Annotated in this window: 53 protein-coding genes and 1 pseudogene (2 of these 54 running past the window's edge); 19 read left to right on the top strand and 35 right to left on the bottom strand. The window is 71.4% G+C overall.

The genetic code is table 11. From position 1 onward, the window contains the following. Together EDD27_RS22870 and EDD27_RS22865 are read left to right on the top strand one after the other, a co-directional pair. Window positions 1-712, top strand: the 3' end of a protein-coding gene (locus EDD27_RS22870; RefSeq protein ID WP_241564200.1) for an ABC transporter ATP-binding protein. 1,313 nt of this gene lie to the left of the window's left edge; the window shows 712 of its 2,025 coding nt (coding positions 1,314-2,025); its start codon lies beyond the left edge, outside the window; its stop codon occupies window positions 710-712. 299 nt (window positions 713-1,011) lie between these two features. Then, window positions 1,012-1,593, top strand: a complete 582-nt coding sequence (locus tag EDD27_RS22865; RefSeq protein WP_127934180.1) for a TetR/AcrR family transcriptional regulator — start codon at window positions 1,012-1,014, stop codon at window positions 1,591-1,593. Window positions 1,594-1,596: 3 nt separating this feature from the next. On the opposite strand, the gene EDD27_RS22860 is transcribed toward EDD27_RS22865, so the two are convergent. Continuing rightward, window positions 1,597-3,009: an RNB domain-containing ribonuclease gene (locus EDD27_RS22860; protein ID WP_127940886.1), complete on the bottom strand. Its 1,413-nt coding sequence runs from the start codon at window positions 3,007-3,009 to the stop codon at window positions 1,597-1,599. Window positions 3,010-3,050: 41 nt separating this feature from the next. Next, on the bottom strand, window positions 3,051-3,368 hold the full coding sequence (locus EDD27_RS22855) for an STAS domain-containing protein (protein ID WP_127934179.1): 318 nt from the start codon (window positions 3,366-3,368) through the stop codon (window positions 3,051-3,053). Window positions 3,369-3,919: 551 nt separating this feature from the next. Between EDD27_RS22855 and EDD27_RS22850 the strand changes: the two genes are divergently transcribed. Next, window positions 3,920-4,687, top strand: a complete 768-nt coding sequence (locus tag EDD27_RS22850) for a hypothetical protein (protein ID WP_127934178.1) — start codon at window positions 3,920-3,922, stop codon at window positions 4,685-4,687. Here the strand turns inward: EDD27_RS22850 and EDD27_RS22845 are convergent. Together EDD27_RS22845 and EDD27_RS57885 are read right to left on the bottom strand one after the other, a co-directional pair. Further along, window positions 4,677-5,573, bottom strand: coding sequence for a siderophore-interacting protein (locus EDD27_RS22845; protein WP_127934177.1), 897 nt, complete (start codon window positions 5,571-5,573; stop codon window positions 4,677-4,679). The genes EDD27_RS22850 and EDD27_RS22845 overlap by 11 nt on opposite strands. Before the next feature lie 41 nt (window positions 5,574-5,614). Continuing rightward, a complete protein-coding gene (locus EDD27_RS57885; protein WP_277750745.1) occupies window positions 5,615-5,749 on the bottom strand; it encodes a hypothetical protein in 135 nt (44 codons plus the stop codon). Here EDD27_RS57885 and EDD27_RS57880 point away from each other — a divergent pair. Both EDD27_RS57880 and EDD27_RS22835 read left to right on the top strand, forming a co-directional pair. Next, window positions 5,741-5,884: pseudogene (locus EDD27_RS57880) on the top strand (pectate lyase family protein); the annotation flags it as partial. The gene EDD27_RS57885 and the pseudogene EDD27_RS57880 overlap by 9 nt on opposite strands. Window positions 5,885-6,059: 175 nt before the next feature. Further along, a complete protein-coding gene (locus tag EDD27_RS22835) occupies window positions 6,060-8,141 on the top strand; it encodes an alpha-galactosidase (RefSeq protein WP_241564833.1) in 2,082 nt (693 codons plus the stop codon). Here the strand turns inward: EDD27_RS22835 and EDD27_RS22830 are convergent. The 5 genes from EDD27_RS22830 to EDD27_RS22810 all read right to left on the bottom strand — a co-directional run bounded on the left by EDD27_RS22830 (window position 8,138) and on the right by EDD27_RS22810 (window position 13,070). Then, on the bottom strand, window positions 8,138-8,782 hold the full coding sequence (locus tag EDD27_RS22830) for a hypothetical protein (RefSeq protein WP_127934175.1): 645 nt from the start codon (window positions 8,780-8,782) through the stop codon (window positions 8,138-8,140). The genes EDD27_RS22835 and EDD27_RS22830 overlap by 4 nt on opposite strands. Next, entirely contained in the window at window positions 8,769-10,322 is a 1,554-nt protein-coding gene (locus tag EDD27_RS22825; RefSeq protein WP_127934174.1) for a vWA domain-containing protein, read from the bottom strand. The genes EDD27_RS22830 and EDD27_RS22825 overlap by 14 nt, the downstream gene beginning before the upstream one ends. After that, window positions 10,319-11,461: a toxic anion resistance protein gene (locus EDD27_RS22820; RefSeq protein WP_241564199.1), complete on the bottom strand. Its 1,143-nt coding sequence runs from the start codon at window positions 11,459-11,461 to the stop codon at window positions 10,319-10,321. The genes EDD27_RS22825 and EDD27_RS22820 overlap by 4 nt, the downstream gene beginning before the upstream one ends. A gap of 16 nt (window positions 11,462-11,477) precedes the next feature. Then, window positions 11,478-12,560 (bottom strand): hypothetical protein, encoded by a 1,083-nt coding sequence (locus EDD27_RS22815; RefSeq protein WP_127934173.1) that lies wholly within the window; start codon window positions 12,558-12,560, stop codon window positions 11,478-11,480. A gap of 105 nt (window positions 12,561-12,665) precedes the next feature. Beyond that, on the bottom strand, window positions 12,666-13,070 hold the full coding sequence (locus EDD27_RS22810; RefSeq protein ID WP_127934172.1) for a hypothetical protein: 405 nt from the start codon (window positions 13,068-13,070) through the stop codon (window positions 12,666-12,668). 281 nt (window positions 13,071-13,351) lie between these two features. Between EDD27_RS22810 and EDD27_RS22805 the strand changes: the two genes are divergently transcribed. Both EDD27_RS22805 and EDD27_RS22800 read left to right on the top strand, forming a co-directional pair. Beyond that, window positions 13,352-18,766, top strand: coding sequence for a family 43 glycosylhydrolase (locus EDD27_RS22805; protein ID WP_206641611.1), 5,415 nt, complete (start codon window positions 13,352-13,354; stop codon window positions 18,764-18,766). A gap of 88 nt (window positions 18,767-18,854) precedes the next feature. Continuing rightward, window positions 18,855-19,706 carry an ACT domain-containing protein gene (locus tag EDD27_RS22800; RefSeq protein ID WP_127934170.1) on the top strand — a complete coding sequence of 284 codons (852 nt, stop codon included), beginning with the start codon at window positions 18,855-18,857 and terminating at the stop codon, window positions 19,704-19,706. A gap of 177 nt (window positions 19,707-19,883) precedes the next feature. Here EDD27_RS22800 and EDD27_RS22795 read toward each other — a convergent pair whose 3' ends face one another. From EDD27_RS22795 to EDD27_RS22750, 9 genes are all read right to left on the bottom strand, one after another. After that, on the bottom strand, window positions 19,884-21,239 hold the full coding sequence (locus tag EDD27_RS22795; protein WP_127934169.1) for an aminopeptidase P family protein: 1,356 nt from the start codon (window positions 21,237-21,239) through the stop codon (window positions 19,884-19,886). Beyond that, a complete protein-coding gene (locus EDD27_RS22790) occupies window positions 21,232-22,506 on the bottom strand; it encodes an alpha/beta fold hydrolase (protein WP_127934168.1) in 1,275 nt (424 codons plus the stop codon). Before EDD27_RS22790 ends, EDD27_RS22795 begins: the two co-directional genes overlap by 8 nt. Then, window positions 22,503-23,321, bottom strand: coding sequence for an ATP-binding cassette domain-containing protein (locus EDD27_RS58380; protein WP_127934167.1), 819 nt, complete (start codon window positions 23,319-23,321; stop codon window positions 22,503-22,505). Before EDD27_RS58380 ends, EDD27_RS22790 begins: the two co-directional genes overlap by 4 nt. Beyond that, window positions 23,318-24,124: an ABC transporter ATP-binding protein gene (locus EDD27_RS58375; RefSeq protein ID WP_127934166.1), complete on the bottom strand. Its 807-nt coding sequence runs from the start codon at window positions 24,122-24,124 to the stop codon at window positions 23,318-23,320. The genes EDD27_RS58380 and EDD27_RS58375 overlap by 4 nt, the downstream gene beginning before the upstream one ends. Further along, window positions 24,121-25,116, bottom strand: a complete 996-nt coding sequence (locus EDD27_RS22775; RefSeq protein WP_127934165.1) for an ABC transporter permease — start codon at window positions 25,114-25,116, stop codon at window positions 24,121-24,123. The genes EDD27_RS58375 and EDD27_RS22775 overlap by 4 nt, the downstream gene beginning before the upstream one ends. Then, window positions 25,116-26,036, bottom strand: coding sequence for an ABC transporter permease (locus EDD27_RS22770; RefSeq protein WP_127934164.1), 921 nt, complete (start codon window positions 26,034-26,036; stop codon window positions 25,116-25,118). The genes EDD27_RS22775 and EDD27_RS22770 overlap by 1 nt, the downstream gene beginning before the upstream one ends. After that, entirely contained in the window at window positions 26,037-27,725 is a 1,689-nt protein-coding gene (locus tag EDD27_RS22765) for an ABC transporter substrate-binding protein (protein ID WP_127934163.1), read from the bottom strand. It abuts the gene before it with no gap. Window positions 27,726-27,874: 149 nt separating this feature from the next. Then, window positions 27,875-28,252: a hypothetical protein gene (locus EDD27_RS22760; protein ID WP_127934162.1), complete on the bottom strand. Its 378-nt coding sequence runs from the start codon at window positions 28,250-28,252 to the stop codon at window positions 27,875-27,877. A 639-nt stretch (window positions 28,253-28,891) separates the two neighbouring features. Beyond that, window positions 28,892-29,632, bottom strand: a complete 741-nt coding sequence (locus EDD27_RS22750; RefSeq protein ID WP_127934160.1) for a GntR family transcriptional regulator — start codon at window positions 29,630-29,632, stop codon at window positions 28,892-28,894. Between the two features lie 89 nt (window positions 29,633-29,721). Between EDD27_RS22750 and EDD27_RS22745 the strand changes: the two genes are divergently transcribed. Then, window positions 29,722-30,501, top strand: coding sequence for an inositol monophosphatase family protein (locus EDD27_RS22745; protein ID WP_127934159.1), 780 nt, complete (start codon window positions 29,722-29,724; stop codon window positions 30,499-30,501). 70 nt (window positions 30,502-30,571) lie between these two features. Here the strand turns inward: EDD27_RS22745 and EDD27_RS22740 are convergent, their stop codons facing one another. The 3 genes from EDD27_RS22740 to EDD27_RS22730 are packed head-to-tail and all read right to left on the bottom strand — an operon-like array spanning window position 30,572 to window position 32,723. Then, on the bottom strand, window positions 30,572-31,255 hold the full coding sequence (locus EDD27_RS22740) for an HAD family hydrolase (protein WP_127934158.1): 684 nt from the start codon (window positions 31,253-31,255) through the stop codon (window positions 30,572-30,574). After that, a complete protein-coding gene (locus EDD27_RS22735) occupies window positions 31,252-32,016 on the bottom strand; it encodes a hypothetical protein (protein ID WP_127934157.1) in 765 nt (254 codons plus the stop codon). The genes EDD27_RS22740 and EDD27_RS22735 overlap by 4 nt, the downstream gene beginning before the upstream one ends. A gap of 53 nt (window positions 32,017-32,069) precedes the next feature. Next, window positions 32,070-32,723 (bottom strand): GntR family transcriptional regulator, encoded by a 654-nt coding sequence (locus tag EDD27_RS22730; RefSeq protein WP_241564198.1) that lies wholly within the window; start codon window positions 32,721-32,723, stop codon window positions 32,070-32,072. Between the two features lie 68 nt (window positions 32,724-32,791). Here EDD27_RS22730 and EDD27_RS22725 point away from each other — a divergent pair, with 68 nt between their 5' ends. Further along, window positions 32,792-33,979 (top strand): CaiB/BaiF CoA transferase family protein, encoded by a 1,188-nt coding sequence (locus EDD27_RS22725; protein WP_127934156.1) that lies wholly within the window; start codon window positions 32,792-32,794, stop codon window positions 33,977-33,979. Then, window positions 33,976-34,818 (top strand): HpcH/HpaI aldolase/citrate lyase family protein, encoded by an 843-nt coding sequence (locus EDD27_RS22720; protein ID WP_241564197.1) that lies wholly within the window; start codon window positions 33,976-33,978, stop codon window positions 34,816-34,818. Before EDD27_RS22725 ends, EDD27_RS22720 begins: the two co-directional genes overlap by 4 nt. A 163-nt stretch (window positions 34,819-34,981) precedes the next feature. Here EDD27_RS22720 and EDD27_RS22715 read toward each other — a convergent pair whose 3' ends face one another. The 13 genes from EDD27_RS22715 to EDD27_RS22655 all read right to left on the bottom strand — a co-directional run bounded on the left by EDD27_RS22715 (window position 34,982) and on the right by EDD27_RS22655 (window position 47,610). Further along, a complete protein-coding gene (locus EDD27_RS22715) occupies window positions 34,982-35,620 on the bottom strand; it encodes a TetR/AcrR family transcriptional regulator (protein ID WP_241564196.1) in 639 nt (212 codons plus the stop codon). A gap of 45 nt (window positions 35,621-35,665) precedes the next feature. Continuing rightward, window positions 35,666-37,294 carry a GMC oxidoreductase gene (locus tag EDD27_RS22710; protein ID WP_241564832.1) on the bottom strand — a complete coding sequence of 543 codons (1,629 nt, stop codon included), beginning with the start codon at window positions 37,292-37,294 and terminating at the stop codon, window positions 35,666-35,668. A 127-nt stretch (window positions 37,295-37,421) separates the two neighbouring features. Then, window positions 37,422-37,844, bottom strand: a complete 423-nt coding sequence (locus EDD27_RS22705; RefSeq protein ID WP_164903756.1) for a gluconate 2-dehydrogenase subunit 3 family protein — start codon at window positions 37,842-37,844, stop codon at window positions 37,422-37,424. Between the two features lie 195 nt (window positions 37,845-38,039). Continuing rightward, the gene (locus tag EDD27_RS22700) at window positions 38,040-38,966 is read right to left on the bottom strand and encodes a nitrilase-related carbon-nitrogen hydrolase (RefSeq protein WP_127934154.1); all 927 of its coding nucleotides are present in this window, start codon (window positions 38,964-38,966) and stop codon (window positions 38,040-38,042) included. Next, window positions 38,957-40,105 (bottom strand): agmatine deiminase family protein, encoded by a 1,149-nt coding sequence (locus tag EDD27_RS22695; RefSeq protein WP_241564195.1) that lies wholly within the window; start codon window positions 40,103-40,105, stop codon window positions 38,957-38,959. Before EDD27_RS22695 ends, EDD27_RS22700 begins: the two co-directional genes overlap by 10 nt. 37 nt (window positions 40,106-40,142) lie before the next feature. Continuing rightward, on the bottom strand, window positions 40,143-40,787 hold the full coding sequence (locus EDD27_RS22690; protein WP_127934153.1) for a TetR/AcrR family transcriptional regulator: 645 nt from the start codon (window positions 40,785-40,787) through the stop codon (window positions 40,143-40,145). Between the two features lie 7 nt (window positions 40,788-40,794). After that, window positions 40,795-42,411 carry an amidohydrolase gene (locus tag EDD27_RS22685; protein WP_127934152.1) on the bottom strand — a complete coding sequence of 539 codons (1,617 nt, stop codon included), beginning with the start codon at window positions 42,409-42,411 and terminating at the stop codon, window positions 40,795-40,797. Further along, complete coding sequence (locus EDD27_RS22680; RefSeq protein WP_206641609.1) at window positions 42,408-43,940, bottom strand: APC family permease; 1,533 nt, start codon at window positions 43,938-43,940, stop codon at window positions 42,408-42,410. The genes EDD27_RS22685 and EDD27_RS22680 overlap by 4 nt, the downstream gene beginning before the upstream one ends. 134 nt (window positions 43,941-44,074) lie before the next feature. After that, a complete protein-coding gene (locus tag EDD27_RS22675) occupies window positions 44,075-45,244 on the bottom strand; it encodes a homoserine dehydrogenase (RefSeq protein ID WP_127934151.1) in 1,170 nt (389 codons plus the stop codon). Next, window positions 45,241-46,128 (bottom strand): U32 family peptidase, encoded by an 888-nt coding sequence (locus EDD27_RS22670; RefSeq protein WP_206641608.1) that lies wholly within the window; start codon window positions 46,126-46,128, stop codon window positions 45,241-45,243. The genes EDD27_RS22675 and EDD27_RS22670 overlap by 4 nt, the downstream gene beginning before the upstream one ends. Then, complete coding sequence (locus EDD27_RS22665) at window positions 46,125-46,493, bottom strand: MaoC/PaaZ C-terminal domain-containing protein (RefSeq protein ID WP_127934150.1); 369 nt, start codon at window positions 46,491-46,493, stop codon at window positions 46,125-46,127. The genes EDD27_RS22670 and EDD27_RS22665 overlap by 4 nt, the downstream gene beginning before the upstream one ends. Next, the gene (locus EDD27_RS22660) at window positions 46,490-46,885 is read right to left on the bottom strand and encodes an FAS1-like dehydratase domain-containing protein (protein WP_164903755.1); all 396 of its coding nucleotides are present in this window, start codon (window positions 46,883-46,885) and stop codon (window positions 46,490-46,492) included. The genes EDD27_RS22665 and EDD27_RS22660 overlap by 4 nt, the downstream gene beginning before the upstream one ends. Then, entirely contained in the window at window positions 46,882-47,610 is a 729-nt protein-coding gene (locus EDD27_RS22655) for a GntR family transcriptional regulator (RefSeq protein WP_127934148.1), read from the bottom strand. Before EDD27_RS22655 ends, EDD27_RS22660 begins: the two co-directional genes overlap by 4 nt. A gap of 101 nt (window positions 47,611-47,711) precedes the next feature. On the opposite strand from EDD27_RS22655, the gene EDD27_RS22650 reads away from it, so the two are divergent. The 8 genes from EDD27_RS22650 to EDD27_RS22615 all read left to right on the top strand — a co-directional run bounded on the left by EDD27_RS22650 (window position 47,712) and on the right by EDD27_RS22615 (window position 53,754). Further along, window positions 47,712-48,848, top strand: coding sequence for a CaiB/BaiF CoA transferase family protein (locus EDD27_RS22650; protein ID WP_127934147.1), 1,137 nt, complete (start codon window positions 47,712-47,714; stop codon window positions 48,846-48,848). After that, window positions 48,845-49,231, top strand: coding sequence for a thioesterase family protein (locus EDD27_RS22645; protein WP_127934146.1), 387 nt, complete (start codon window positions 48,845-48,847; stop codon window positions 49,229-49,231). Before EDD27_RS22650 ends, EDD27_RS22645 begins: the two co-directional genes overlap by 4 nt. After that, window positions 49,228-50,175, top strand: coding sequence for a tripartite tricarboxylate transporter substrate binding protein (locus tag EDD27_RS22640; protein ID WP_127934145.1), 948 nt, complete (start codon window positions 49,228-49,230; stop codon window positions 50,173-50,175). Before EDD27_RS22645 ends, EDD27_RS22640 begins: the two co-directional genes overlap by 4 nt. After that, complete coding sequence (locus tag EDD27_RS22635; protein ID WP_127934144.1) at window positions 50,175-50,651, top strand: tripartite tricarboxylate transporter TctB family protein; 477 nt, start codon at window positions 50,175-50,177, stop codon at window positions 50,649-50,651. Before EDD27_RS22640 ends, EDD27_RS22635 begins: the two co-directional genes overlap by 1 nt. Then, on the top strand, window positions 50,648-52,210 hold the full coding sequence (locus EDD27_RS22630; RefSeq protein WP_127934143.1) for a tripartite tricarboxylate transporter permease: 1,563 nt from the start codon (window positions 50,648-50,650) through the stop codon (window positions 52,208-52,210). Before EDD27_RS22635 ends, EDD27_RS22630 begins: the two co-directional genes overlap by 4 nt. After that, complete coding sequence (locus EDD27_RS22625; RefSeq protein WP_127934142.1) at window positions 52,116-52,886, top strand: enoyl-CoA hydratase/isomerase family protein; 771 nt, start codon at window positions 52,116-52,118, stop codon at window positions 52,884-52,886. The genes EDD27_RS22630 and EDD27_RS22625 overlap by 95 nt, the downstream gene beginning before the upstream one ends. A 157-nt stretch (window positions 52,887-53,043) precedes the next feature. Continuing rightward, entirely contained in the window at window positions 53,044-53,448 is a 405-nt protein-coding gene (locus tag EDD27_RS58860) for a beta-galactosidase (RefSeq protein WP_206642188.1), read from the top strand. A 33-nt stretch (window positions 53,449-53,481) separates the two neighbouring features. Continuing rightward, complete coding sequence (locus EDD27_RS22615) at window positions 53,482-53,754, top strand: hypothetical protein (protein WP_127934141.1); 273 nt, start codon at window positions 53,482-53,484, stop codon at window positions 53,752-53,754. A gap of 663 nt (window positions 53,755-54,417) precedes the next feature. Here the strand turns inward: EDD27_RS22615 and EDD27_RS22610 are convergent. Continuing rightward, complete coding sequence (locus EDD27_RS22610; protein ID WP_127934140.1) at window positions 54,418-54,654, bottom strand: hypothetical protein; 237 nt, start codon at window positions 54,652-54,654, stop codon at window positions 54,418-54,420. A 455-nt stretch (window positions 54,655-55,109) separates the two neighbouring features. Here EDD27_RS22610 and istA point away from each other — a divergent pair, with 455 nt between their 5' ends. After that, window positions 55,110-56,171, top strand: the 5' portion of a protein-coding gene (gene istA / locus EDD27_RS22605; protein ID WP_127934029.1) for an IS21 family transposase. Its footprint extends 414 nt past the window's final position; the window shows 1,062 of its 1,476 coding nt (coding positions 1-1,062); the start codon lies at window positions 55,110-55,112; the stop codon falls past the right edge of the window.

Here is a 56,171-nt window from a genome sequence, read left to right as displayed (position 1 = left end):
CGAGTCGCTGCGCGCCAACGTCACCGTCCTGCACCAGGAGACGCTGCTGTTCTCCGGATCGGTACGGGACAACATCGCCTACGGGCGGCCGGACGCCTCGCACGACGAGGTCATCAAGGCCGCCGAGGCGGCCGGGGTGCACGACTTCGTCAAGCTGCTGCCCCAGGGCTACGACACGCCGGTGGGACAGCGGGGGAGGCTCCTGTCCGGCGGGCAGCGGCAGCGGATCGCCATCGCCAGGGCCATCCTGCGCGACGCGCCCGTGCTGGTGCTCGACGAGCCCATGAGCGGGCTGGACGAGACGATGGCCACCCAGGTCATGCAGCCGCTGCGGCGGCTCATGGCCGGTCGCACGACGATCCTCATCACCCACGACCTCCGGCACGCGCCGGAAGGAGCGCGGATCGTCGAGCTGGAGCCGGTGCCCCGCGAGAGCCGCCTGCGCCTCAAGCGCATCGGCACCCCGGCCCGCCGCCCCGCCCCGTCCCGCGACGCACACCACGAGACAGCGTCGGGCGCGGCGCGACAGCCGGCATCGCCGGGGATGGCGCGGCAGGTCGTGTCATCGGTGTCACCATCGGATCGGATGTGCGGTGCTCAGCAGGGGACGCTGTCCGACCCGGGACGGCATGCGGCAGGGGCCCCGGATGCGTTGCACGGCGTCCGCCAGGGCACAGCCCCGGGCCCGCGCGACGACAGCCCGGAATCCTAGGCGCCCGCACACGGCCCCGACTGCGGCCAGGGCCGTGTGCGCCCCCCGCCCGCGCGGACGGGACAACCGCCGGGCCCGCGGGTCGCACCCGCCGACGCCGACACCCGCCCACCAGGGCGAGGCACCGCCCCCTGTGCCGATAGGCATCGGTGAGATGGGCACCTAAGGGGAATTCACTGGACTCCCGGAGCCGGCGGAATCGGGATGGCCGCGCTCGTTGCGGGTGTATGGCGGGGCGCATCTGCTCGATAGAATCGGAGAGCGCTCTCCGCTTGTCAGGAAGAAGGCAGGTGCACATCATGGGCGACGACCACAGCACGGCCAGGCCGTTACGCGCCGACGCCCGCCGCAACCGCGAGCGGGTCCTGCAGATCGCCCAGGAGGCGTTGGCCAGCGACGGCCTGACCATCTCCTTCGACGAGATCGCCCGCCGGGCCGGCTTCGGGGTGGGCACCGTTTACCGGCATTTCCCGACCAAGGAGGCGCTGTTCGAGGCGGTGCTGCTGGGGCGGATCGAGCGGTTCGTGGCCGACGCCCGCGCGCTGGGCACGGCGGAGGACCCGGGCAAGGCGTTCTTCGGATGGTTCACGCGGGTGGTCGAGCAGGCCTCGGCCAACCAGGCGCTGTGCGACATGCTGGACGACGGCTCGGGGATGGCGTTACGGCCGGGCTCGGCACTCGAGAACGACTTCGCCGCCGCCCTCGGCCGGCTGCTCGCCAGGGCGCAGCAGGCCGGCGCGGTACGGCGGGACCTGGTGACCGAGGACGTGCGGGACCTGTTACGAGGGTGCCTGGCGGCCGAGCGCCGAGCACGGGCCAGAGGCGGGGCCGTGCGGCTGGCGGAGGTCATCTGCGACGGCATGCGGGCCGGACCACGCTGAGGGTCAGGTCAGGGTGAAACGGACCTCGCGGGTGGCCGGGTCCGCTCGCGTCAGCCGTACCGTGACCTGCTCGCCGAGGGGGACGGGCCCGTCGCAGCGGGCGATCACCGCGGGGTCGGTGAGTTGCACCTGGCCGCCGCCGCGCCGCTCGTCCACGTCGATCACCACCGCCTCGAACGCCTGCCCGAGCCGGTCCCGCAGCAGGAACGCCTCCACCAGGTCCACGCAGGCCCGGTCCACGGCGGCGGCGCGCCGCCCGGAGGACGCCATGAGAGCGGGCAGGCTCGCCAGGCTCGCGCGCACGTCGGAGGGCACCGGCTCGCCCGCGGCGATCGCCAGGCACACCTCCGTCGCGTACCGGTCGACCAGGCGCCGCAGCGGGGCCGTGACGTGTGCGTACGGTGCGGCCACCGCCGCGTGCCCGGCCTCCTTCGGCGGCGCCCCGTCGAAGGCCTCGTAGCCGGAGCCGCGCAGCAGCACCCTGGACTCGTGCAGGAACGCCGCCTGCTGAGGGTTCTTCGGGTCCAGGTCGTGCACCACGGCGCCGTACCCGGCGCCGTCGGGCCACGGCACCCCCAGCGCCCCCGCCACCCTGCGGACCTTGGCCAGGTCGCCGGAGTGCGGCGGCGGCAGCACCCGCAGGATGCCGATCTCGGCGTCGAGCATCATCGCGGCCGCCGCCATGCCGGTCAGCAGGGAGATCTGCGCGTTCCACGCCTCGGCCGGCAGGGGCAGCCGGTACTCCAGCCGGTAACCGCCGTCGGCCGCCGTCACCTCCTGCTGGGGTGTGGGCAGGGTGACGCCGCCGCGCTCGCGTTCCAGGGCCAGCCGGAGCCGGCCGATCTCGGCCAGCAGCCCCAGAGTGCCGTCGGCGGTGCCGGTGTCGACCGCCGCCTGCACGTAGGTGTAGTCCAGGCGCTCGCGGCTGCGGATGAGGGCACGCTGCACGTCCGCGCCCACCGTGCGGCCGTCGGCGTCGAGGTCGATCACCCACACCGCGGCCGGTCGCGGGACGCCCGGCAGCAGGCTGGCCGCGCCCTCGGACAACACGCGGGGGTGCAGCGGCACCTTGCCCGCCGGCAGATAGACGGTCTCGCCCCGGGCCCTGGCCTCGGCGTCGATGACGCCGCCGGGCCGCACGAACGCGCCGACGTCGGCGATGGCATACCAGACGCGGTAGCCGCCGCGCAGCCGCTCCAGGTGCACGGCCTGGTCGAGGTCCATCGATCCGGGCGGGTCGATGGTGACGAACGGCACGTCGGTGAGGTCCTTACCGCCCGGCCGGGGCACCTCCGCGACCCATCCGGCCTCTTCGAGCACGGCAGGCGGGAACTCGCCCGGCAGGGCGAGCTCGCGCGTGATCCGGTCGAAGCCGTCTTCCAGCTTGAGCGGTATCTCTTCGGGAACCTGAATCATCGACACGTCCCCAACCTACCGGGGCACGCGGGCGACGCCGATCATGCGAGGCGGCCGTCGAGCCCGGTGATCCGCAGCAGCCGCCGCATGGCGGGCGGGACGCCCGCGATCCGCAGCGGCGTGTGCTGGCGCTGGGCGTGGTTGTACACGGAGATGAGAATGCCGAGCCCGGCCGCGTCGATGAAGGACAGGCGGCTGACCTCGATGATCATCGAGGCCTGCGGGGCACCGCAGGCCTCCCGCAGCAGCGTGAGCAGGTGGCTGCGGAGCAGCTCGGTGGTGGCGATGTCCAGCTCGCCGGACACGGCGACCGTCACGGTGCCGTCGCGGTGGCTGGTGGTCAGGTGTAGTGGGTCCATGTCCGGCTCCGCGCTCTGTCAGGGCCGGGAACACCCAGTCGCTGTGCGCGGACCCGCCCTTGCCGTAGACACCAGATGCGCATGTCACTCAACGCGACTGCGTGCTTCCGGAATGAAGTTTACCTGCCTGGTCGCGTACGTCGAGAGCTGCGCGGCGGTATCTGGTGGACAGGAGAATTCCTCGGGAAAACAATTCCGATTACGTGGTTGCACAAAAGCGCCCCATAGCTCCCTTTGAGGCCGAGAAGGAGGAGAGAGACTGGCTCGGCGCTGATGTGCAGGCGTGCGGCCAGTTCTGTGGCTTTTTACCTTTTCCGCCTGCGGTGCCCCGCGTGTACTGGGGGCAGGACGCCGGTGGGCGGGGTCGCGGCGGCCGGTCTGGGGGGCCGGCCGCCTTGCCGACCGGGCGGTCTGCAGGAGGGGCCCGTGGAGGAACCGTCCTTCCGGCGTGATGCCGGAAGGACGGACAGGGCATTTTCCCGAAATTCGGAGTTTGTGGGGAAAGATCACACTACGCTGCTAGCCCGGCAGGTACGAGGGGGTGGCGCAAGGTGTGGATCGCAGCCGCGGGGCTGGCCGCCATCGTCGTGGGAATGGTGGTCTGGTGGCTTCGCCGTGGCCCGGTCAGCGGTGACGCCGGCGGCCTGTTCGAGGTCGAGCGGACGTGGGACTGGGAACGGCGCCTCACGCCCGAGGCCGAGGCCGCGTTCATGGAGGGCCTGCGGGCCTACCACGACGCGGGGAACACCGTGCGCCTCATGGGCGAGCAGGGCCTGCTCACGACAGACGACCCGCCCCGGCTGATCTCCCTGCGGCTGCTCGCCGACGCCTTCACCGCCCTGGGCGACGCCGCGATGCACGATCCGCACGGTACGGTCGCCGCCTTGATGGCACGGTTCACCGCCGCCGAGCGGCCCGGGGTGCTGCACCTGCGGCCGGAGTGGCTCGCCGGAGAGGTGGACGGCATGGATCGGGCGGCCTTCACCGACGCCGTGCGGGCGATGGTGTGCCCGCCGGGAGCGTCCTGGTCGAGCGACGAGGACCGGGGAGCGCTGTGGGTGGCCGTGGCCGTAGGCGAGCCCGCGGAGGAGCAGGCCGGGGTGGGAACGTGCCAAGAGGCCAACACGATGATGCTGGACCTCGCCCGCGTGCTCGACCTCTATCAGGAGGCCCGCGAGAAGCAGCCCGACGCGGCGGCAGGCGAGCTGCTGCGCGAGGTCGTGTCCGGCGTGCTCGCCGCCGGCGGGCCGGGTCTGACCTGGACGCGTACGCCCACCCCCGAGGAGCGCCGGGTCGTGGCGGACGGTCTTACGCGTTGACCTCGGCGCGGCCGTGCCGCCAGTAGCCCATGAACGCCACCGCGCGCCGATCCATCCCGCGCTCGGCCACCAGGTGCCTGCGCAGGGTCTTGATCACGGCCGCCTCGCCGGCCAGCCACGCGTACAGCGAGTCGGCCGCCTCCTCCTGTGGAACCTCCCACAGTTCCTCGGCGTCGACGTCCACGTCGTCGAAGACCTCGGGCTGCGGCAGCAGCGGCGGCAGCAGCCGCTCGGCCGCGGCCCGCACGGCGGGCACGAGCAGGCCGCCGCGCTCGGCGCCGTTCCTGGCCAGCCAGCCGACCTTCACCGAGCAGGCGGTCTGGACCGGCAGGAAGTCGTCCTCGCAGGGGACCTCCATGAGGGCCTCGCCCACGACCCCGGCGGGCAGGCGTTCGAGCACGGAGCAGATCGCGGGCACGGCGGTCTCGTCGCCCGCGATGAGCACGGTCTTGCTTCCGGCCGGCGGGCGGAACTCCAGGCCGCCGTGCCATCCGTCATAGCGGGCGTTGGGGCCCATGAGGACGGCGATGTCGCCGGGCCGCACCCGCTCCGCCCACTGGGCGACCGGGCCGTCGCCGCCGGGGTGCATGACCACGTCGACATCCACCTCGCCGACCTCCCTGCGCACCTGCCTGGCGGTGTACGTGCGCATCGGGTTGCGCTTGTCGTCGTCGAGCGCCCGCCATTTCATGAACCAGTCGGGCCCGGTCGGCAGGTAGGCCAGGCCGTGCCCGGGAACCGGCAGGATGAGCTTGATGCGCTGGTCGAACCCGTTGTCGGCGAAGTGATGGAGATCCTCTCCGGTGAACGTCACCCGCAGGAACGACGGGCTCAGCCGCTGCAGCCGCTCGACCCGGACGTGGAACATGTGGAAGGGCTCGCTCATCCCCGACCTCCATCGACATTAGGTGAGCCTAACCTAATCGATCACGGGCGGGATCGCCAATGGCCGGCATCGCGGCGGCCACCTCCGCGGCGGCCGCACCGGCGCGTCACGGTCACCTCCGCCTCGGCGCTGACCAGCGCCCTGCCGGCCAGCGGCGCCGCGTCTGGATCGGCCACAACTCCTTCGGCAACGGCTACGACGCCGCCGTGGACGTCAAGCGGGCCGGCGACTCCGTCACCATCTCGTGGAACAAGGTCTCCTACCACAGCAAGACCATGCTGCCCGGCCACGACGACGGCGACAGCACCGAGGGCCGCGGGCGCGGGCCGCATCTCCGTCTGACCTCCCGAACGGCCTTTCCCCTCCCGGCCCCTCCGGCTCCCGTCCCGGAAGGGCCGCCCCGCGACCGGCGAGAACCATCGATTCAGGTAGCGTCTCCACTCAGGTCACACCCCCGCCTGAGTAAGGAGCCCGACTTTGTCCCCCGTGATCCTCTCCGCCGCGGGCACGGCCCTGCTGCTCGACACCGACGGCCAGGGCCTGCCGCGGGTGCGCCACTTCGGCGCGGACCTCGGCCCCGTCGCCGGGCCCGACCTCCTTCCCGCGCTTGGCTCCCCGGCACCCGCGCTGCCGCTGCTGCCCGCCCAGGGCGACAGCTGGTACGGCAGGCCGGGCCTGTCGGGCACCAGGACCGGCGAGCACTGGCCGGTCCGGTGGACCCTCGACCGGCTCGACGTGGACGCCGCCCCGGGCGCCGGCGGCACGGTGACCATCGCCGCCTCCGACGAGCAGGCGGGACTGGCGCTGGTGAGCGAGCTGGCCATGGACGCGGGCGGCCTGGTGACGCTGCGGCACACGGTGACCAACACCGCTGCCACGCCGTACCGGCTGGCGGGGCTGACCTGCGCGCTGCCGGTGCCCGCGCGGGCCGGCGAGCTGCTGGACTTCACCGGCCGGTGGGCGCTGGAGAAGGTGCCGCAGCGCAGGCCGTTCGGGCACGGCGTGTGGAGCAGGGAGAACCGGCGAGGCCGCACCGGGCACGACGCCACCGGGCTGCTCGTGGCCGGCACCGACGGGTTCGGCTTCCGCGGCGGTGAGGTGTGGGCGGTGCACGCCGGCTGGAGCGGCAACCACGTGCACTACGCCGAGCGGCTGCACGAGCAGCTCGCGCTGCTGGCCGCGGGCGAGCTGCTCGAGCCCGGCGAGATCACGCTGGCCGAGGGGGAGAGCTACCGCACGCCGCTGGTGTACTTCACCTGGTCCGGCAGCGGCCTGGACGAGGCGAGCGCCCGGCTGCACGAGCACCTGCGGGCCGCCCGCCCGCTCCCGGTCCGGCCGGTCACGCTCAACAACTGGGAGGCCACCTACTTCGACCACGGCCTCGACCGGCTGCTGGAGCTGGCCGACAAGGCCGCGGCCGCCGGGATCGAGCGGTTCGTGCTCGACGACGGCTGGTTCCGCCACCGCCGCCACGACCGCGCCGGGCTCGGCGACTGGTACGTCGACGAGGGGGTCTGGCCGGACGGGTTGCACCCGCTGGCCGACCACGTGCGCAAGCACGGCATGCAGTTCGGGCTCTGGTTCGAGCCGGAGATGATCAACGAGGACTCCGACCTGGCCCGCGCCCACCCCGACTGGATCCTCGGCCGGTCGGAGCGGATGCCGCCGCCGCAACGCAACCAGCAGACGCTCGACCTGGCGGAGCCGGGGGCGTACGCCTACCTGCTGGAGCGGCTCGACACCCTGGTCGGCGAGTACGCGCTCGACTACATCAAGTGGGACCACAACCGCGACATCGCCGAGCCCGTCCACGACGGCGTGGCCGGCGTGCACGCCCAGACGGAGGCGACCTACCGGCTGCTGGACGAGCTGCGCCGCCGCCACCCCGGGCTGGAGATCGAGTCGTGCTCGTCCGGCGGCGCCCGCGTCGACTACGGCATCCTCGCCCGCACCGACCGGGTGTGGACCTCCGACAGCAACGACGCCCTCGACCGGCAGGCCATCCAGCGCTGGACGGGGCTGCTCGTGCCGCCGGAGCGGATGGGCGCCCACGTCGGCGCGCCGCGCGACCACATCACCGGCCGGGCGCTGCCGCTGGCCTTCCGCGCCGGCACGGCGTTGTTCGGGCACATGGGCGTGGAATGGGACCTGACCTCGGCGAGCGAGGCCGACCTCGACGAACTGGCCACGTGGATCGCCCTGCACAAGCGGCTGCGGCCGGTGCTGCACGCCGGGAAGGTGGTCCGGGCTGACCACCCCGACCCGTCGTCGCTGCTGCACGGCGTGGTGCTGCCCGAGCGCGGCGTGTTCGGCTACGTCCAGCTGACCTCCCGCGTGGAGTCCGCGCCCGCGCCGCTGCGGCTGCCGGGCCTCGACCCCGCCGCCCTGTACGAGGTGCGCGTGGCCGGGCCCGTCCCCCAGGGCGCGGCGATGCCGCCGTGGGCCGCGATGCCGGAGTGGGCCGCGGCGCCGGTGCGGCTGCCCGGCGCCGCGCTGGGCGAGCTCGGGCTGCCCGCCCCGGCGCTCCGCCCGACGTCGGTGCTGGTCATCGAGGTGGAGAGGATCTAGTCACGGCCGGGGGGCTGTGGCCGGCCCAGGTCCAGCTCCGAGCCGCCGAACCTGTCGCGCAGGAAGCGGCCCTGATCACGTAGCGCCTGCTCGTCGCCCCGATGGATCGCCTCGGCGACCTTACGCATCTGGGCGTCGAGCAGCGCCAGCTGAGCCAGCAGCTCCTCGTGCGCGCTGCGCTCGCGATCGGCCCGGCGGGCCAGCGCGTACCCGCGCGGCAGGTTCGCGTAGGCCTCCAGGCTCGCGGGCAGGTAGCTGCGGATCGTCTGCGACACCACGTGCAGCTGGTCCGGGGACGCGGTCAGCTGCTCGGCCCGGCTGAGCACGTCGTCGATGACCTCGCCCAGCGTCAGCACCGCCCGGTCCACGTCGGCCGGGAAGCGGCCCTCGATCCGGCGCAGCAGCGCGTACAGGTCCTCCCGCAGCGCCCTCGTCTCGACGTCGGCGTGCGAGATCGTCAGCTTGACGCGGTCGGGCGGGGCGAGCAGCGCGCCCACCCCGTACAACGCGACCACGACCACCGGCCAGTACGCCCCCGCCAGCCCCAGGAAGTGTGCCAGCAGGCCGAGCAGCGCCAGGCACGATCCGGCGATGTTCCTGTTCGAGCCCAGGTACCGCAGCACCCGGTCACTGATAGCCACGGATCTCCTTGAACGCGCTGCTCAGCGACGTCGAACGGGCGTCGAACACGGCGCCGCCGGTCAGCTGCGCCACCTGGCGCATCTCCTCCACGTCGCTCTCGCCGAACAGCACCACGAACGTCGGCGTGCGCCGCCGCTCCTCCGGCAACGACCGGTAGTGGGACGCGAAGGCGGCGTAGTCGCTGCCGTCGGTGTTCTCGCCGTCGGTCATGAGCACGATCGAGCTGTAGCGGCCGGGCGTCACCGGCCGGTCGTAGGCCGAAGCGAGGCTGTCGTAGATCGCGGTGCCGCCGTCCGCCTCCAGCTCCTCGGCGAACGCCTTGATCTGCGCCAGCACCGGCTCGGGGTCCCGCTCGGGGACGGTGAACGCGACCGGGTCGCGCGCGCTGTCGTCGAACGGGATCATCGTCACGGTCTCCCTGTTGAGAAACCGTGTGAAGGCGCCGGACGTCGAGGTGTCCGCGCCGGTCAGCGCCACGAGCGCGGTGCGCAGCGCGTCGATCCTGTCGCCCCGCATCGACCCGGACGTGTCCAGCACGAACGTCGCCTCCGACGGGATGCGCACCTGGTTGAGGTAGGTGGAGATCAGCTCGTCGGCCGTGCTGCGCCGGTTCGGGAACGGCAACTCGATGAGCTGCGCGGCGCCGAACTTGGGATCCTGCGCCACGCCCGGCACGATCGGCCGCCGGTGCGTGCCGGTCCTGATCTCCTTCTGCACGGCGGGCGTGCGCAGCCAGGCGGCGAGCTTGCCGTACAGGGCCTTCTTCTCCTCCGGGGCGGAGGCCAGCAGCGTGAGCGGGTAGTCGGCGCTGACCACGCCGTCGCTGGGGTAGACGAGCGTGACCTTCTCGCGCAGGCCCAGCAGCACCGACTCGTAGTTCACCATCCCGTCCACGCCCGGGTCGCGGGCGTACGCCTCGGCCAGCCAGCCCGACGAGCCGGCCGTCAGCCGCTGCGCCGAGAAGAACTCCTTCAGCTTCGGCGTGACCCCGGCCACCTGCTCGGCGCTGAGCGCGCCGTCCGCGTCCGACAGCGCCGCCGCCACCCCCACCAGGGCGGAGAAGCCCGAGTTGGAGGAGGCCGGGTTCGTCATGCCGAAGCTGAAGCGGCCGCTTTTGGCCGCCGCCGCGATGTCCGCCCACGACACCGGCTTGCCGTCCCAGCCGAGCTCGGCCGCCTTGGCCGGCTTCAGCCCCAGCACCACGGGCGAGACCATGGTCTTGGTCTGGGTGGACAGCTTGGCCTGCGCGCCGTCGATCAGCGACAGGTAGCGGTTGGAGGAGAACCAGATCGCGTCCACCCGTTCGGCGGCCCGGCCGCTCGCGACCTGCTCGGCCCCGTCGAGCGTGCCGGTGTAGGCCAGGCTCACCTTGACCCCGGCCTCCTGCTCGGCCCGGCGCAGCAGCGGCTCCAGGTCCTTGATCTCGCTGCCGGCCAGCACCCGCAGCACATCGGGCCTGTCGGCGAGCTCCCCGCCCTCGCCGTCCGAGCCGCAGGCGGCCGCCAGCAGCAGCGCCACCGCGATCAGCGCCCGCCTCACTCGGCACCGTCCCTGGCCCGCTCCAGGTACGTCTTGGCGTGGTCCAGCTCGGCCGACAGGCTGTCCACCGTGGTCGCCATGCTCTCGACCGCCTTCGCGCGGAAGGAGTCGATGAGGTCCATCGTGGCGTAGACGTTGTCGAACGCCTGCCGCAGCGTGTCCAGGTCCACGTTCGCCGAAGCGGCCTGGTTCTGGATCGCGCCCGCCTGCGTGCGCAACATCTCGCTGGTGGCCAGGATCAGGTCGCTGGTCGTGGCGTTCAGCGCGCTGATCTGGTCGAGCACCAGCTTCTGCCCGGCCAGCGCCTGAGCGACCGTCACCGCCGTGCGCAGCGCCGCGACCGTCGTCGTGGTGGCGCGGTCCACGCCCTTGCTGAGCTCCAGGTTGTTCTTGCGTACCAGGTCCAGCGCCAGGTAGCCCTGCGCCGAGACGGCAAGCTGGGTGAGCAGGTCCTGATGCTTCTGCCGCACCGCGAACAACGCGTCCGAGCGCAGCGCCGCGGCCCGCTGCTCGTCGGCCTGCGCGATCTGCTCCTCCAGGGCCGCGTCCATGGCCTGGGCCATGACGGCGTACTCCTGCAGCCGCGTCATCGCCTCCCACAGGTTCGCCTTCTCGCCCTCGATGGCGGCGTTGTCGCGCAGCAGCTCGTCCTGGCCGGACTTCAGCGCGCGGATGATGTCGTCGATGTGCCTCTGCGCGGAATGGAACTTGGCGAAGTAGTCGCGCAGCCGGTCGCCGAACGGGATCAGGCCCAGCAGCTTGCGCGCCCCGCTCGCGGCCTGCTTCGGATCCAGGTCCACGACGGTACGGCGCAGCGCCACGAGGTCTTTCGCGACCTTGGCCTGGGCGTCGGCGCCCTCGCCCCTGGCCGCGTCCAGCGCCGCCACCGGCCGCTTCAGCATGCGGTTGGCCACCTGCGAGGCGGACCTGATCTCGGTGTCGCCCATCGAGGAGATGTCGTGCACCTTGCGGGAGAACTCGGGCGAACGCGGGTCGAGCCCGCTCAGCTCCCCGGCGAACGCGCGCGCCTTGGCGGTCAGCTCGGCCGCGCGCTCGCCGGCCATCGGCAGCATGCCGGCCGCCGTCTCCGCCGGCACCGGCGCGACCGGCGCGGGCGGCGTGAGCACCAGATCGGACACGTGAAGAACTCCTTGGTCAGGGCCGGGCGGCGTCGATGGTCGTGATCAGCTTGTCCAGCCGCTCGTACGTGGGCGGCTCGACGACGTCGACGAGTTCGGCCGCGGCCGGCGCCTTCGTCTTGGCCACCAGGTCGGCGAATGCCTGGGGGCCGGTGGTGCGGAAGCCGTACGCGGCCGCCAGGGCCAGCAGCTTCGGGTCCTTGGTCAGCAGCTCGCCGACCCGCGTGCCCTGCCCCGAGAGCGGGACCAGGGTGTGCTTGCTGAGCACGGTCGGCGACGGGTAGACCAGCCGCATGTCCGGTTTGATCGCGCCGTCGCCGGCGAAGACGCGCGCCAGATACTGCGCCTCGTAGACCACCAGCATCGGCGTCTTGCCCGCGCCCAGCGCGAGGTAGTCGTCGAACGACGCCTCGCTGGTCGACTCGGCGAAGCCCTGGTCGAGCACGGCCGGTGCGAGAACGGGCGCGACCTTGGCGATCTGGGTGTCGGAGCTGATGACGTCATCGCCGTTGGCCACGTAACCGATCACCGACAGGTACATGGCGGCGGAGTTGGACGTGCGGATGTCGGTCGTGGTGAGCAGCACCCGTTTGCGAGCCGGGTAGGCCGAATTATCGGGAATTTGGTCCCATCGAGTGCCTTTGGCCACTAGTTCTAGATATTTCTTAATGTCGAGGGTTTGATGGCCTTTGCCGGAATCTCGCAGCACGCCGGCCTTCGTCAGCAGCGCCGCGATCGGCTCGAACGTCGCCACGGCCATGGGCGAGTAGAACGGCGAGAACGTCGTCGTGGCCTTGCGGTCGCGCTTGATCCGCTCCGCGGCCGGAACGCTGGAAGGGAAGGCGAAGGCGTACCTGCTCAGGTCCACATCGGTGACGATCTGCCGGGAACCGGCCGTGTCCACCTCGACGCGCAGGCCGTGCTCGGCGAAGGCCGCCTTGACCCGCGGATCGTCGAAGAACGGCTTCTTCTCCGACCCGATGACCCCCCGTACCAGGGCCAATTCCGGGCCCTTGTCCTCCCGGCCGCCCAGGAGAATCGCGACCACCGCCACCCCGGCCAGAACCACCGCCAAAATGACGCCGATCCAACGCTTCATCGCACCCCGTTTCGTGAAATGTCCCCCATAGCTGGGATTATGGAAGGGCGGCCGGGGGATTCGCGCGGGTGGGAAGCCGACCGTACGGCAGAATTCATGCGCCGTTCACGGACGGTCGGACAATCCAGGACATTGCGCTAAGATCATCGGCATTCTTGCCCGAGTCTGGGCCGCCGTCCGCCTGTGCCGCTTCGCGCGCGTGGCCGCCGTCATCGTCGCGTTCTGCCTGACCGCCGTCGCCGCCGCCACGGTGGCCGCCGCCGTCTCCGGCGGTGAGCCGGACCCGCTGTGGTACTGCCGCCCCGGGTCGTCTGGCTGCGGCGGCTGCTTTACCTCGACCTCGCCGGAGGGTTGGTGCTCTGGGACCTGGTCGAGGTGCTGTCCGATGTGGGAGGGCATGTCCCCGCACCGGTCCGCCCAGCCGCTGTAGCTGAACCGCGCCTCCTTCTCGGCCACGACCACGGCGAGCGGCAGCACGAGCGCCGTCGCCGCGCCGAGCAGCTGCGGCACGCCCGTCCTTGCGACGGGAGCGGGAGACGATGTGCCTCACCGTCAAGGCGTTCGCCGCCGCCCCGCCGCTGCGGCTCCAGGGCTGGGAGGACGTGGTCGAGGTGGGGATCGTCAGCCACCGAGGAGCACCTGATCGTGGTCTACCCCGGCCGCTCCACCGAGAAGATCGTTCACCGTCCGCGGCAACGTCCCTCTTGACGGTGGGCACCCCCACGGTTGACACTCTCGCAACACGTTTCATGCGCAGTGTGATGTTAGCGCTAACAATTGAGGAGTCGCCGATGCGACGACGCGCTCTGGCGTGCCTGGCCGCGTTAGCCGCCACGGTTTCGCTCGTGGTGTCGCCCGCCCAGGCAGCGGCCGCCGACGGCCCGGTGCTGTGGTACAAGCTCGACGAGCAGGCGGGAGCGGTGGCGGCGGACTCCTCCGGCAACGCCCGCCACGGCACGGTGCGCGGCACGGCCGGCTGGGGCGACGGGCTGACGTTCAACGGCAGCGACACCGACGTGAAGCTGCCGAACGACGTCATGAAGGGCCTGGACTCGATCACCGTCTCCACGGACGTCCTCGTCGACCCCGGGCAGCGCACGCCGTACTTCATCTACGGCTTCGGCAACACCAGCGGCACCAGCGGCAACGGCTACCTGTTCGCGACCGGCAATCACCTGCGCGTCGCGGTCGCCAGCGGAAACTGGTCGACCGAGCAGAACACCCGCCTGTCGACCTCGCACAACCTGGCCCGTGGCGGCTGGAAGCACCTGGTCTACACCCAGACGGGCACCACCGGCGTCCTGTACGAGGACGGCGTGGAGATCGGGCGCAACACCAATGTCACGATCACGCCGGGCTCCATCGGCGGCGGCACGACCACGGCCAACTACCTCGGCCGGTCGCTGTACTCCGCGGACCGGCTCTTCCAGGGCAAGCTGCGGGACTTCCGCATCTACGACCGGGCGATCAGCGCGGACGAGGTGAAGGCGCTCGCGCAGCCGGCCGTCACCGCCGCGCTCGCGGCCGACAAGCAGGCCCTCACCCTCGGCGACACCAGCGCCGTCACCGCCGACCTGACGCTGCCGGCCGCCGCGCCCGGCGGCTCCAAGGTCACCTGGGCGACCAGTGACGCCTCGGTGGTCACCGCCACCGGCAAGGTCACCCGGCCCGCGAACGGGCAGCCGCCCGCCACGGCCACGCTCACGGCCACCCTGGCCAGGGGCGCGCTCACCGACACCAAGACGTTCGAGATCACGGTCATGCCCGAACACGACGACACGAAGATCGCGCAGGACGCCGCCGCCGCGCTCAAGGTGCACGGCGTCGACGACGTGCGCGGCAACCTCACCCTCCCCGTCACCGGCGAGAACGGCACCACGGTCTCCTGGGCCTCCGGCAAGCCGTCGGTCATCACGCCGACCGGAGAGGTCACCCGCCCGGCCCACGGCGCCGGCGACGTCACGGTCACGCTGACCGCCACGGTCACCAGGAACGCCGCCACCGCCACCCGCGAGTTCACCGCCAAGGTGCGTGAACTGCCGGCCGAGCAGGACTACAAGGGCTACCTCTTCAGCTACTTCACCGGCGAGGGGACCGCGGACGGCGAGCAGGTCTACTTCGCCCTCAGCCGCGGCAACGACCCGCTGCGCTGGCGAGAGCTCAACGGCGGCAAGCCCGTGCTCACCTCCACCCTGGGGGAGAAGGGCCTGCGCGACCCGTTCATCATCCGCTCGCCCGAGGGCGACAAGTTCTACCAGATCGCCACCGACCTGCGGATCTTCGGCAACGGCAACTGGGACGCCGCCCAGCGCACCGGCAGCAAGTCGATCATGGTGTGGGAGTCGACCGACCTGGTCAACTGGGGCGAGGGCCGGCTGGTGAAGGTCTCGCCCGACACCGCAGGCAACACCTGGGCGCCGGAGGCGTACTACGACGAGACCCTCGGCGCGTACGTCGTCTTCTGGGCCTCCAAGCTGTACGCCGCGGACGACCCGAACCACACGGGCAACACCTACAACCGCATGATGTACGCCACGACCCGCGACTTCCGCACCTTCAGCGAGCCCAAGGTGTGGGTGGACCCGGGTTACTCGGTGATCGACTCGACGGTCATCAAGCACGGCGGCACGTACTACCGCTACACCAAGGACGAGCGGAACAACAGCTCGACCACCCCGTGCAGCAAGTTCATCCTGGCCGAGACGTCCACCTCCTTGCTCAACACCAAGTGGGACTTCCTCTCCGAGTGCATCGGCAAGGGTGCCATGAGCCAGGGTGAGGGCCCGACCATCTTCAAGTCCAACGACCAGGAGAAGTGGTACCTGTTCATCGACGAGTTCGGCGGGCGCGGCTACATCCCGTTCGAGTCGACGAACCTGGCCTCGGGCACCTGGACGCCGTCGGCGAACTACTCGCTGCCGGCCAGGCCCCGCCACGGCACCGTCATCGGCGTCACGCAGGCCGAGTACGACCGGCTGCTGCGCGCCTACGCGCCCGGCCAGCTCGTGGAGAGCGCCGAGGAGGTCAAGGTCGTCACCGGCATCGGTGACGCGCCGATCCTGCCGGAGAAGGTGACCGCCACGTTCGCCGACGGCAGCACCGGCTCGGTCGCCGTCACCTGGGACGAGGTCCCGGCCTCCGCCTACGCCCAGGCGGGCACGTTCACCGTGCAGGGCACGCTGCCCGACGGCGCGTCGGTGCGGGCCAAGGCGACGGTCACCGTGTCGGCCGAGGGCGTGCCGGTGGAGAGCCTCACCGTCTCACCCGCCGAGCTCCGGCTCGGTGTCGGCGTGAGCCGCCAGGTCAAGGCCGTCGTCGAGCCCACCAACGCCACCGCCAGGCAGCTCACCTGGACCAGCGCCGACCCGTCCGTCGCGACGGTCAGCGCCACCGGCCTGGTCACCACGGTCAAGGCGGGCACGACCGAGATCACGGTACGCACCGCGGACGGCTCCAGGACCGTCACCATCCCCGTCGAGGCCACCGCCGCGATCCCGGCCGACCTGCTGCTGCACTACACCTTCGACGAGAAGGGCGGCACCGTCGCCCGTGACGCCTCCGGCCGCGGCAACGACGGCTCATACGAGCGCACCCCGGCGTGGGGCGACGGCGTCCACGGCGCGTCGTTCCAGATGGCGGGCGGCGCCGGCACGTCCACGACCGCGCCGTACGTCACCATCCCGAACGGCGTGCTCAAGGACGTCTCCGACGTCACCGTGGCCTTCCACGTCAAGTGGAACGCCTCCACCACGGCCAACCAGTGGATCTACGGCTTCGGCCCGGACCGCAACAAGTACCTGTTCACCGGGCCCCGCAACGGCGCCGGCGTGCTGTTCTCGGCGATCACCACCGGCAGCTGGCAGGCGGAGTCGTCCATGCGGCACTCGGCGGCGCTGCCCGGCGGCGCGTGGAAGCACGTCGCGGTGACGCTCGACTCGGCCGCGAAGACGATGGTCATGTACCTCGACGGCGTCGAGATCGCCCGCGTGGCGAACGTCACGGTCAAGCCGTCCGACCTGTACGACGCCGCCAAGAGCTACGGCGGTTACATCGGCAGGTCGCTGTACGCCGAGGACCCGTACTTCGCCGGCGAGGTGGACGACTTCCGCGTCTACGGCCGCGCGCTGCCGGCCGCGGAGGTCTACGATCTCGGCGGCGACCCCGCCGCGATCACCGGCGTGACCCTGCCGCAGCTCAAGGTCGACGCCATCGTGGAGGCCGACGGTGGCCGGATCACGCTGCCGCTCAAGGAAGGCAGCGACGTCACCAAGCTGGCGCCGCAGCTCACCCTCGCGCCCGGCGCCGCCGTCAGCCCGGCCTCCGGCGCGGAGCAGGACTTCACCGAGCCCGTCACCTACACCGTCACCGGCGCGGACGGCACGAAGCGGGAATGGAAGATCACGGCGCTCGTCATGAAGAGCCCCGTGCTGCCCGGCCTGTACGCCGATCCCAACCTCGTGGTGTTCGGCGACCGCTTCTACCTGTATCCGACCACGGACGGCTTCGCCGGCTGGAGCGGAACCCAGTTCACGGCGTTCTCCTCGACCGACCTGGTGCACTGGACCGACCACGGCGTCATCCTCGACCTGGGGCCCGACGTGTCGTGGGCGGACAACAGCGCCTGGGCACCGGCCATCGCGGAGAAGGACGGGAAGTACTACTTCTACTTCAGCGGCGGCATGGCCACCGGCAACACGGCCAAGCACCTGGGCGTGGCGGTGGCGGACTCGCCGACGGGACCCTTCCGCGACGCCCTCGGCAAGCCGCTCGTCCCCGCCGGGACCTACAGCGGGCAGATGATCGACCCCGCCGTGTTCCAGGACGACGACGGGCAGCACTACCTGTACTGGGGGAACGGCAACTCCTACCAGGTGCCGCTGAACGCCGACATGGTCTCGTTCGACGCGGCGAAGGTGAAGACGTACAAGCCGGCCGGATACAACGAGGGCTCCTTCGTCGTGAAGCGCGACGGCACCTACTACTTCATGTGGTCGGAGAACGACACCCGCAGCGAGGACTACCAGGTCGCCTACGCCACCGGCGAGACGCCGCTCGGCCCCTGGACCAAGCGCGGCGTCATCCTGCGCAAGAACCTCGCGCTCGGCATCAAGGGCACCGGGCACCACTCCGTGATCCGCGTGCCCGGCACCGACGACTGGTACATCGCCTACCATCGCTTCGCCATCCCGGGCGGCGACGGCACCCACCGGGAGACCACGATCGACCGGCTGGAGTTCGGCGACGACGGCCTGATCAAGGCCGTGACGCCGACGCTGGAGAGCGTCGATCCCGTCGCGGTGGTGACCGCCGGGCCCGACGCCTCCGGCGCCGAAGGCGCCGCCATCGCGCTGACCGGCGCGTTCTCCGGAGCGGGCACGCCGGCCTGGCGGTACGAGGCCGCCGACGGGGCGGAAGGCACCTGCGTCTTCGCCGATCCCGGGGCACCGCGCACCACGGTGACCTGCACGGACGAGGGCGCCTACCGGGTCACGCTGGCCGCCGGGCGCAGCCGGGACACCGCGACCGTCACCGTCGCCAACGCCGACCCCGACATCACCCGCGTGTCGGGACCGCAGGATCCCGTCGCGGCGGGCAAGCCTGTGCAGCTGGCGGTCACGTACACCGACCCGGGCACGGATGACACGCTGACCTGCCAGGTCGACTGGACGGACGGCACCACGGGACCGTGCGCGGAGGGGCACGTCTACACCAAGAGTGGGATCTACCAGCCGGTGGTCACCGTCGGCGACGGTGATGGCGGCAAGGTCGTGGTGACGGCCGATCCCGTCGTGGTCTACGACCCGAAGGCCGGGTTCGTCACCGGAGGCGGCTGGATCGACTCACCGGCCGGAGCGCAGCCGGGCAATCCGGCGGCGACGGGCAAGGCCGCGTTCGGGTTCGTGTCGGCGTACCACAAGGACGCCACCCGCCCGGCCGGGCAGACCATGTTCGCGTTCCCGGCAGGGGGCGTCGCCTTCGTCGCCACCCACTACGACTGGCTCGTGGTGACCGGCGGCGAGGTCCGCTACCGGGGCGTCGGCAAGGTCAACGGCAAGCCCGGGTACGCCTTCACGGTCACGGCATCCGACGGCTCGCCCGACCGCTTCCAGATCAGGATCTGGAAGGAGGCCGGGGGCGAGGTCGTCTACGACAACCACGGCACCGACATCGGCGGGGGTGAGATCGTCGTTCACCCCGGCAGGTAAGCGCAGGGTCATGCGGTGAACGCGCTTTAATGCCGCCGCAACCGCGCCGGCCGTGATCATGTAACAACCCGTACCGAGACTGGGTGCCATGAGCGATGCACCTAAGGTCATGCACCTACGTTCCGGACGTGACATGCGACAGGGCACCCAGCAGGGACGCTCGTGGCGGCGGGAGATCGCCGAGCTCGCCGCCCTGTTCCTCGCGGTGGGCCTGGCGCACCTGCTCGCGACGTTGCTCGGGCACGAGGACCCGGGGCCCGTCGTGCTGATCGGGCTCGGCGTGGCGTTGATCCTCGGCGCCGCCGTGCACAAGCGGATCGGCCGGCGCCCCGCGCGCAGGGGCGCCGTGCTCCCGGTGGACGACGGAGCCGGCTCCCCGATGGCGTTGTGGCGCATCCGGATGCGGGTGGTGGAGCGCCCAGGACGCCTCGCGACGGTGGCCGGCGCGTTCGGCCGCCTGGGCTGCAACATCCTGGCGCTGCACATCGCGCCGACCGGCAGCAGCGCCATCACGCCCGCCGGCTGCGACGCGCTCGACGAGTTCGTCATCGAGGCGCCGCGCGACCTGGCGCTCGACATGCTCGCCCGGGCGCTGGCCGAGGCCGGCGGGCACGACGTCGTCATCGTCCGCGCCCAGGTCAAGGATTTGACCGACCCCGGCGTGCAGGCGCTGGTCCTGGCCCAGCGGGTCAGCGCCGACCCCGACCGGCTGCCGGAGGCGATGGCCGAGCTGCTGCGGGTCTCGCAGGTCGAGTGGCGGCGGCCCGGCGACACCGTGGACGAGGGCGCCGAGCTCAACACCACCATGGTGATCTCCGTCAACCCGGACCGGGCCCTGCTGATCAGACGGCCCGAACTGCCGTTCACCCCGACCGAGGCCGCCCGCGCGGCCGCCCTGACCGCAGCCGCCCGCCAGGCCCGCTACACACCCTCACCCTGACCCCGCCACCCAGGCCCGCTCGCGCCTGTCGGCCCGCCTGTGCCCCGTCCGGCCGCCTGCGCGTTCTGCCGGCGACGCCCGGTGGGCCGGGCAGGGCAGGCGGTGCAGGATGGGGCGGGCGGAGCCGGAGCCGGGGCCGGGCGGTTGGGCACGGGGGCCGTGGCGGGTGGGGCGAGGTCAGGTGCGGCTCTTGGACCAGCTTTCCAGGCCGGCCGCGTCGATGGGCAGGGCGGCGGAAAGGATCTCCGCCCCGGTCTCGGTGACCAGCAGGTCGTCCTCGATCCGCACGCCGATCCCGCGCAGCTCAGGCGGCACCGTGCGGTCGTGGGCGTGGAAGTACAGGCCCGGCTCGACCGTCAGCACCATGCCCGGCGCCATCCGCGCCCCCTGATAGGCCTCCGGCCGGGAGCGGGCGCAGTCGTGCACGTCCAGCCCCAGATGGTGGCCGATGCCGCAGATCAGGTAGCGGCGATGGTGCTGGCCCTGCCCGGACAGCGCCTCGTCCACCGAGACCGGCAGCAGCCCCCAGTCGTGCAGTCCGTGCGCGATGACCTCCATGGCGGCGTGGTGGAAATCGGTGAACGCCCGGCCCGGCGCGACCTGCGCCAGCCCCGCCCGGTGCGCCCGCTCCACCAGGTCGTGCACCTGCCGCTGGGCGGGGGAGAAGGCCCCCGACACGGGGAAGGTGCGGGTGACGTCGGCGGTGTAGTGGCTGCGGGCCTCGACCCCCATGTCGAGCAGCAGCAGCTCGCCCGCGCGCACCGGCCCGTCGCAGCGCACCCAGTGCAGGGTGGGCGCGTGCGGCCCGGCGCCCACGATGCTCGCGTAGCCGGGGCCGTTGCCGTACGTCCTGGCGTACCGGTCGAACGTGCCCTGCAGCCAGCGCTCGCCCCCGCCCGCCACCGCCGCCGGCACCTCGGCGAGCACGGCGGCGAAGCCCTCCATGGTGCGGTCCACCGCCTCGCGCAGCTGCGCGATCTCCCACTCGTCCTTGATCATGCGGAGTTCGGCCAGCGTCCGCCCGAGCTCTTCCGAGCACTCCGCCCACCCGGGACCCGCCGTCAAGGCGCCAGGGGGCGGCCCGGCGAAGCCGGGCAGCGGGCGCACCTCGATTCCGAGCGCGGCCGACCACTCCTCCAGCGACGGCGACGGGCCCACCCACAACTCGCCGTAGGCGGCGTCGGAGAAGAAGCCCGGGTCGCCGGGACGGGCCGGCGGAGGCAGGTACAGGGTGGCGTCGCCGTCCCGGACCACCGCCACCGCGCCCTCCACCGCGCAGCCGGTCAGCCAGAAGAAGTCGCTGTCCACGCGGAAGTCGTAGGCGGTGTCATTGCTGCGCACCGGCGCCCGGCCGGCCGCGACGACCACCGTCGCACCGGGGAGCGCGGGCGCGAGGCGGGCCCGGTGCGCGGCGGCCGCCTCGGCGGCGCCCGGCACCAGGTCGGGGGTGCGGGCGGGGGAGTCCCAGCCCTGGGAGATGTACTCGGTGAACGCGGGGATCTCCGACAGTTTGGGCAGCCTGCCGTCACTCACCGGTGATTCCTCCTCCCATGTCGCGGACCAACTCGGTCAAGCGGGCGAAGACGCGGTCCTCGCCGATGCCGTCGTGCTCATACTCGTTCGTCACCCACGCCTGCGCGTTGCCGACCCGGGCGGCGGTGTCCAGTTGCAGGCCGGAGTCGACGTACATGTCGTCGAAGTAGACCGCCGCGGCCACCGGCACCTCGTTGGCGGCCAGCCGGTCCAGGTCGTACAGCCGCGGCCACTGCGCCCGCTCGGCGAGCAGCTCGACGGCGGCGCGGAAGGGCCGCAGCGCGCGGATCTCCTCGAACATCCAGGGATAGATCATCTCCCCGGTGAACAGCAGCGGCCTGGCATCCTCGGCGAAGGCCGGATGCCGGGCCCGCTCGCGCTGCGCCGCCCACGCCGTCGCACCGGAGCCGGAACCGTAGATGCTCTCCTGCAACGCCGCGAACAGCGGGTTGTCGGCGAAGGAGGTGCGTGCCAGCACCTGGTGCAGGAACGTCTCCGGCAAGCCATCCGCTTCGTCCAGCAGCCAGTGCATACGCTCGTAGCCCGGCTTCATGCCGAAGTCGAGACCGAGGGACTGCAGCCGCCGCACGGTCAGCACGTCGCCGTCCGGCAGCCGCACGTTCCCCTCGGCCAGCCGGTCGGCGAGCCGCGCGACGGTCTCGGCGTGGTGCGGATAGCGGCGGTAGAACGCGGCGTTCTTGGCCGCCACCCGGGGATAGGTGCGCCGGTAGACCTCCTCGGCGTCCGGCTCCAGCGCCGGCAGCCCGCCCGCCACGTAGCAGGCGCTCAGCCCCTCCGGCGCCGCCGACAAGTACGTCAGCGTCAGGAAGCCGCCGTAACTCTGCCCCAGCGTCGACCAGCGTTTGCCGCCGAAGACGGTCTTCCGCAGATGCTCGGCGTCGGCCACGATCGAGTCCGCGCGGAAACAGGCCAGATACCCGGCCCCTTCCCGGGCGCCGAGCGCGCTCATCACCCGCCCGTCGATCCGCGAGCTGCGGCCCGTGCCGCGCTGATCCAGCAGGATCACCCGGTACGTCTCCAGCGCCCGCCCCAGCCACCCCGACGTGCCCACCGGCCGCGGCCCCTTGCCGCCCGGACCGCCCTGCAGGAACAGCAGGCACGGCAGGTCCTCCCGGTCGCGCGCCGGAGCCACCAGCTCCCGGGCGAACACGCTGATAGCGGCCCCCGGGTCCGTCCAGTCGAGCGGCACCTCCACCACGTGGTCGCGCACCCGCATCCCGGGAATCGTGTACGTCGCGGAGATCATGACCGTGCCCCCTCCCTCCTGCGGCGCTCCCACTCCGGGTTGATGCGCGGAATGGCCGCCAGCAGCGTCCTGGTGTACTCGTCGCGCGGGTCGCCGAACACCTGCCCGGTGTCGCCCAGCTCGACGATCCGCCCCTTGCTCATCACCGCCACCCGATGCGCGATCTGCCGGACGACGGCCAGGTCGTGGGCGATGAACACGTAGCTGAAGCCGCTCTCCCGCTGCAGCCGCCGCAGCAGCTCGATCACCTGCGCCTGCACCGACACGTCCAGCGCGGACACGGCCTCGTCGCAGATGACCAGCCTCGGGTTGACGGCCAGCGCCCGGGCGATGCCGATGCGCTGCGCCTGCCCGCCGGAGAACTGCGCCGGATACCGCAGCGAATGGTCCGGGTTCAGCCCGACCCGCTCCATGAGCTCCTTGGCGTGCGCCCGCCGGCTCCCGTTCGGCGCGATGCCCTGGTAGTCCAGCGGCGCCATCAGGATCCGCTCCACCGTGTGGCGCGGGTTGAGCGAGGAGAACGGGTCCTGGAAGACGACCTGGACGCCGGCGCGGAAGCGGGCCAGCGCCGCCCCCTGAGCCCGGGTGACGTCCTCGCCCTCGAACTCCAGCGTGCCCGCGGTCGGCTCCATGAGCTTGGCGATCATGCGGGCGGTCGTGGACTTGCCGCTGCCCGACTCGCCCACCACGGCCAGCGTCTCGCCGGGCCGCACGTCGAAGCTCACCTGGTCGACGGCCGTGAACTCGGCCTTCGCGCCCAGCGGGCCGCGCGAGAGGAAGCGTTTGGTCAGGTCCGTCGCCCGCAACAACGTCATGCGCTCACCTCGTCGTCGATCGGGTCGTCGATGCGCGGGACGCTGTCCAGCAACATCCGGGTGTAGTCGTGGCGGGGCTCGGCGAACACCTGCTCGGCGGTGCCGTACTCGACCTGCTCGCCCTGCCGCATCACCAGCACGCGGGTGGCGATGGAGCTGATCACCGCCAGGTCGTGGGTGACGAACACCAGCCCCATGCCGCCGCTGCGGTCGGCGAGCAGGCGAAGGATCTGCGCCTGCACGGTCACGTCCAGCGCCGTGGTCGGCTCGTCGGCGATCAGCAGCGCGGGCGAGCACGCCAGCGCCATCGCGATCATGACGCGCTGCCGCTGCCCGCCCGAGAACTGGTGCGGGTAGAAGCCGGCCCGCCGCTCCGGCTCGGGCAGCCCGACCTGCTCCAGCGCCGCGACCGCGACCTTCCTCGCCTCCTTCCTGGAACCGCCGCGGTGCTCGCGGTAGACCTCCTCGATCTGCAGGCCGACCGTGTAGTACGGGTTCAGCGACGACAGCGGATCCTGGAAGATCATCGACATGCGGTCGCCCCGCAGGCGCCGCAGCTCCCGGTCCGGCCGCCCGAGCAGCTCCACGCCGTCCAGCCGTACGCTGCCGCTCGCCCGGGCGCCCTTGGGCAGCAACCCCATGATCGCCAGGCTGGTCAATGACTTGCCGGAGCCGGACTCGCCGACGATGCCGAGGGTCTCGTCCCGGTCCAGCGTGAAGGACACGCTCTTGACCACGTCCACCGGCCCGCGCGTGGTCGGGAAGGTGACCGACAGGTCCTCCACGACAAGCAGGTCGCTCATCTCGCCGCGATCCTCACTCTCGGGTCCAGCGCCGTGTACAGCAGGTCCACCACCACGTTCCCGACGACCACGAAGAACGCCGCCAGCAACGTCACCGCCATGATCACCGGCTGGTCGTTCTTCGCGATGGAGTCGGCCGCCATCTTGCCGACCCCGTTCAGCCCGAACACCGTCTCGGTGATCAGCGCGCCGCCCAGCAGCGCCGCGAAGTCCATGCCGAAGATCGTGGCGATCGGCGTCAGCGCCGGGCGCAGCGCGTGCCTGCGCAGCCTCAGCGCCGGGTTCAGCCCCTTGGCCCGGGCCGTGCGCATGAAGTTCTCGGCCAGCGTGTCGATCACGTTGGCGCGGGTGAGCCGCGCGTACAGGCAGGCGTAGCCGGTGGCCAGCACGACCCACGGCATCAGGTACGACTGGAACCACACCACCGGGTCGTCGCCGAACGCCACGGCCTGCGGGAACGGCAGCACCTGGAGCTGCACCACCAGCACGTACTGCAGGGCCAGGGCCAGCACGTAGTTCGGGACGCTGGAGCCGCCCAGCGCCAGCCCCATCGCCGCCCGGTCCCACCAGGTTCCCTCCCTGACCGCGCTCAGCAGGCCCGCGACGATCCCGACGAGCAGCCACAACACCGCCGCCCCGATCGCGACGGTCGCGCTGACCGGCAGCCGCTCCACCACCATGTCCCACACGGACTGGTTGGTCTGGAAGCTGTGGCCCAGGCACGGCGCCGCGCAGTGCACGAGGTTCGCGCCCTCGCCGTAGTCGCGGCCGGCGAAGAGCCCGGCGAGGAACGACACGAACTGCGTGACGAACGGCTCGTCCAGCCCCAGCACCGAGCGGATCTGGTCGATGCGCTCCGGCGTGCACGTCTTGCCGCAGATCATCACCGCCGGGTCCGGCGACAGCGCGAAGAAGATGACGAACGTGAACAAGCACACCAGGAAAAGGATCATCACGACACCGGCGGCCCGCCCGGCCAGGTAACGCGTCATCACGAGGCCTCCCCGGCGTCCAAGGCGGCCCGCAACCGGTCGCCCAGCACCGTCAGCGACAACACGGTCAGGAACAGGAACGTGCCCGGGATCGCGAAGTACATCGGGTCCACGGCGTACCAGCCGACCGAGCTGTAGATCATCTGACCCCACGACGGCGTCGGCGGCGCCACCCCGACCCCCAGGAACGACAGGCCCGCCTCCGTGCCGACGTAGCCGGGCACGGCGAGTGTGGTCATCACGATGAGGGAGCTGCGCAGGTTGGGCAGGATCTCCTTGAACACCAGCGCCGCGGTGGACGCGCCGGAGGCCCGCGCGGCCTCCACGAACTCCCTGTTCACCAGCGTCATCGTCTGCCCGCGCACCACCCGCGCGAGATACGGCCAGCCGAACCCGCTGATCACCAGGACCAGCAGCACCTCCCGGTTCCCCTGCGGCAACGACGACAGGATCGCGATCATGAAGATGAGCGCGGGAAAGGCCATGAGGAAGTCCATGACCCGGCAGATCACCTGATCCACCCAGCCCTGGCGGAAGCCGGCCAGCATGCCCAGCACCACTCCCAGCAGGGTGGTCAGCGCCGTGGCCGCCGCCGCGATCAGCAGCGACACGCGCGCGCCGTAGGCGATGCGGGCCAGGATGTCGCGCCCGTTCTGCGGCTCGACGCCAAGGGGGTGCTCGGCGCTGATCCCGCCGAGCGCGCCGTGCGGCACCCCGCCCAGGTCGGTGTTGACCGCCGCGGTGTCGAAGTCGTTGGGGCCGTGCCCGATGATCGCGCTGATCAGCGGTGCGAAGATCGCCATCAGTACGATCAGCGCCAGGAACGAGGCGCTCAGCACCGCGCCGCGGTCGCGCAGCAGCGCGCCCGCGACGCGGCGCCCCGACGTGGTGGGCGCCCCCGTGTGAATCGCGAGCGTCATCTACTTCGTCGGCTTCGCCAGTCCGACGGACACCAGGTCGATGCCGCCGGAGTACGCGTTGGACTGGTAGGCGCCCGCGATGTTCGAGCCGACGACGAGGATGACCTTCTCATACGCCAGCGGCACCACCGGCGCCAGCTCCATGATCTGCTTGTCCAGCTCGCCGTACGCGGCGTTGGCCTGCTGGGCGTCCTCCATCGCGGCGATCTCGTCGATCCGCTCGTTGATCGCCTTGTCGTTGATCTGGGCCAGGTTCGCGTTGCCCTTGGGGGTGATGTTGCGGCCGTCGAACAGCGGCGGCAGGAACGTCGCACCCGACGCCCAGTCGGGGCACCAGCCGGTGACGGCGGCGTCGCTCTGCTGCGCCGGTGTGCCGATGACCTCGTAGTACGTCGACGTGTCGATGTTCTTGATCTTGACGTCGATCTTCACCTGCTTGAGCGCCTCCTGGATCGCCACCGCGACCGCCGCCATCTTCGGGATCGTCCGGCTGTCCAGCGTCAGGGTGAACCCGTCGGCCAGGTCCGCCTCGGCCAGCAGCTGCTTGGCCTTCTCGACGTCGTAGGGGTACGGGTCGTAGTCCACCCGGCCCGCGACCGTGGGCGGCTGGATCGACGTGCCCTTCTGCGCCAGGGTGGCGCCGCCCATCGCCGCGACGATGGTGTCCTTGTTGATGGCGTGGTTGATCGCCTGGCGTACGCGGACGTCGCCCAGGGGTTTCTTGGTGGTGTTCAGCCCCATGTAGGTGGTGCAGCCGTTGAGCCCGGACAGCGTGCGCGCCTTGATCTGCGGCGTCTGCACCCGCGCCACCGTCTGCGCCTGGATGGACGCGGCGATGGCGTCGGCGTCCTTGCCCTGCCCGGCCAGCATGCGCTCGTCCATCGTCGCCGGGTCCAGCCCGAACGTCCACTCGAACGCGTCCGGCTTGGCCGCGCGCACGGTGTCGGTCTCGCGCTTCCAGTGCGGGTTGCGTACCAGCTTCAGCGACGCGCCGCGCTGGTAGCTCGCCACCTTGTACGGCCCGCTCGCGATCGGCTTGGTGTCGAACGCCGCCGCCGCGCCGGTCCCCTTGGGGAACGGGGTGAAGTTGACCATCGCCAGCGCGCTCGGGAAGTCGGCGAACGGCTTCTTCAGGTGGAGGACGACCGTCTTGGCGTCGGGCGTCTCGATGGTGTCGAGATCCCCGGACAGGTACGGGCCCTTGTAGTCCTTGGGCGCCTCGAGCAGTAACCGCGCGTACGGCGAGCCGATCCCCGCCTCGGGGTCGAACGCACGCGAGAAGCCGAACTTCACCGCCTCGCTGGTGATCGGCGTGCCGTCCTCGAAGAACACGTTGTCCTTGAGGGTGTACGTCCACGTCTTGGCGTTGTCGGACGGCCTTCCCGTGTCGGTCGCCAGATCCGGCACGATCTTCGTGCTCTCGGCCCCCGGCCCCGCCCCGAACGTCGTCAGCCCCCGGTAGATGAGCCGGTAGAAGTTGTTCACACCGCCGTCCCAGCCGCGTGCCGGGTCCAGGTGTGAGAAGTCCGCATTGGCCAGGACGTGCACGGTGCCGCCGGTCGCGGCGGGTGCGCCAGGCCCGCCTGACGAGCCGGCGGCGGGCGCCCCGCCGCCCCCGCCCCCTCCGCACGCCGTCAGCCCCAGGACGACGGCCATGGTGACGCTCGCGAATCCCGCCGATCTCCTCATGTCACCTTCCCAGTAATGTGTGGCATTGCACTGGACCATAGGTGTCAGTGAGGTGTGTTGCCAAGGGTCAGGGAGGACTTAAACAGAACGTAACGACGAAAACGGCCGCCCGGCGCTCGCCGGACGGCCGATGATCGATGCTGCCATCGTCACGCTCCGTAAGGCACCGGCCGCCACGACGCCCAGTCGATGCGCACGCGCTCGCGCCGCTGCGCGTCCACCTTGACCGGGACCGTCACGCCGGGCGTCACCACGCCCATCGGGATACGCGGCAGCGTCTGCCGGTGCGTCACCTGGTACGCCATCCCCTCCGCCATGCGGACGGTGAGCAGGAAGCTCACCAGCGGCTGCCCGTTGACCGTCACCCCCGTGTCGTCCATGGACTCCACCACGGCCTGCGCGGGCACCCCGGTGGCCAGCAGGCGCTGCCCGTTCCGCGCGATGATCAGGAACGGCAGGCCGACGCAGGCCAGGATGAGAAACGTCCCGCCCGTGATCGCCAGCGACATCCAGATTCCCGTGCTCACTGTCTTCCCCCAGTACTCTCCACCGCCTGCCGGGCGGCCGCATCTCGGATCTTCCTGGGTAGTTCTACGCGGACGGGATTGCACGCCGGTTGACCGCCGGTTGCGTGCCGCATACCAGCTCCATGCCCGCCGACAACGGCCCCCACCCGGCGCCCCAGCGCACACATACCCCGGCACCCGGCACCCGGCACCCGGCACCCGGCACCCGGCATCCGGCACCCGGCACCCGGCACCCGGCACTCGGCCGCCGGGGCATCGGGCCGCCGGGGCATCGGGCCACCGGGCCATGGGCCACCGGGCGGACTATCGGCGGACTACGGGCCGTCGGGCACCGGGCCGCTGGGTCCACCGGCCACCTGCCCGCCAGGCCACCGGCCCGGCCATTGGGCCGCCGGGCCACGGGCCACACCCGCCCACCCGGCTGCTGGGCCACCGGGCCGGGGCGCCCGGCCCGGTGGCCATCGGGCCGCTAGGCATCATGCAGGCGCGCTGATCGGCAGCGCGGCCGCCCGATGATGGTGGCGAGCAAGGCGTGGGAGTCGCGCCGCGGTCGGCGCACGGTGGGACGGAGTCGCCGCGTATCGGGTGACCGGCACCATGGGGACGGTCGGCGTGTGTGGTGCGGGCGCGGGGCGGCGGTCAGCGTTCGATGAGGGTTACCTCGAGGGAGTAGTGGGAGGCGCGGTAGACGTGCGAGCCATGCTCCACCGCACGCCCCTGGTCGTCGTACGTCGTGCGGACCATGGTGAGCAGCGGGGCGCCGCGGCGTTCCTCCAGAAGCCGGGCCTCGGCCTGGGTAGCGGCCCGGGCGCCGATGCGCTGGTTGGCCACCCGCATCCGCACCCCCGCCCCGCGCAGCAACTCGTACAGACCGCGGCCCTGGAGGTCGTCGGCGGTCAGCGGGGCGAGCCCCGGCGGCAGCCAGTTGTGCAGCACGGCCAGCGGCTCCCCGGCCGCGAAGCGCAACCGCTCCAGGTAAAGGACCTGCGCGCCGGTCTCCACGCCGAGGATGCGGGCGACGTCCTCCTCGGCCGGCCGCGGCTCCAGCGCCAGGACCTGAGTGGCCGGCTCCTGCCCGGCCCGGCGCAGGTCGTCGTACAGGCTCGTCAGCTCGACCGAGCGCTTGACCTGACCGTGCACCACCTGCGTGCCGACGCCGCGCTTGCGGACCAGCAGCCCCTTGTCCACGAGATACTGGATCGCCTGGCGGATCGTCGGCCTGGACAGGCCGAGCTTGTCGGCCAGCAGGATCTCGTTGTCCAGCCGGGCGCCGGGGGCCAGATCCCCTCGCCGGATCGCCTCGGCGATCTGCTCGGCCACCTGGAAATAGAGCGGCACGGGGCTGGACCGGTCCAGGTCGATGGCGAGGTTCACGGTCATGTGATCAGCTTAACCGAGGTCAGAATGTCCTGACAAATGGTGTAGACCCGCCCTCTGCCGTCGTGATCTGGGTCGCTAGGCTGAAAGAAATGGATGCGACACAGCTGCTCGATACCGCGACCGAGGCGGCCAGATCCGTCGGCCCTCGGCTCCGCAAGGCGTTCCGCTCCCGGCCCGAGGTGAGCACCAAGCGCGACTTCCACGACCCCGTCACCGAGCACGACCGTGCCGCCGAGGAGGCCATCCGCGCGGTCATCGACGCCCGCGTGCCCGGCAGCGCCATCATCGGCGAAGAGGGCGGCTCGACCGGCTCCGGTGACCTGACCTGGTACGTCGACCCCATCGACGGCACCGCCAACTTCGCGACCGGGCTGCCGTTCTTCTGCGTGTCCATCGCCGCCGCCGTGCGCGGCGAACTGGTGGCGGGCGTCGTGTACGACCCCGTGCGCGACGACGAGTTCACCGCCACCACCGCCGGCGCCTGGTGCAACGGCACACCGATCCGCAGCCGGGGTGCGAGCGCCGACCGCGAGGCGATGCTCCTGTGCGCCTACCCCACACCGCAGGACCTGGATGAGGAGGGCGAGGCGGCGCTGCAACGCTACGGGCGCTTCCTGAAGGCGTTCTCCGCGGTGCGGCGGCCCGGCAGCGCCGCGCTCAACCTGGCGCACGTCGCCGCGGGATGGTCGGACGTCGCGTACGGGACCTGGTCCAACCCGTGGGACGTGGCCGCCGGTGCGCTGCTGGTCCGCCAGGCGGGCGGCGTCTACGTCGGCGACCCGCTGGTGAAGGGGGACTACCTGGCGTACGTGGGCGGGTTCGACCTGGCCGGCTCGGCGCTGGCCGAGGTGAGCGTGCGGCAGGGCTAGCGGCACCACGCCGGGCGAGCGGACCAGGCCGGGCTAGCGGCACCACGCCGGGCGAGCGGACCAGGCCGGGCTAGCGGAGCAGGTGCGGCAGATCGGCCAGCGTCGTGATCCGGGGGAAGCCGGGCGGTGCGGGCTCGACGCCGAGTCGGTCCAGCCAGACCGAGGGCATCCCGGCCGCCGCCGGCCCCGTCACGTCCTTGGCCACGTCATCGCCCACCAGCAGCACCTCCTGCGGCGCCAGCCCGAGCGCGGCCGCCGCACCGGTGTAGGCGCCGGGCGACGGCTTGAACAAGCCGCCGAGCACCTCGCCCGTCAGCACCGTCCGCAACGGCCCGGACAGCCCGATCGCGCGGACCTTCGCCTCCTGCATCCGCTGCCCGCCGTTCGTCAGCACGCCGAGCGCGAGCCCGGACAGCGCCGCCACGGCCCCGGCCGCGTCGGGGTAGGCGGCCCAGCCCTGCCGGTACCGTTCGGCGAAGTCGGCGTAGGCGGCGTCCAGGTCGCCGGGCTCGTCCACCTGCAGCTCCCGGCAGAGCGCGCGCAGGCGGCGGCGCCGCTGCTCCTCCAGCGAGCACTCGCCCGACTGCCACATCGCCAGATACGGGATCTCCAGGCCGGCCCAGAGCGCCGGCACGTCGGCCAGGCGCGGATGGCCGGGGCAGTGCGCCGACACCCAGGCCGTGATCGCGGCGTCGGCGGCGCCCCGGTGGTCGAGCAGGGTGCCGTCCAGGTCGAACAGAACGCCTTTGATCATGACAGTCCCAGCGTACCGGGTAACGCCATGGCCTCCGCGGCGATGCGGGCGGCGGTCTCGCCTGGCGGGTAGCCGAGGGTGAGGCCGCGTACCGACAGCGCGACCTGCGCGAAACGTGCTTCACCCTCGTCGCCCAGGACATAGTCCAGCGCGGGGGAGTGGTGGCGGTGCGCGTCCAGCGCCGCGGCCTCCCGCTCGGCCGGCTCCGGCGGGAGTGCGTCCCGGTAGTCGGCGATCAGCGCGTCCAGGTCGAACAGGTGCGCGTACGGCTCCGCCCGCCCCGCCACCACCCGGATCAGCTCCCCGATCACCCGCGCCTGGTACACCAGCCCGGCGCCGCCGCACTCGGCCAGCCAGCTCAGCGCCTCCTCGGCCGGCAACGTGAACGCCCCGTACGGCTTGCGCCCGTACAACAGAGCCTCGGCGATCCACCGGTCGCACCACAGCTCATCCGCGTACGGCACCGGCGCGGCCGGATCGAGCGTCAGCCCCAGAGACAGCACCGGATTCCAGGGCGACACCAAGGGGCTGCTGAACCGCGGCATGCGCGGGCCGAGCCAGTGGCTGAGCGGGTAGCCGAACCAGACGGTCACGACCTCGGACTGCCGATCCGGCAGGAGACGCTCGTAGGCGCCGTTCATGAGCTGGCCGCCGTCGGGATGCCGCCACGGGCCCGGCATGACGCCCTGGGGGATCGGTGGAGTGCGGTAGTCGGGATGCAGGATCCACGCGTCTACGCGGCTTGATTCCCGGGGCGCCACGGTCTCCGTCCTTCCGGATCGCCGTCTGTCAGAGCACCAGAGTGACACATGGGTCAGCGGTGAGCGCGGAACTCGCCGGCCTGGCGCACGTGGTCGATCATGATGCGTTCCGCGGCGTCGCCGTCGCCGGACTCCAGGGCGGCCAGGATGCCCTCGTGCGCGTCCAGCTGCACCTTGACCTGGGCGTCGTCCAGCCAGAGCGATGCCTCGGCGGGCACGGGGAGGCTGTTGCGCACCGCCCTGGCGTGCGCGCCCAGGAACGCGGGCCCGCCGATGTCCACGATGCGCAGGTGGAGGCGCCTGCTCTGCTCGCCGAGCCGGTCGTTCCTGCCCGCCGCGGCGTCGGCGGCCATGGCGGCGTGCAGCTCACGCAGCTCCGCCAGCTCTTCTGGGGTGATCCGGGCCGCCGCCAGGCGCGTGCCCAGGCCCTCGACGACCGCGCGCAGCCCGTAGTACTCCGCCAGCGCCTCTTCTCCCAGATCCACCACGGTCGCCCCGTGATGGGCCTCATAGCTGATCAGCCGGTCCTTCTCCAGCCGGCGCAGCGCCTCGCGCACCGGCGTGACCGACACGCCGAGCCGCCGGGCCACGTGCCCGGCCCGCAGCGCCGTGCCGCCGGGGATCCGCGCGCTGCGGATCTCGTCCAGCAGCACGCTGTAGACGTAGTCGGCCTTGCTCATGGGCGGCCGCGGCTCGGTGCCTGACATATCCCCAGTGTCTCGTAAAACAGTCACATCGGTTGACCTATGACATATTTCTTATAAGTTACATACCCATGACGAGCCTCGCCGACCTTCGGATCATCGACGCGGCGACGTTGTTCGCCGGTCCCTCCGCCGCGATGATGCTCGGCGACTTCGGCGCCGACGTGATCAAGATCGAGCATCCCCGGCGCGGCGACCCGTCGCGCGGCCACGGCGCCTCCGTGAACGGCGTGGGCCTGTGGTGGAAGACCCTTTCGCGCAACAAGCGCACCGCGGCCGTCGACCTGTCCAGGCACGAGGGGCAGGAGATCCTGCGCCGCCTGGCCGAAGGCTCCGACGTGCTGATCGAGAACTTCCGCCCCGGCACCCTGGAGCGCTGGAACCTCGCCCCCGAGGAGCTCATGAAGCTCAACCCGCGGCTGATCGTGGCCCGGATGACGGGGTTCGGGCAGAGCGGGCCGATGGCCAGGCAGCCGGGATTCGGGACGCTGGCCGAGGCCATGAGCGGGTTCGCGGCCATGACAGGGCAACCCGACGGGCCGCCCACGCTGCCGCCGCTGGCCCTCGCCGACGGCATCGCGGGCCTCGCCATGTCGTACGCGATCATGGTGGCGCTGCACGCGCGCGAACGCACCGGACGCGGCCAGGTGATCGACATGGCGATCATCGAGCCCATCCTGGGCCTGCTGGGACCGCAGATGACCGCGTACAAGGCCCTCGGCCTCGTGCCGCGGCGCACCGGCAACCGCTCCAGCAGCAACGCCCCGCGCAACACGTACCGCACCCGCGACGGCCGCTGGCTGGCGATCTCCACCAGCGCCCAGCCCATCGCCGAGCGCGTCGTCACGCTCGTCGGCCGGCCCGACCTGGTCGAGCAGCCGTGGTTCGCCACCGGCCACGGCCGGGTGCAGCACGTGGACGAGCTGGACGAGGCCGTCGGCTCCTGGATCGCCGAGCGCGACGCCGCCGAGGTGATCGCCCGCTTCGAGGAGGTCCAGGCCGCGGTCGCGCCCGTCTACGACGTGACCGACATCGCAGAAGACCCCCAGTACGCGGCGCTCGGCACGTTCGTCGAGCTGCCCGACGAGGAGCTCGGATCGGTCACCGTGCAGAACGTCCTGTTCCGGCTCTCGGACACGCCCGGCGAGGTCCGCTGGGCGGGGCGGCCGCTCGGCCGGGACACCGACGAGGTGCTCGCCGAGCTGGACTACTCGGGCGAGCGCATCGCCGCGCTGCGCGAGGCCGGGGTGATCGCGTGACCGTGCCCCCCAGCGCCCTGACCCGGTTGCCCGTGACCTGGCTGTACGTCCCCGGCGACCGGCCCGAGCGCTTCGCCAAGGCCGTCGCGTCCGGCGCCGACGTCGTCATCATCGATCTGGAGGACGCGGTCGCGCCCGCGCGCAAGGACGAGGCCCGCGCCAACGCCGTCGCCTACCTGCGTGCGCGGACGGCCGACGTCCCTGTGCACGTGCGGATCAACGACCTGGCCACCGAGCGCGGGCAGGCCGACCTCGCGGCGGTGGGCGAGCTGGCCGACGCCGTGCGGGTGCCCAAGGTGGAGTCGGTCGCCGTGCTGGACGCGATCACCGGCGTGCCCGCGTACGCGCTGCTGGAGTCGGCGGCCGGGATCGTCGCCGCCCGGGACATCGCCGCGCACCCGTGCGTCGCCGGCGTCGCGCTCGGCGAGCAGGACCTGGCGGCCGAGCTGTCCATCAGCGACGAGAGCGCCATGAACCACCTCAGGCTGCAGGTCGTGCTCGCCGCCGGCGCGGCCGGCCTGCCCCCGGTTCCCCTGTCCGTCTACCCGCACGTCACGGACGAGGCCGGGCTCATCGCCTCCTGCCGGGCGGGCCGCGCGCTCGGCCTGTTCGGCAGGACCGCCATCCACCCGCGCCAGATCCCGGCGATCAGGCGGGCGTTCCGCCCCACCGACGAGGAGGCGGCCAGGGCCGCCGAGATCGTCGAGGCGGCCGAACAGGCTGAGCGGGCGGGGCTCGGCGCGGTCGCGCTGCCCGACGGCCGCTTCGCGGACGCCCCGATCGTCGCCCGGGCCCGCCGCACCGTGGCCCTGGCCCGGCAACTCGCCGACGAGGCATAGCCGAGCTCGTCGAAACCCGCCTCGCACTGGGGCGGTACCGGCGGTCCGGCCTGGAACCGGGCGCCGTGTCCGCACTGGGCCTGGCGGTGACCGTGGCGGCCGGGGTGACCGGGTTGCTCGGTTTCGTGATGTCGTACCTGCTTCACTGGACGGGCGGCGACGACTAGGACGGCTGCCACCAGCGGGCCGACAGCTCCCCGTCCTCCGGCGGCGGCCCCGGCAGCTCCCGGTGGGCCGGCGGCACGCGCAGCGAGTCCATGACGAGTGTCAGGTAGCGGTGGCGTAGCTGCGTGGTGCGTTCCTCGTCGCCGAGCTTGATCGAGGCGATCTGCTCGAACAGCAGCGCGATGTCCGCCGGCGTCACGTCCGGCCGCAACACGCCGGCCTGAACCGCCCGGTGGTGGATCTCGGTGGCCAGGGACCCGGCCCTGACCGCCAGCCGGCCCAGCTCCTCCGTCGGCTGGAACGTCCCCGCCAGCTTGATCGTCAGCGAGTTGGTGTCGGCGTCCACGATGCCGCGAAGATACCCCGCGAACGCCTCCCACGGCTCGCCGTCGTCGGCCAGCGCCCGCTCGGTCACCTCGATGTAGAGCTCGAGCCCGTCGCCGCACAACTTCTGCAGAAGGGCTTCCTTGCTGGGATAACGGCGATAGAGTGCGCTGATCCCGACACCCGCCTTCTCGGCCACGGCCGCGATGGGGGCACCGGGATCGGCGGTGAAGACCGCCCGGGCCGCCTGGAGGATCAGCTCGTCGTTACGCGCGGCCTGCGCCTTGCGGCCGCTCATGGGAGTGGTGGTCATACCCTTCAGTATACGGGAACGAATAATTCCGTTCTGCTATGAGGGTCACCATGTGGCGCAGAGGCGCTCGGCCGCCCGGAACGCCAGGGCCATGATCGTCAGCACGGGGTTGACGGCGCCGTTGGTGACGTGCACGGAGGCGTCCATGACGTAGAGGTTGTCGTGGCCGTGGACCCGGCCCCATCGATCCACGACCGACGTCCGCTCGTCGTCGCCCATCCGGCAGGTTCCCGACTGGTGCTGTCCCGCGTACAGGGCCAGGCGAGCCGGCTCCGTCCACGTCCGCCGCGCGCCCGAGGCGAGCAGCCATTCGCGGGCCCGGCCGGCGATGTAGGAGGCCGTACGCACGGTCTCCGGATGGGTCGTGCCGGACAGGCGGGCGACCGGGATGCCCCACCGGTCGCGCACGTGGCGGTCGAGCCGCGTCCTCGCGTGCGGGCTGGGGATCTCCTGGACCGGCCCGCCCACCCGCATGACGCGGCGGTAGTTCTCGCGGATGTACCGCTTGTTCTCCATGCCCCAGCGGGGCACGTCAGGGGGCAGATTGCCGGCCCAGAAGGCGATGGGCAGCACGGTGAACTCGTCGGCGAGCATCGCCCCGCCGACGACCCCGTCGTTGTGGTGCGCGAAGTCCAGCGTCGCGAGCGAGACGCCGGGCCCGAGCCCGTCGTACACGGGCTCGGGCATCTCGCCCAGAGCCCACGCGTAGGCGTGGCCCTGCACGTGCCGCCCCACCTGATCGTGGTTGTTGCCCAGCCCGTACGGCTCGCGCCGGGTCGGTGAGTTCTGCAGCAGCCGCGCGGTCTCGATCGCACCGGCCGCGCAGACCACGACCTCGGCCTCGACGACGTGGCGCGCCCCCGACCGGTCCACCCAGCGGACGCCGGTGACCCGGCCGGCGGGATCGCATTCGACCCGTTCGGCGACCGCCTCCGGCAGCAGCCGGGCGCGGCCGGTGGCGAGCGCGCGGCTCAGCACCGTGTTGTGCGTGCCGTTCTTCGCCTCCACCTGGCAGGCGAAGCCGACACAGTGCCGGCAGCGGGTGCACGCGGGCCGTCCCGCGTACGGCACCGAGTTGATCAGCAAGGGCACCGGCAGCACGTCCCAGCCGAGGGCGGCCGCGCCCCCGCGCAGGGCTCTGCCTTGCGGTCCCTCCGGAAGCGGGGGCATCGGGTACGGCTTGGCGCGCGTCCAGTGACGGCTGCTCGCCTGGTGGTCGCCGCAGACTCCGATCTCCCACTCGGCGCGCTCGTAGGAGGGCGCGAGGTCGTCGTAGCCGATGGGCCAGTCGGCGAGGCTGCTCCCCGCGGGGACGCCGTACGTGCTCGCCATGGCGAAGTCGGCGGGCAGGAACCGCCACGCCTGGGCCCCGTAGAGCCGCGTGCCGCCGCCGACCAGCGTGGCGTTGCCGTGGAAGCCCGGCTCGTGTGCCCGCACGACATGCTCGTGGCCCGCCGCGTCGACGAAGACCCGCGGGCCGTCCTCGTAGTCCGGCCCGGAGCGGTGGGGGTAGCGGGTGATGCGGTGGTTGCGGAGGTGGTCGCGGCCGATCTGCTCGTACGTGAGGTCGCGGCCGCGTTCCAGCACGACCACCTGCTTGCCGGCCTCGGCGAGCACCGCGGCGGCGACCCCGCCCCCGGCGCCCGATCCGATCACGACCGCGTCCACCCGCATCAGCCGCACGCCTCTCGCCCGATCACCCGCGTACCTCGCCCGATCATCCGCGTACCTCGCCTGATCACCCGCGTACCTCGCCTGATCACCCGCGTACCTCACCTGATCACCCGCGCACCGGACCCGATCATTCGCTCACCTCGAACCCGATCATCCGCCAGGAGACGGCGTCGCGGTTGCCGCCGTTGCCCGGGTCGCCGTAGAAACCCTCCATGACGTGGCCCACCACCGTGCTCACGAACACCGTCGCGTCGAACGGCCACGGCGTGCGGGTCTCGCCGGCCTCCACGTCCCGCAGCAGCGCCTCGCGCCGCTCGTACGGGAGCACGGGGAATTGCCCGCCGTACCTCTCTCGCGCCTCGGCCTCGACGGCGTCCAAGCCCGCCGCATAGTGCTCGCGCAGGTCGAACCGCCCCTCCAGATAATCGAGCACACCGGCCTCGGTGCCGCTCGGGTACTCGTCGGCAGGGACGATCGTGTCCACGACGGCGCTCAGCGTCGCGGCCTGCTCAGGGGTCATTCCCCACAACGGCGCGCCGGGCTCTCGCACGTGCTCTCCATCTCGATCACTTGTCCTTCGGCGTCCAGTATGCGCACAGCTGTGGCGACGATCTGCCTCTTGTGCTGGCTGTTCGTCGTGCGTCAGTAGGTCCAGTCCAGGTCGCCCTCCGGTGTGACGCCGGGGTTGAGTCGCGGAGCGGTTCGCCATGCTCCAGCGCGTGCGCGACGTCCTCGAGGAAGTCTCCTAACTGCTGGTGAGCGTCTCGTAGGTGTCGGGCCGGCGGGTCTCGAGGAAAGGGAACAGCGTCAGCCAGTCGCGACGCTGGTCGAGGTCGAGCGCGGCGACCAGGACGGCGTCACCGGCGCGCGGGGCCTCGGCGAGCACCCGTCCGTAGGGGTCGGAGATGAAGGAGTGGCCGTAGAACGTGATCAGGCCCTCCTCCCCCCAGCGATTGGGCACCACCATGAAGGTGCCGTTCGCGATGCCGTTGCCGACGATGACCTGCCGCCACAGCGGAGCGGTGTCGAAATCGGGGTGGTCGGGCTCGGAGCCGATCGCGGTCGGGTAGGCGATGACGTCCGCTCCCGCGAGCGCGTACGCCCGGGCGACCTCGGGGAACCATTCGTCCCAGCAGGTCGGCATGCCGATCCGGGCCCGGCCGGCCAGGTCCACCGGACGGTACGCCTCCGGTCCGGCCGGTCCGGGCCGGAAATAGTGGTCCTCGTAGTATCCGGCCGTCCGCGGAATGTGGGTCTTGCGGCGGCGGCCGAGCAGCGTGCCGTCCGGGGCGAGGAGGATCGCGGTGTTGAAGCCCAGGCCGTCCGCACCCGGGCTGCGCTCGAAGAGCGAGGCGTGCACGTGTACGCCGGTCTCGGCGGCGGCGTCCCGGGCGAAGGCGCAGGTCGGACCCTTCTCGAGGTCCTCGGCGGCAGCGGTGGCGTCACCGGTGGGCCGGGTGTCGGCAGGATAGCGGGAAAGGGTCAGCTCGGGCAGGAAGACGACCTCGGCGCCGGCGCCGGCGGCGGTCCGGATGCCGTCGAGCAGCGCCTCCCGGTGCTCTGCGGGATCGGCGTGCCAGCGCGTCTGCACGAGCGCGACGGTGAGCGTGCCCCGCACCGGCGGGTCGACGCGGGCCGGCGACCCGGTCGGTCGCGCGATGATCAGTTCCATCGTGTCTCCTCGATCGGCTGTTGCTGGGTGATGCAGTGGATGCCGCCGCCGAAGCGGAAGATGTCGCGGGCGTCGACCAGGACGACGTCACGGCCGGGATAGGCGTGGCGGAGCACGCGGGCGGCGTCGGCGTCGCGCGGGTCGTCGAACGCGCAGACCACGACCACGCCGTTGGCGACGTAGTGGTTGACGTAGGAGTAGTCGGCCAGTTCGCCGTCCACCTCGGTGACGGTGGGTGCGAGCAGTTCGATCACCTCCAACCGGTTGTCGCGGAGGATTTCGGTGATCTCGCGGGTCACCTCGTGATCCGGGTGGCCACGGTCGGGCTGGGTGTGCACCACGACCGTGCCGGGGCAGGTGAACGCGGCGACGATGTCGACGTGTCCGCGGGTGCCGAACACGCCGTAGTCGGCGGTCAGTCCCCGTGGCAGCCAGATGGCGGTGCTGGTGCCGAGACGTGCGTGGATCTCCGCCTCCACCCGCTCGCGGGACCAGCCGGGGTTGCGGTCAGGATCGCGCTGTACGGTCTCCGTGAGCAGCACCGTTCCGGCGCCGTCGACGTGGAAGCCGCCGCCTTCCTGGGTCAGCGGCGAGCTGATGTGCGGGACGCCGGCCAGCCGGGCGATCCGCCGGGCCAGGTGCCGGTCGTCGTCCCAAGTCGCCCAGGGCTGCGCGCCCCAGCCGTTGAACGTCCAGTCGACGGCTCGTACCCCGCCCGTCGCGGTGTGCACGAAGGTGGGTCCGCTGTCGCGCAGCCAGGCGTCGTCGAGCGGCACCTCGACGATGGAGATCCGCGGGTCCAGCAGTTCGGTGCGCTCGCCAGGATTGATCAGCATGGTGACGGGCTCGTAGCGCACGATCGTGTTGGCGACTGTGGCCCAGGCCGCGCGGGCCGCGGCGAGCCCGGCCCCGTCGCCGAAGGTGGCGTTCGGGGTGGGGAAGGCCATCCAGGTGCCGGCGTGCGGTGCCCACTCGGCGGGCATGCGGTCGTTCGTGCCCGCCGTTCCCGTGGGCGCGATGTCGCCCCCGGCGCCGGGCGCGGTCTGCCTGGTGATGGCCGGCAGAGACTCCGCGGCCGCCTCGAGCGGGACGCCGGCGGCATTGAGCTCGCCGGTCCTGGGCGGTGTCTCTTCCGGCATGCGGGTTTCCTCCTGCGGGTGTGGATCGTACGAGGGGCTAGTGAATGAGGTCGGCCAGTCCGGTGAGGAGGATCCGCAGGCCGATCTCGAAGGAGCGCTCGGAGCGATCGCCGGGCTGGGTCCGGGTCGCCGCGATCGCGGCGCTGAGGGCGGACTCCGGGTCGCCGGAGTCGGCCCAGACGTCCAGCGGCGCGCTGGCGTCCAGGGCTGATCCGAGAATGAAGCAGTCCAGGACGCTGACCACATGCAGCAGGTCCTCGTCGGCGAAGCCGGCCCGCCGCAGCACCGTGGACAGTGACTCGTAGGCGGCCAAGGTCTCCGGCGCCGTGACGGTCTGGAGGGTCAGCAGCGGCACCACGTGCGGGTGCCGCGCGAAGGCCGACCGGTAGCGGCGGGCCCACTGCTCGGTGTACTCGCGCCAGTCCATGGCCTGATCGAGCGGTTCGGCCATCTCGCGGGTCAGCAGTCCGCGGATGCCTTCGATGACCTCTTCCCGGCCGCTCGCGAAGTGGTGGTAGATCGACGAGACGCTGACGTTCAGCGTCGCGGCAAGTTTCGGCATCGACAGCGCGCCGGTCTCGTCGATCTGGCGGAGCGCCGCGGCGGTGATCTGGTCGCGGGAGAGCAGGGGAGCGTGGGGGCGGGGCACGGTCGGGGTCAGCTCCTCGCAGTGGGCGGACATGAGACGTTCATGGTGACACCGGCGTATCGGCACGATGCACGACCTCCCCGTCGACCACGGTGAGCAGGACGGGCGACTCGGCGAACTCGTCGGGGCCGGCGGTCAGCGGGTCGAGCCCGAAGGCCACCAGGTCGGCCGCGTACCCGGGCGCGAGCCGCCCGCTGCGTCCTGCCAGGCCGGCGGCTTCGGCCGCCTGAGTGGTGAATCCCTCCAGCGCCATCCGGGCGGTGAGTGCCTGTCCGGGCAGGACCGGCTCAGTGTCCAGCCGCCCGGCGGGGCGGCGCAGCCGGGCGTCGGCGATGATGGCCCGCGGGTCGAACGGGGCGATCGGCCAGTCCGAGCCGAGCGCGAGCCGGGCGCCGTGCTCACGCAGGTCGCGGCAGCGGAACGCGCGGCGGGCGCGGTCGGGGCCGAGCCGGCTCGACCAGTTGTCGCTGTGGTCGGCGCGGGTGTAGTGCGTGCAGTGGGTGGGCTGCATGCTCGCGGTGACGTCGAGCGCCCGGAACTGCGGCAGCAGGTCGGCCGGCATCGTCTCCAGGTGCTCGATGCGGTGCGGGACCGGCGACCGTCGCGGCAGGACGCCCAGCGTCTTGAGGACGTGCCGGATGCCGGCGTCGCCGATCGCGTGGGTGACCGTGGGGACGCCCCGCTCGGCCAGATAGCGCACCGCCGCGCTGTAGCCGGCCGGGTCCGGCCAGAGCGGTGCGGTGGACTCGCCGTGGGTGTCCGGCTCCGCCAGCCACGCCGTGCCGCCGTCGACCGTACCGTCGATCATGAATTTGGCGCCCTCGACGCGCCAGCGGCGTCCGCGCAGGCGTTGTTGTTCCACGACGCGCGCCAGGTCGGCGGCGGAGGTGGCGGGCATGACGAAGGGCGCGAAGCGCCATCGCATCGGCAGCGGGCCGGCGGCCTCGAGCGCGCGGAACAGCTCCAGCGCGTCGCCCTCGAAGTCCATCGCGTTGCCGGCGGTGTAGCCGGCCGCGGCCATCCGGCGCAGCAGGTCGAGCAGCCGGCGCCGCCGATCGGCCGGATCGTCCGCGGGCAGCAGCGCCCGGACCGGTTCCATCGCCTCCAGTTCGAGCAGGTGCCCGGTCGGGCGGCCGTCCGGGTCGCAGACGACACTCGCGCCGGAGGCGAAGTCGCGCGGTCCGGTGATGCCGGCCAGCGCGAGCGCCTGGGGACTGACCAGCGCCGAGTGCGCGTCGGCCGACGTCAGGTAGACGGGGACGTCCGCCCCGAGCGCCTCGACGAGGGGCCGATACGTGATCGGGGCGCCGCCGAAAACGTTCGGGTCGAGGCCCCAGCCGCAGAGCCACTCGCCGCGGGGCGCCGCGCGCAGTGCGCGGATCAGCTCGTCGATCGTGGACACCGTGGAGAGGTCGACGCCGCGGGTCAGATCCAGGCCCATCACGGGGTGAGAGTGGCCGTCGACGAGGCCGGGGGTGACCGTGGCGCCGCCGAGTTCGATCACCTGAGTGTGGTTGCCACGCCAGTCCCGTACGTCGTCGCGGGTGCCGAGCGCGGCGATCAGGCCGCCGCGGACCGCGAGCGCGGTGACAGCGGGTCCGGGCGCGCCCATCGGGTGGATCCGGTCGGCCAGGACGATGAGGTCTGCGCCGGTCATGCGGTGGCACCTGCCGGAGCGGCGGGATCCCCCGGCTCGGAGGCGGACGCCGCGGGGGCCGGCGAGGTCGCGGCTTCCACGCGGCGGACGTCCTCGCCGCCGATCAGCGCATGCACGCCGGGGCGGCGGTTCTTCAGGTAAAAGGACCAGCCGACGCCGACGGCCAGCACCGCCGGCACCAGAGTGATGAGGAACGCGTTCGTCGCGGTCCCGGCGCCGGTCAGCAAGGCGATCTGCGCGACGATGGACCACAGGGCAAGGGCGAGCAGCACCGTGGCCAACGCCGCGAACGCCATCGCCGCCCGTGCCCCTCGGACGCTCCGGCGCCGCAGGAAGTAGGCGAGCACCGCGGCCGACGTCAGCACCTGCAGCACCATGACGCCCAGCACGCCGGGCGTGTTCACCAGCAGCAGGAGCTGCAGGTAGGGGTCCCCGCCCGCGATGGCGAACGCGGCCACCACTACCGCGGCCAGCACGCTCTGCACCGCACCGGCGTTCGCCGGTGACAGGAACCTCGGGTGCGAGCGGCCCAGCACGCCCGGCAGCAGCCCGTCGTGCGCGAGGGAGAAGGCGTACCGGTTGATCGCGTTGTGGAACGCCAGCTGCGAGGCCAGCACGCTGGTCAGCACCAGCACGTACATGATGTCGCTCGCCCAGCCGCCGACGTAGGTGTCCATCGCGGCGAAGAACAGGCCGGCCGGGTCGGCGGCGGCGGCCGCGACGACCTCGGCGTCCCCGAACGCCTGCACGACCGCCCAGCCGACCAGGCAGTAGAACAGCGCGAGGAACGCGACCGCCGCGAACGTGGCACGCGGAATCGTCCGGTCCGGCCGGCGTGCCTCGCCGCGGTAGAGCGCGGTCGACTCGAAGCCCATGAACGCGGCGAAGCAGAACCCGAAGATCGCGAGCATGCTCGGCTGCGACAGGGCGTCCGCCGAGAAGGTTCCCGCGGTGAGCCCGCCGTTCCCGCCTTGCACCAGGACCGCGACCACCAGCAGCGCCAGGATCAGCGTCTCGGCGGCGAGCAGCACGCCGAGCACTTTGGCGCCGACGTCGATGCCGCGCCGGCCGAGCGCCCAGACCAGCACGATGCCGACGCCGGCGAACAGCCACCAGGGCGCCGTGTGGCCGGTGAAGCGGGTGAACGCGGCGGCGAACTGGGTGCCGAGCAGGCCGTAGACACCGATGTGCAGCGCGTTGTACGAGATCACGGCCAGCATGCCGGCCGCCGCGCCGAACGTGCGGCCGAGTCCGAGCGTGATGTACGCGTAGAAGGCGCCGGCGCCGCGGGTGTGGCGGGTCATGGCCGTGAAGCCGACCGCGAAGATCGCCAGCACGACGCCGGCGATGAGGTAGCCGGCCGGGGCGCCGATGCCGCCGATCGAGATGGCCAGCGGTGCGACGCCCGTGAGGATCGTCAGTGGCGCCGCCGCGGCGACGACCATGAACGTGATGCCTGCCGCGCCGAGCGCGCCGGTTTTGAGTTGGGCCGGTGGGGTGGGGGGCTGCACTTGTGGGGTGGTGGCCACGCGGACTCCAGGGGCGGTGGGGAGGTGCTGGCGTGACCATAATCGAATCGGTTTCGGTTTGTCGATGGTGTGCGCAAAGTTCTACGGAGACGACCTTCGCGTCCACGTCGTCGGCGACGCGACGGGGCAGCGGCTTATGACGCCCATGCGGCGGCGAGTCGCGAGCCGGTCAGGTCGAGCATGTCCAGCGTGATGTCGGTCCCCGCGGGCACGTCGGCCAGCAGGCGTTTGTTCGCCGCCAGGTAGTAGGGAGCGAGCTTGGGCACGGCGGCGACCAGCTGCGTCGTCACCCCGTCGATCTCGTGGTGGTGCCCGCCCATGGCCAGCAGTTCACCGGCGCGGAAGTCCCGCTCGGTTCGCGTGATCATGAGAGCGTGCGGCTCGGGCCGCCGGGCGGCGCGTCCGTGCAGCACAGCGGAGAACAGGGTGAACGGCGTTTCGATCCCCATGAGGTGATAAGGGAGGTAAATCGCGGCGTAGTCGCCGGACCGGGACACGACGTGCCCCTTGGCTTTGAGCAGCTGCCACACCTCCCGGTCGGCGCATCGGGCGATCACGAAGACGCCGCCGGCGAAGCTCGCCTCGTCCGGCCTGCGCAGGCATCGGAACACGCCCAGCTCGCCCGGCCCGGCCAGAATGCCGCCGTCGGCGGCCGGGACGAACACATCGGCCAGCTCCGTCGCCCGGCACAGCGGCGCCACCAGCCCGCCGGGCGTCGGCAGCAGCCCTGTCACGTTGGCCACGACGTTCATCTCGCAGCAGTCGGCGGACGGGCTCCAAGGAGCGTCGATCGTTCCCCTGTCGTCGAACGCGTCGACCACCACGTCGTACTCGCTGGACTTGCCCGCCGCCACCACCTCGAGCCCGAGCGTCCGCGCCCAGGTGTAGAGCCCGATGAGGTTACCCGGCTGGTCGCCGTCGGCGACCGTGTACACGGCGTCGTGCTCCTCCGCGAGCCGCGCGAGCCAGGGACCCGCGACGGCGTCGGTCTCCTTCGAGACCATCACGACGTGCACCCCGCGCCGTAACGCCCGCTCGGCGATGTCCAGGCTCACCTCGGGCGAGCCGGTGGCCTCGACCACGACGTCGAGCGCCAGGTCGTCGAGCGTGGTGTAGTCGTCGCTCACCGGCGCGCCGCCCGCTTCGACAGCCGAGGGATCGAGGTCCACCAGCGCCGCCACGTCGATGTTCGGCAGCAGGCGGCACTGGGCGAGCAGGGAACGCGCGTAGGCTCCGGCGGCGCCGGTCACGGCGATCCTGATCCGCCGATCCCCCAGCCCGCGGTAGATGAGTTCGTAGTTCATGCGCGTGCGAGGCCCGGGTCGAGCTCGGTCAGCAGGCGTACCGCGAGCGCCGCCCGCCGTACGCGCTCCCTGCCCAGGCTGATGGCGGTGGCCTCGAGGTGCGCCCCGACCGGGTAGATGTTGGGCGCGTTGCGTACGCCCATCTTCAGGTAGACGGGTGCGGCGGCCCTGACGATCTGGGCCGCCTCGTACATGCGCACGAACCCGCCCTGGTCGTCGGGCACCTCGAGGTAGAGGTCGATCGGCAGGCCGGTGGCCGCCCTGATCTCGCCGAGCTGCTGCACGGTCAGGTCGGTGGCCACGTTGAGGGTGGAGGCGCCGAGCGAGGCGAACACGGCGGCGGTCGGCCCGTTGGTCACCGGCATCAGGACCGAGGTCTTGAGTACGAGGTCGGCGGGCAGCCGCCCCTCGGCCTTGAGCCTGCCCAGCACCGACAGCACGCCGACGTCGCCGACCAGCAGACTCCGGACGCCCAGGTCGCAGGCGCGCAGCGCGTCGTTGACGCAGGCGGCGACCATCTCGTTGCCGCGGGCGGCGGCGCCCACCGCGTGCGTCGCCTTGGCCTGCCCGCCGATGTCCCAGGCCGCCCGGGGGCCGAGGAACAGGTTGACCTCGATGCTGCGCTCGGCGCCCAGCTTGACCATCTGCCGGATCTCGTCGTCGGTCAGCATGAACACCCCGCTGCCCTGCGAGGTGCGATGGATCCGCACATCCAGCCGGTCGGCCTCCTCCAGCACGGCCGCCAGCACGGCAGGACCCTCCACGCTGGGAATCTCGATCTTGTACGGAGAGCCGTCGGCGAAGGCGGCTCCGGAGGCGGCCACGGGGTCGGGCAGCCGATGCCCGAGGCCGGCCATGAGCTCGGCGAGTTCGTCGCGGGTCATGTGTCCTCTTCTCTGTTCATGATCACTTCTGCGCGGCCGAGCGTCGTGCCGCCGCCGTCCAGGTCGAGGACGAGCCGGTCGCCCTGCTGCTCCGCGACCGTCAGGCGGCAGGTGAAGGGCCGATCGCGAAAGTCCATGCCGCGATAGCTCACCTCGAAGCTGACGAGCCTGCCCCGATCGCCCAGCCAGGCGGTCACCAACCGGCCCAGGAAGGCGGCCTTGAGCAGCCCGTGCACGGCCAGGTCCGGATGTCCCAGGTCGCGGGCGAAGTCGAGGTCGTAGTGCATCTCGTAGAAGTCGCCCGAGGCGCCCGCGTACTCGACGAGCCGGCGCAGGTCCGGGGTGACGACGAGCTCCGCCGTCATCGCCTGATCCTCGTTCCCACGTGCCTGACCACCAGTTCGCCGTCGGGGCGGCGGAACTCGGTGACGAACGTGAGGATCGCCATCGTGCCCGTCCTGCCCCCCTTTTCCACCACGTCGTCGAGCCGGAGCCGGGAGCGGACCACGTCGCCCAGCCGCAGCGGCGCGTGGTACTCGAACCGGTCGCCGCCGTTCAGCCAGCCCTTGCCGTAGTCCTGGGCGGCGGGCAGCGGCGGCGGTTCGTCGAGGAAGCAGGCGGTGAACGTCAGTGGCACCGCCCCCTCCTCCGGCTCGCCGATGGCGTGCAGGAACGCGCGTAGGTGGCGGCGCTCCACGATGTCCTCGCGTTCCCGGTGCGTCCAGCCGATGCTCTCGCGGAGCCGGTCGATGCTCACTGGCCGAGACCCTCCTCGGTTCTGATGCGGTGCAGCCACTCCAGGGACTCGGGGGTGTGGCCGCCCACGACGTGCTCGATGTCCTGCAGGAACGCCCGATCTCCGTGCGAGACGATCTCCTGGAGGACGGCCTGCCGGTCACCCGTCTCGATCACTTCGAACAGCCTGCGATGCCTGGCGGCGTCGCCGAGCAGGTCCTCCTTGGGCTCGCGGACCCGCCTGTTCATCGCCATGCACAGCACGAGCTGCAGGTGCAGCGACCGGTAGGCGTCCTCCAGGCGCCGATGTCCCGACAGGCCGATCACGGCGGCGTGGAACTCGTAACCGGCCTCGATCACCCCGACCGCGTCGCCCGCCCGCGCCACCTGCTCCAGGCGCGCGAGCGCCTGCCTGACCCGCTCCAGCCTGGCCGGATCCCGCGCGGGGACGCCCAGCTCGACCGCCATCCGCTCGAGCTCCCTGCGCAGGGTGTAGATCTCGTAGACGTCGTGCAGGGTCAGGTTGGTGACGATCGCGCCCTTGCGCGGGATCTGCGTGATCATGCCTTGCTGTTCGAGCACCCGCAGCGCCTCACGCAGCGGCGGCCTGCTGATGCCGAGCTCCTGGGTCAGCCGGTTCTCGATCACCCGGTCTCCGGGCTTCAGCTCGCCCGAGCTCATCATCCGCACCAGGACTTTGGTGGCGAGCTGGACCAGGCTGGCGGGATGCTCGATGCGTTGCGACATGGCTCCTCGAGAAGTTCGGGCTAGGTCTTGTCTACAGCGATTGTCTTCTGTAGACAATAGACCATTCATTTCGTAACGTACCGGAAACACGAGAGGTACGAATGCCCCCTCTGTCCGGAATCACCGTCATCGAGATCGGCGCCTACATGGCGGCCCCCTTCGCGGCCATGCAGCTCGCCGACCTCGGCGCCGACGTTCTGAAGATCGAAAACCCGGACGGAGGTGATCCCGTCCGCGCGACGGGCCCGTTCATCGGCGGGGAGAGTTCGCCCTTCGTCCGGCTCAACCGCAACAAGAAGTCGGTCGCGCTGGACCTGAAGTCCCAGCAGGGCAAGGAGTCCCTGGTCCGGCTGGCCGCCAAGGCCGACATCCTCATCGAGAACCTCAGGCCGGGCGCGCTGCGCAAGCTCGGGCTCGGCTACGACGACCTCCGCGCGATCAACCCGCGGCTGATCTACGTGTCGATCTCCGGCTGGGGGCAGGACGGCCCGCTCGCCGGGCTGCCCGGGCTGGACATCATGGCCCAGGCCAGAGGTGGGCTGATGAGCATCACCGGCACCGAGGACGGCGACCCCGTCAAGATCGGCGTCCCGGTGTGCGACCTGGTCTGCGGGCTGTATGCCGCGCTGGCCGCGGTGTCGGCGGTGCAGGCGCGCGAGCGCACGGGCGAGGGCCAGCACGTCGACGTCTCGCTGTACGAGGCCGGCGTCTCCTTCGCGATCTGGGAGGCCGGCCGGTACTTCGCCACCGGCGAGGTTGGCAAGCCGCTCGGCTCCGCCCACCAGAGCACCGCGCCCTACCAGGCCATCCGCACCGCGGACGGCTGGTGCACGGTCGGGGCGATCTCGCCCAAGACCTGGACGGGCTTCTGCCGGGCACTCGGCCTCGACCGCCTGATGGACGATCCGCGCTACACCGACGCCCACGAACGGCACGGGCTGCGCCACGAGCTCATCCCCGCCATCGAGGCCGTCACCACCACGATGCCGACCGCGCGGGTCGTGTCCGCGCTGGAAGCGGAGGGCGTGCCGTGCGCGCCGATCGCCGACTACGCCCAGGTGTTCACCGACGACCACCTCACCCAGCGCGGCTTCTTCTGGGACGCCGACCATCCGGTGATCGGCCCGGTCCGCCAGCTCGGCTCGCCGATGCGTCTGTCGGCCACCCCCACCAGGCGCGACACGGCAGGGCCCGTGCTCGGCGCCGACACAGCCGCCGTATTGGAGGAACTGCAATGACCGTCAAGCCAGGAATGTCGGCGACCGTGGAGTGGGTCGTCGAGGAACGCCACTGCACGCGCCGCGGCCACCACGACATCTTCTCCACCCCGAACATGGTGCACCTGCTGGAGGACGCCGCGATCGAGGCGATCGCCCCGCACCTGGAGGAGGGGCAGAGCAGCGTCGGCAGCAAGGTCGACGTCGTGCACAGCGCCCCCACACTCAAGGGGCAGCGGGTGCGCGCCACGGCGACCGTGACCGAGGTGGACCGGCGCCGCGTCGCCTTCACCATCGTGGTCGAGGACGACGTCGAGCGGATCGGCGCGGGCACCCACGAGCGGTTCGTCATCGACGTCGCGAAATTCGAGGCCAGGCTGGCGAGCAAGGGGGCCGCCGCATGAAGGCCAGGCTTTTCGCGGGATTCCTGGTGCTGGCTCTGGCCGGATGCCAGAGCGCGACCGGTGCGGACGGAAGCGCCTGGAAGCCGCGTGGCAACGTCAACATGATCGTGCCGTTCGGCGCCGGCGGTGGCAGCGACATCGCCGGCAGGGCCATGGCCGCGGGCATCGAGAAGACCACGCCCAAGGTCAACATCACGGTGGAGAACCGCGAGGGCGGCTCGGGCGCCGTCGGCTACTCCCACCTGCTGTCCAAGAAGGGCGACGGCAACGTCCTGCTGGCCACCGAGAGCGCGCTGCTCACCTTGCCGGCCTCGGGCAACGTCGACTTCTCCTACAAGAACTTCACGCCGATCATGAAGGTCGCCGAGGACGGCTCGCTGATGGTGGTGCCGAAGGCTTCGCCGTACAAGAGCTGCGCCGACTTGGTGGAGGGGGCGAAGAAGGGACGCGTGCCCGTCGGGGTGGCGGCCGCGTTCGGCATCGACAACTTCACCTTCAAGATGATCGAGCAGAAGGCGGGGGTGCAGTTCCAGCGCATCCCCACCGAGTCAGGCGGTGAGCTGACGACGGCGCTGCTCGGCGGGCAGATCCAGGCGGCGCTGCTCAACCCGGGCGAGGTGCTCGGGCAGCTCAAGTCGGGCGAGCTGCGCGCGCTGTGCGCCACCACGGAGAAGCGGTACGACTATCCGGAGCTCAAGGACATCGCGACCGCCAAGGAACAGGGCATCGACGTCGCCTACGCGAACTTCCGCGGCATCCTGGCGCCGGGCGGGATTCCGGAGGCGGCCAGGACGTACTGGATCGAGGCCGCGCGCAAGCTGGTCAAGAGCCCCGAGTACGACACGTACGTCAAGGAGAACTACCTGCAGCCCGTGCAGGCCGAAGGCGATCAGTTCACCGCCGTCCTCGACCGGCTCAGCACGCAGATCTCCGCGGTGAAGTGATGAAGGCGATCGCCTACGCCGTGCTGGCCTGCCTCGGCGTGGCGTTCTTCGCCGGCTCCTTCGGCTATCGCGTCCTGCTCGAGCACGGCCAGGTCGGGCCGGGTTTCCTGCCCATGGCGGCCGGAGCGCTGCTGGCGGTGCTCAACGTCGTCCTGCTCTTCCAAGAAGTACGGCAACGCCGCCCGGAACCCGAGCCGGCCGCCGATGAGCTCGACATCCACGGGCGTACGAGCAGGCAGCGGGCGCGGATGCTGTGGTGGGTCTACGGGCTGACGCTCGCCGCGCTGCTGCTGGTGCCGATCGCCGGGTTCCTCCTCTCCCTCGGACTGCTGGTGCTCGTCATCTCCACGGTCATCGAACGGCGGCCGGTCCCGGCCTCGCTGGCCGTGACGGCCCTGTCGGTGGCGGTGATCTACCTGGTCTTCGTGCTGTTCCTCGAGGTGCCGCTGCCGATGGGAGTTCTCGAGACGTCATGATCGACAATCTGCTGCTCGGCTTCCAGACCGCGCTGACCCCGGGGAACCTGCTGTGGTGCCTGGTCGGCGTGCTGCTCGGCACGATCATCGGCTTGCTGCCCGGGCTCGGCTCGACGACCGGCGTGGCCGTGCTGCTGCCGCTCACGCTCACCTTCGAACCCGTTTCCGCGCTGATCATGCTGGCGGGCATCTATTACGGCTCGCAGTACGGCGGGACGATCACGTCGGTGCTGATCTCCACACCGGGCGAGGCGGCCAGCGTGGTCACCACGTTCGACGGCTACCAGATGGCCAGGAAGGGCCGGGCGGGAGCGGCGCTGTCCATCGCCGCGATCGGCTCGTTCGTCGCCGCCATTTTCTCGCTGCTGCTCCTGTGCGCGCTCGCCCCGCCGTTCGCCCGGTTCGCGGTGAACTTCGGTCCGCCGGAGAACCTCGCCGTCATGATCCTCGGGCTGGCCACGATCATCAGCTTCTCCGGCGAGTCCAAGCTGAAGGGCCTGTCCATGGCCACCGCCGGGATCCTGCTGGCCTGCGTGGGCGCCGACGCCGGGTCGGGCGTGGGCCGTTTCACCTTCGGGCAGGTCGATCTGCTGTCGGGCATCCCGTTCGTGCAGGTGATGATCGGGCTGTTCGCGGTCGGCGAGGTGCTGTACCAGATCAGGCAGGGAGCCGCCGCCCCGCTGCGGGCCCGCTTCCGGGACCTGATGATCACCCGGGCGGAGCTGGCCAGGTCGCGCGGCGCGATCGCGCGCGGCAGCGTGATCGGGTTCCTGCTCGGCTGCCTGCCGGGCGCCGGATCCACGCTGGCCTCCTTCATGGCCTACGGCATCGAGAAGCGCGTCTCCACGCACAAGGACGAGTTCGGCAAAGGCGCCATCGAGGGCGTCGCCGCGCCCGAGAGCGCCAACAACGCCGCCGCCAACGCCAACTTCGTGCCCACGCTGGCGCTCGGCATCCCCGGCGGCGGAACCACGGCGGTGCTGCTCGGCGCGTTCACCATTTACGGCATCCAGCCGGGACCGCTGCTGTTCGAGGAGCAGCCGGACCTGGTGTGGGGGCTGCTCGCCTCGTTCTTCATCGGCAACGTGCTGCTGCTGGTGCTGAACCTGCCGCTGGCGCCGCTGTTCGCGCAGCTGCTGCGCATCCCCTACGGGTACATGTATCCGCTGATTCTGCTGACCAGCTTCGTCGGCGCCTACTCCATCGACAACAACCTGTTCAGCGTGTGGCTGGTGTTCGTCTTCGGCGTCGTCGGCTACCTGCTCAAGCGGCTCGACCTGCCGATGGCGCCGCTGGTGCTCGGCCTGGTCATCGGGCCGCTGTTCGAGAAGGCGCTGGTGCAGACCTCCGCCATGGGCGACGGGGACCTCACGTTCATTCTCCAGCGGCCGCTGTCGCTGGTCATCCTGGTGGGCGCGGTCGCGCTGCTCGCCGTACCGGCAGTGCTGAAGAGAAGGAGAGCCCATGAGCGAGCTGATCACCCGGCAGGAGGGCCAGGTGCTGGAGGTGATCTTCAACCGGCCCGCCCAGCGCAACGCGATGACGTGGGCGATGTATGACGGGCTGTACGACGCGTGCGAGCGGGCCGACGCCTCCGACGACATCCGGGTGATGACATTGCGCGGTGCCGGCGAGGACGCGTTCGTCGCGGGCACCGACATCGGCCAGTTCTCCTCCTTCGAGACCGGCGCCGACGGGGTCGCCTACGAGGCGAAGATCGAGCGGATCGTCGACCGGCTGGAACGGGTCCGCGTGCCGACCGTGGCGATCGTGCGCGGCTACTGCGTGGGCGGCGGGCTGGCCCTCGCGGCCGCCTGCGACCTGCGCGTCGCCACGCACGACGCGCGGTTCGGGGTGCCGATCGCGCGGACGCTGGGCAACTGCCTGTCGATGAACACCTACTCGCTGCTGGTCCATCACCTCGGTCCGGCCCGCACCCTCGACCTGCTGCTGCGGGCCCGGCTGCTGTCCGGCGACGACGCCTGCTCCGCCGGGTTCGTGGCCGAGGTGTGCGCCGCCGACCGGCTCGACGCGGTGGCGGCCGAGGTGGTGGAACGGCTGCTGCGTCACGCGCCGCTGTCGATGTGGGCGGCCAAGGAGGCCGTACGCCGCCTCCGCAAGGCGGCACTGCCCGACGGCGACGACCTGGTCACGACGGTGTTCGGCAGCGCCGACTTCCACAACGCCGTCGCCGCCTTCCTGGCCAAGCAGCGTCCTACGTGGGAGGGCCGCTGACGCATCGGCGGGGCAGCGCCGTCGCGTCTCCGCTGCGGCGCTGCCCGGACACATTCCAGAAACTCTCCCTTGGCATTTCTCGTTGATCCGGGTGGGCGAGTCGGTGTGGTCGACCTGGGAGCCGGAGAACGCGCGCTTCGAGCTGGACTGACTGTAACTGGCCCTGGACGGCGCCCATGAGCGCGACATCTCGGTCATCCTGGGCACGCCGGCCTACGCGGTGCCGCCGTGGCCGGCCCGGCAGTACCCGGAGATCACCGGCGAGCGGATCATTCGCAAGGTCGTGGAACGCTATTACCTTCCGCCGGTCCACGAACTTGAAGCCCATGGATCAGCGTGCCAGGCGATGCCGAGCTATGTCACTCTGCGGCGTTTCAAGCCTGGACTAGGTCACGTCCACGGGAGTGGTGTACGAGTTTGGCCTGGTCACAGGGGCGGCGACGTGAAGCCATGGCCCCGTACGTCATCGAGGGAAGAGGGAGCTTCTACCGCGGTCGAGCGCTCGCCATCACCGTACTGTAGCTGTGGGGCCTGCCGGCCGGTGGCCGGCCTGGACGGGTAAAAAAGACATCGTCAGCAAGGGACAGCAGGTGTGATGCCCGACGTCGAGATCGAGTTTCGGGCCGCCGCCGCGCGGCTGGTGCAGGCGATGCGCCACAATCCGCCCGAGCTCGAACCACTGAACGAATCTGTCCGCCACTTGACGAACCTCCTGGCTGGGGACGCCAATGTGGACCACCTTGAGAACGCGGCTCTGGCCGTGATCGACGTGTATGACCGCTCTGGCCTGGAGATTTCGGACGCCGCCGTGCTGGCGGCCATGGAACGGTTGCGGGAGGCGGCGGAGGAACTGGACCGCGGCAGGTGAGCCGCTGCAGTCGGCCCACCTGATCGCGTTCGCAGTAGGCGGGGAACCAGCGCAGCTCCGACCCGCCGCCCTAAACCCGATAACCGAGCCCTGACACGACAACGGATCGTATCTCCACGGCCAGGGACCTGTGAGGGAGCCGCCCACCACGTCGCCCCTTGATGGGACGAACCTTGCGTAACGTCTTCCTGCGCGTGGGAGAGCGGTGCCCGCCGGTGGGACGCAGACCTGTGCGCCGTGGTGCGGGTGCGCGGCGAGCTCGATCGGGCGGCCACCGGGCTGCTGGGCAGCATGCACAAAGGATCTCCAGCCGAACTCCCTCAAGCGCCGGCCGGCACCGCCGCAGCTACTGGACGCAGATCAAGCCGCCAAACCCGCGCACCACGACCCCGTCATCCTCGGCGGATGCGGGCTCTTTCACGCCGTCACGTTGCCGTGGATGACGCGGTCATCCTTATCCTGAGTGCCTGCGAACACGCGGGCCGGCCCCGGAAAGGCCGGCCGGCCCAACGCCGCAGCGGTACCGGCGATCAGTACATCCCCGGGCAACCGCCATTGGCCCGGGACCCGGCCGTCCTGCAGCTGCTCGTCCGACCTATCACGCGGAAAAGCCAGGCCGCGAGCGCGTCTGACGAGCTCCAGCACCAGGGACATTCCGTGGCCTCACCCAGCCAGGCGTCGGCGTAGGAACTCCTTGCCCTGCTCGGCTCCCTTGCGGCTTTCCGCTTGAGCGCGGCGGAAGAAATCGGCCAGTTCCCCATCGCCGGCGCGTTCGGCATCGGCGATGTAGTTCTCCAGCCTCAACGCGTTGCTCAAGCACTGCTCAACGAACCAGATCAGGTTGTAGTCCTTGTCCTGGGTCCCGGTGACCCCTCCGGTCTCCTGTCGTGTCGGCTCCATCGCTTCCCCCTTGTGTCTTGACGGGTCTGGATGACCTCGCCAGCCGATTGTCCGGCCGGTCTGCTGATTGCCCTTTCCCGGCAGCTGCTCTGTATGCCAGGCCCGCGAGAGGTCGCTGCTGCCTCCGGGGAGCTAGGTATCAGCAGCGCGGTCGAAGACCAGCAGCGGCATCAGCGGGTCGGTGTCCAGTCCGCGCGAACCTTGAGACGGCCGGACGTACCTTGCGAACGATCGTGCAACGTCCGGACTAACGCTGGTGCCGACGGCCATGGAAGACTCCTGGTGGGCGGCCAGTTGAGTCCCGGCTGATGGCCACGAGAATTCCCGGTGGATGGCCTCGGGTGTCCTGATCTTCGCCTGTCCCCTTGGAGACCTCTCCAGTCCGGTTTGCTGATGTTTGCCGCATTTCGCAAGCCGACCGAAGAGGTCCCGTGACAAAGTCTGACAGAGAGATCATGAAGATCTTTGAGGCGTACGACCTGACCAAGACCGTCCACTCCGCCGCGCAACTGTCCGGCGCGGACCCCAAGACCGTCAAACGCTACGTCGAACTGCGCCAGCTGGGCCTCAACCCGTATGAGCGGGCGGCCCGGCCGAAGCTGATCGACCCGTTCCTGGAGAAGATCGAAGAATGGGTGGAGGCGTCGAAGGCGAAGATCCGCGCTGATGTCGCCCACGACAAGCTGGTCGCGATGGGATATCGGGGCAGCCCCCGCTCCACCCGGCGGGCGGTCAACGCCGCCAAGGCTGCGTGGCGGGCCGGGCGGCGGCGCACCTACCGGCCGTGGATCCCCGAGCCGGGCATGTGGCTGCAGTTCGACTGGGGCGAAGGCCCGCGGGTCGGCGGGAGACGCACCTGGCTGTGGTGCGCTTGGCTGGCCTGGTCGAAGTTTCGGGTAGTGATCCCGGTCTGGGACTGCACGCTCGGCACGTTGGTGTCGTGCCTTGATTCGACGCTGCGGCGGATCGGCGGCGCCCCCACCTACGTCCTCACCGACAACGCCAAGACGGTGACCAGCGACCACGTCGCCGGGATCGCGGTGCGGCATCCGCAGATCGTCGCCGCGGGCCGGTATTACGGCTGCACGGTGGAGACCTGCGTGCCTTACGATCCTGAATCCAAGGGCGGGGTGGAGGCCACCGTCCGCCTGGCCAAGGCGGATCTGGTACCCACCGAGGCCAACCTCCGCAGCGAGTACGGCAGTTTCGCCGAGCTGGCCGAACAATGCCGGACCTGGTGCGAGAAGATCAACGCCCGCCGGCATCGCGGCAGCGGCCAGGTCCCCGCCGAGCAGCTGTTGATCGAGCAGCAGGCGTTGCACGTGCTGCCGGCCGAGCCGTTCGCGCTGGCGCTGGGCGAGCAGCGGATCGTCTATGACGACCAGACCATCAGCTTCGCCTCGGTGCGCTACTCCACCCCACCCGGACACATCGACACCAAGGTCTGGGTGCGTGTGGTCGGCGAGGAACTCGTCATCACCGCCCGGGCCGTCGGCGGGGAGCTGGCCGAGATCGCC

The organism is Nonomuraea polychroma, assembly GCF_004011505.1.
Taxonomy (GTDB): domain Bacteria; phylum Actinomycetota; class Actinomycetes; order Streptosporangiales; family Streptosporangiaceae; genus Nonomuraea; species Nonomuraea polychroma.
This window is presented reverse-complemented; position numbering and strand designations above follow the sequence as displayed.

Excerpts from the sequence above, each read along its gene's own strand:
- EDD27_RS22655 (WP_127934148.1), bottom strand. The coding sequence starts at position 47,610 with ATGTCGCAACGCATCGAGCATCCCGCCAGCCTGGTCCAGCTCGCCACC.
- EDD27_RS22865 (WP_127934180.1), top strand. The coding sequence starts at position 1,012 with ATGGGCGACGACCACAGCACGGCCAGGCCGTTACGCGCCGACGCCCGC.
- EDD27_RS22715 (WP_241564196.1), bottom strand. The coding sequence starts at position 35,620 with ATGACCACCACTCCCATGAGCGGCCGCAAGGCGCAGGCCGCGCGTAAC.
- EDD27_RS22725 (WP_127934156.1), top strand. The coding sequence starts at position 32,792 with ATGACGAGCCTCGCCGACCTTCGGATCATCGACGCGGCGACGTTGTTC.
- EDD27_RS22645 (WP_127934146.1), top strand. The coding sequence starts at position 48,845 with ATGACCGTCAAGCCAGGAATGTCGGCGACCGTGGAGTGGGTCGTCGAG.
- EDD27_RS22690 (WP_127934153.1), bottom strand. The coding sequence starts at position 40,787 with ATGTCCGCCCACTGCGAGGAGCTGACCCCGACCGTGCCCCGCCCCCAC.
- EDD27_RS22610 (WP_127934140.1), bottom strand. The coding sequence starts at position 54,654 with ATGGAGCCGACACGACAGGAGACCGGAGGGGTCACCGGGACCCAGGAC.
- EDD27_RS22685 (WP_127934152.1), bottom strand. The coding sequence starts at position 42,411 with ATGACCGGCGCAGACCTCATCGTCCTGGCCGACCGGATCCACCCGATG.
- EDD27_RS22805 (WP_206641611.1), top strand. The coding sequence starts at position 13,352 with ATGCGACGACGCGCTCTGGCGTGCCTGGCCGCGTTAGCCGCCACGGTT.
- EDD27_RS22630 (WP_127934143.1), top strand. The coding sequence starts at position 50,648 with ATGATCGACAATCTGCTGCTCGGCTTCCAGACCGCGCTGACCCCGGGG.
- EDD27_RS22855 (WP_127934179.1), bottom strand. The coding sequence starts at position 3,368 with ATGGACCCACTACACCTGACCACCAGCCACCGCGACGGCACCGTGACG.
- EDD27_RS22675 (WP_127934151.1), bottom strand. The coding sequence starts at position 45,244 with ATGAACTACGAACTCATCTACCGCGGGCTGGGGGATCGGCGGATCAGG.
- EDD27_RS22640 (WP_127934145.1), top strand. The coding sequence starts at position 49,228 with ATGAAGGCCAGGCTTTTCGCGGGATTCCTGGTGCTGGCTCTGGCCGGA.
- EDD27_RS22860 (WP_127940886.1), bottom strand. The coding sequence starts at position 3,009 with ATGATTCAGGTTCCCGAAGAGATACCGCTCAAGCTGGAAGACGGCTTC.
- EDD27_RS22695 (WP_241564195.1), bottom strand. The coding sequence starts at position 40,105 with ATGCCGGAAGAGACACCGCCCAGGACCGGCGAGCTCAATGCCGCCGGC.
- EDD27_RS22625 (WP_127934142.1), top strand. The coding sequence starts at position 52,116 with ATGAGCGAGCTGATCACCCGGCAGGAGGGCCAGGTGCTGGAGGTGATC.
- EDD27_RS22635 (WP_127934144.1), top strand. The coding sequence starts at position 50,175 with ATGAAGGCGATCGCCTACGCCGTGCTGGCCTGCCTCGGCGTGGCGTTC.
- EDD27_RS22815 (WP_127934173.1), bottom strand. The coding sequence starts at position 12,560 with ATGAAGCGTTGGATCGGCGTCATTTTGGCGGTGGTTCTGGCCGGGGTG.
- EDD27_RS22730 (WP_241564198.1), bottom strand. The coding sequence starts at position 32,723 with ATGTCAGGCACCGAGCCGCGGCCGCCCATGAGCAAGGCCGACTACGTC.
- EDD27_RS22765 (WP_127934163.1), bottom strand. The coding sequence starts at position 27,725 with ATGAGGAGATCGGCGGGATTCGCGAGCGTCACCATGGCCGTCGTCCTG.
- EDD27_RS22745 (WP_127934159.1), top strand. The coding sequence starts at position 29,722 with ATGGATGCGACACAGCTGCTCGATACCGCGACCGAGGCGGCCAGATCC.
- EDD27_RS22740 (WP_127934158.1), bottom strand. The coding sequence starts at position 31,255 with ATGATCAAAGGCGTTCTGTTCGACCTGGACGGCACCCTGCTCGACCAC.
- EDD27_RS22710 (WP_241564832.1), bottom strand. The coding sequence starts at position 37,294 with ATGCGGGTGGACGCGGTCGTGATCGGATCGGGCGCCGGGGGCGGGGTC.
- EDD27_RS22800 (WP_127934170.1), top strand. The coding sequence starts at position 18,855 with ATGAGCGATGCACCTAAGGTCATGCACCTACGTTCCGGACGTGACATG.
- EDD27_RS22650 (WP_127934147.1), top strand. The coding sequence starts at position 47,712 with ATGCCCCCTCTGTCCGGAATCACCGTCATCGAGATCGGCGCCTACATG.
- EDD27_RS22845 (WP_127934177.1), bottom strand. The coding sequence starts at position 5,573 with ATGAGCGAGCCCTTCCACATGTTCCACGTCCGGGTCGAGCGGCTGCAG.
- EDD27_RS58380 (WP_127934167.1), bottom strand. The coding sequence starts at position 23,321 with ATGACGTTGTTGCGGGCGACGGACCTGACCAAACGCTTCCTCTCGCGC.
- EDD27_RS22615 (WP_127934141.1), top strand. The coding sequence starts at position 53,482 with ATGCCCGACGTCGAGATCGAGTTTCGGGCCGCCGCCGCGCGGCTGGTG.
- EDD27_RS22790 (WP_127934168.1), bottom strand. The coding sequence starts at position 22,506 with ATGATCTCCGCGACGTACACGATTCCCGGGATGCGGGTGCGCGACCAC.
- EDD27_RS22670 (WP_206641608.1), bottom strand. The coding sequence starts at position 46,128 with ATGACCCGCGACGAACTCGCCGAGCTCATGGCCGGCCTCGGGCATCGG.
- EDD27_RS22665 (WP_127934150.1), bottom strand. The coding sequence starts at position 46,493 with ATGACGGCGGAGCTCGTCGTCACCCCGGACCTGCGCCGGCTCGTCGAG.
- EDD27_RS22770 (WP_127934164.1), bottom strand. The coding sequence starts at position 26,036 with ATGACGCTCGCGATTCACACGGGGGCGCCCACCACGTCGGGGCGCCGC.
- EDD27_RS58375 (WP_127934166.1), bottom strand. The coding sequence starts at position 24,124 with ATGAGCGACCTGCTTGTCGTGGAGGACCTGTCGGTCACCTTCCCGACC.
- EDD27_RS22775 (WP_127934165.1), bottom strand. The coding sequence starts at position 25,116 with ATGACGCGTTACCTGGCCGGGCGGGCCGCCGGTGTCGTGATGATCCTT.
- EDD27_RS22700 (WP_127934154.1), bottom strand. The coding sequence starts at position 38,966 with ATGGAACTGATCATCGCGCGACCGACCGGGTCGCCGGCCCGCGTCGAC.
- EDD27_RS22750 (WP_127934160.1), bottom strand. The coding sequence starts at position 29,632 with ATGACCGTGAACCTCGCCATCGACCTGGACCGGTCCAGCCCCGTGCCG.